Raw genomic sequence first — 57,671 nt, forward strand, 5'->3', positions numbered from 1 at the left:
TCAATCACGAATGCCCACCTTCATCAACTCGTTTAGCTCATGAAAATAAAAGTGTGCGGTCTACGCGACGCCGAGAACCTAAAAGAGATTGCGGCTTTACAGCCCGATTTTATTGGCTTCATCTTCTATGACCAGTCCCCTCGTTTCGTTGGCGATGATTTGGACGAAGCGGTAGTGAAGGCACTCCCTAAGTCGATTCGAAAAGTAGGTGTATTTGTGAACGCCAGCCCGGAATTCATTTTGAGAAGCGTGAAGAAATACGATTTTCAGTACGTGCAGCTTCACGGTGCCGAAACACCTGATTATTGCCGTAGCCTGAGGAACCGGGGTATCAACATCATCAAGGCCTTCCGGGTAAATGAGTCGTTCAACTTCTCAATGCTAAATAACTACAAGGCTCAGTGCGACTTTTTCCTGTTCGACGCAAAAGGAGAACAGCCCGGTGGAAACGGCATAACGTTCGACTGGCAAATCATGAGCCGTTACGATAACGAAAAACCATTTTTCATCAGCGGTGGTATTGGTCTGGACAATCTCGACGAACTGGTTGCCCTCAAGGGCATCAGGCCCTATGGGGTTGATATAAACAGCCAGGTTGAAATTGAACCCGGCGTGAAAGATGTAGCGAAAGTAAAGGAACTGATAGACCGGCTTCGGCCTATTGAGGAAGAAGCACTGTAATGGGATTAGCGCACGAAAAGGCCTGCGGCTATTATCTTTTGTCAGGATTACGCTTAGATTAAGTACTCATTCGTATGCAAACCACAATAGAACCACAAACCTCTTTTGAGGTAACGAATAAAGGATTTTATGGGCATTTTGGCGGGGCTTTCATCCCCGAAATGCTCTACCCGAATGTAGAAGAACTTCGGCAGAATTATCTCGACATAATAGCGGATCCCGCTTTCCAGGCCGAGTTCTGGCAACTACTGGAAGATTACGTTGGCCGGCCAACACCGTTGTTTCTGGCTAAGCGGTTATCGGCGCAGATTGGCGCAACCATCTACCTGAAACGGGAAGACCTGTGTCATACCGGAGCGCATAAAATCAATAATACGATTGGTCAGATTCTGGTTGCACAACGGCTCGGCAAGAGACGTATCGTTGCCGAAACGGGGGCTGGTCAACACGGGGTCGCAACAGCAACAGTTTGCGCATTGATGGGTCTGGAATGTATTGTTTATATGGGCAGTATCGATATGGAGCGGCAGCAACCCAACGTCGACCGGATGCGAATGCTTGGTGCCACGGTTGTGCCAGCCAAGTCGGGTAGCCAAACTCTTAAAGATGCTACCAATGAAGCCATGCGCCACTGGATTAATAATCCCGTTGATACGCACTACATTATCGGTTCTGTAGTAGGCCCTCACCCCTACCCGGACATGGTTGCCCGGTTTCAGTCCGTCATTTCGGAAGAGATAAAAAAGCAGCTTTTTGCTAAAGTTGGCCGTGAAACGCCCGACTATGTGGTGGCTTGTGTGGGTGGAGGTAGCAATGCCGCGGGGGCTTTTTTCCATTACCTGAACGAGCCCTCCGTACGTCTGGTAGCTGTTGAGGCAGCCGGAAAAGGCGTTTCTTCAGGGCATTCGGCAGCTACCACGGCACTTGGCAAGCCGGGTGTTCTTCACGGAAGTCGGACGATATTGATGCAAACTGAGGATGGGCAGGTAACAGAACCATACTCCATCTCTGCTGGTCTGGATTATCCGGGCATCGGTCCCCTACACGCGCACCTGTTCGAGTCGGGCCGGGGAGATTTCTACGCTATCACCGATGACGAGGCTTTGCAGGCTGGTTTTGAACTTAGCAAACTCGAAGGCATCATTCCCGCCCTGGAGACAGCGCACGCGCTGGCCGCTTTGCCAAAAATGAATCTTCAGCCCAGCGATGTGGTGGTGGTTTGCCTATCGGGGCGGGGAGATAAAGACCTGAATACCTACTCAAAGCATTTATAGTCATTATATCTATGGGTATTAGTCGTCATTCATTGTCATCGTGGTCAGTTACTGATTGGCCATGAATGACAATCGACTGATAACCAAAAATGACAACCAAAAAATACTAATGACCTTATCAACTACCCAAAACCGCATTTCAGACCTATTTTCACAAAAGAGTGAACGGTTGCTGAGCGTTTATTTCACGGCGGGGTTCCCTAACCTCAACGATACATTGACGATTCTGCGGAGTTTGCAGGCGGCTAATGTTGATTTTGTGGAAATCGGAATGCCTTACTCCGACCCCGTCGCTGATGGCGAAACGGTTCAGCAAAGCAATGGCCGGGCATTGGACAATGGTATGTCACTCAAAACACTCTTTGCCCAACTGCAAGGTTGCCGTAGAGACATAATCATGCCGATTTTGCTGATGGGTTATATCAATCCAGTGTTGCAATTCGGGGTGGAAAACTTCTGCCAAAAATGCCAGGAGGTGGGCGTGGACGGGGTTATTTTGCCCGACCTGCCGCTGGATTTGTACTTGGCGGACTACGCAACAACCTTTCGCGAGTATGGCATTCTAAACGTCAGCATGATTAGCCCGCAAACCTCGGAAAGTCGCATCCGATACATTGACGAAGAATCAAACGGGTTTATTTATATGGTATCGTCGGCGAGCATTACAGGGTCTGTGAAAGGCACGAGTGACTCTATGCGGCAGTATTTTGACCGTATTAAGGCCATGAACCTGCGTAATCCATACCTGATTGGGTTCGGCATCAATAACCACGAAACCTTCGATACAGCTAGTCAATATGCCAACGGAGCTTTTGTAGGTAGCGCGTTTATCCGGCATTTAGCCCAAAACGGCACCTCGGAAGAGGGGATTAAGGAGTTTGTGCAGACGATTCGGGCCTAGCGGCTTACCTTTACGTCATGAATTCCGATATTAACTTTGACAAATCACCCGACGGTCTGCTGCCAGCCGTTATTCAGGACGCGGAAACGGGCAAGGTGCTGATGCTCGGTTATATGAACCGCGAAGCACATGAAAAAACCCTCGCCGAAAACATTGTAACATTCTTTAGCCGGAGCAAACAACGGCTCTGGACAAAGGGGGAAACCTCCGGCAACTTTTTGCATGTGCGGGAAATACTGGTGGATTGCGACGGCGATACGCTGTTGATCAAAGCTGCTCCTGTCGGGCCAGTTTGCCATACCGGGGCCGATACGTGTTTTCAGGAAGTGAATCAGGGAAAGGGCCAATTCTTAAATTATTTACAGAGTATTATCCAGGATCGGAAAGTAAATCCGGCCGAAGAGTCTTACACGACCACTCTGTTCAATAGGGGTGTCAATAAGATTGCGCAGAAGGTGGGCGAGGAGGCCGTTGAATTGGTAATTGAAGCAAAGGACAACAACGACGACTTATTTAGAGGAGAAGCGGCCGATTTACTCTTTCATTTTCTGGTGTTGCTGGAGCATAAGAATATGAATTTAGACGACATAGTGGGGGTATTGCAGCGTCGGCATATTAAACAATAGGTTCCGATTTGCAGTTTGTCTTTTCGATAACGGCAGGTGCCTCGGTGGTGCCTGTGAGTCGTTTCTCACCAAACTCTGACAAATTCAATGGGCCTTATTATTCGAATTCTCATTAGTGCCGTAGCAGTGTGGGTTGCCTGCTACTTTATTCCAGGTGTATCCGCAACCGGCGGAGTAGGAACTTACCTCATTGTAGCTATTGTACTGGGTTTCCTGAATGCATTTATTAAACCCATACTAACTATCCTGACTATTCCCATCACGATTATAACTCTTGGCCTTTTCCTTTTGGTTATCAACGTGTTAATGGTTTATTTAACCGCCTACTTAATCCCCGACTTTCACGTCAGCAACTTTATAGCTGCCCTGTTATTCAGCATCGTGGTATCCATCGTGACTGCCCTGATTGACGCGATAGTGTAAGCAGAACAACACAATTCACGATCAATACCCTGACTACGCATAGCCAGGGTATTTTTTTGCCCGTTAAAAACCTATTTTCATCTTTTTTAGAGACATTGGCGATACCAAACAAATCAGGAATAAAACCTCACAATAAGCATGACTTTCATCCAGACCCCAGATGCTCCCGCGCCGGGAGGCCACTATTCGCAGGCTGTCGTCCATAACGGACTGGTATTCCTGTCGGGAATTTTGCCTATCACCCCAACCGGAGAAAAACTTTCACAAGCTACCATATCAGATCAATCCAGGCAGGTTCTGGCTAACCTCGATGCCATTCTGCGAGCAGCCGGATGCACCCGTGAAAGCGTACTTAAAACGACTATTTACATTGCCGACATTGACGCATGGGGCGCAGTGAATCAATTGTATGCCCAGTTTTTTGGCGAACACCGCCCAGCCCGCTCGGTTGTTCCCTGCTCTCCGCTGCATTATGGTTTTGGTATCGAACTGGAAGCCATAGCTGCGCTCTAGTTCTTCCACACTTACTTTTGCCCAACACTCACTCGCTCTCCCGCCGAATGAGCTGAAAATTCCGGGGCATAAAAACACTGTACGGTAGCCACACCCGCCGAAAAATCGCCGGTTTGGGCAACGCGCAGGTCATATTCGAAAATGTGCGTACCCACGGGCACATAGTTCATAAAGAAATCCGTGCTGGCATCTCGGGGGGATTCGTAATACCCTAAACCGTTCTGGTATTTGTAGCCCGACAAAGCCGCTATTGGCTCGAAACCTGATGCCCGGCTGTCTTTCAGGTGAACATATTCCATCAGACGATCCGTTTTGAGGATCAGGCGGACTTTGATGAGGTCTCCGGGTTTTAGGGGCGTTTTTTCAGTAACGGGTGTACTGATTGGCCCACTGGGTGAATCGTGCTGCACATACAGGTTTTTTTGCACCGACAACCCCGCGCTGCCAGGCATTACTTTGTCTAGTGGCTCAAAATGCTGCCAGTACAATGCGCCCCAGGCCGGACCATCATTCTTTTTCGTGATGCTGATATTACCCATCTCTGGCTTGATTTCAGCAGCCGTGTAGGTTACTTTCTCGTAACCCGTAATAGCATCGGCTTTCGTAACCCGACTCTCGATGGACTGGCCACCCAGACTAACCTGCGTGGTTACGCCCGTACTGAGCCAACTGCTACCCCGTAACAGCAGGGCATAAACGGCCTCAGTAGTGGCTTTGGTGGATGACCACGACTGGGTTTGTTTCTGACGCAGCAACCAGCGTTTCATATCGTCGACTTCCGCCAACACTGGATTGATTTCACCGAAGGCTTCGATCAGATACGACTGGGTTTCGATGGGCGTTTGATACCACTGCAAACCGCTCACGTTATCTGGCCAGAACATACCCAACTCGTCTGATTTCGTTGACCGCTCCCGCATCGAATTGATAATCCCATTGGCGATTTTAGTATCACCAAAACGATTGAGCGCCATTGCCGCTAATGCCTGCCCCTGCAATGATTGCTTCGTCCAATCGGCGGCTATCTGACTTTTCACGAAAGAGAGAAGCGCTTTATCGACCGGTTTGTCCAGATAGAAGCTGCGGGCGTAGAGGTACTGCGTCGCGGAGAAGTACCACGACCCAACGACTTTACCCTTCTTTTGGGCATCAGCCTTTTTCTGGTCATCCATCCACCGCTTCATTTCGGCATCAGCGTAACGAATAGCGTTGGTTTGCATCGCGGCCAGTTTTAGCTGTAAATCATCCGGGAACTGAACCGCACCGGCAGACCGGCCCAGTTTGGCCAGATGTCCAAATCCACTCAGGATATGGAGCGTCATGGATAAATCCGGCGGCATACCACCAAACCAGCGGAAACCACCTTCTGGCGTTTGCAACTGTTGCAGTTTCTCGAATGCCAGCCGCTGTTCACTCGCCATGCGATTAGCATCCAACAGTTGACCTAGTTTGGCCTGACGCTCGGTTTCGGATCGGGCGCTGGCCAGCCAGGGCGAGTTTTCGAGGGTAACGGCTTTTAGTTCTTCATTTGTTTCAAGTGGCGACTTTGGTGGATTTTTCTGCCAGGTATCAATCACTTGCCGGAATTCGGGTCTACTGTTTACGATATGAGCCGCCAGGCTATTGGCGTATAGCCGACTGAACAACTGCTCGGCGCATTCGTACCGGTATTCCATCAGGTACGGCAATGACTGGAGTGCGTACCAGGCAGGGTTGCCCGTTACCTCCACCGTTAGCCGTTCGTGCTGGGCGGGTATTTCCGGATTTAACCCGGTCAGTTCCTTTAGGGTAAACGACTTTGTTGCCGGGCCATTTATCCAGAATGGTTTGGTATCCGTAACCAGCATTCGGTTTGGCAAGATAGGTACGGTGAACTCTTCGCCATCCGTAAACGAACCTGATTTCGCCGTAAAGCGACAGGTTACCGCATCCAGCCCCGCCGGGATAACCAGCGTCCAACCCACGGCCTGTCCCTGACCAGCCGCAACGGTAGCGGTCGTTTGCAGACTGCTTTTTACCAGTTTTTGGTCAATGGGTTCACCTGTCAAAGCATTCATCAAGCCAAGGCTTGCCGTTACATCCAGCGTTTTATCACTCAGGTTATTGACGCCGGCCTGAATGCGGATGGTGTCACCCTCTCGCAGGAAACGGGGGGCGTTGGCCGTGATCATCAGTTCCTTTTGCGTAATAATTTCCCGTTCCAGTGTACCCGTTTTTAGGTCTTTGGTGTGAGCGAAGGCCAGCAACCGCCAGCGCGTGAGTGCTTCCGGCATCGTAAATTTCAACACGGTCCTACCCTGCTCATCAGTCTTTAGATTCGGCAGAAAAAAAGCTGTTTCGTTAAAGTTCCGGCGCGGATTGACAACAGGAGATTGGGCCGATTTAGGTTGCACAGGTTCAGCGGCTATAGCTGGGGCCAGTTCTACGACTTCCATTGCATTCGCTCTGTCTTGCATTGGAGCCGCCATAGCTATTGCACCCTTTGCCATTCGAAGGTTAGGAGCACCACCACTACCAGAAATTTCCCGACCGAACACTTTCGCCCTTTTATCTCCGTAGTTGGCCAATAACTTATCATATTGCCGAACCGGCACGGCAGGTTCAGGACGGTAGTAATAGAACAAAGGATTGGTACCCTGCACACCGAAACTAGCAGAACGCCAGTCGTAGAAAATAGGCATGTAGGGTTGATAAATAGACGTGGGCCAGTTTAGGGGGACGAACGTATCCAGGGACGCATCGTATAGCGTCGCAACCAGCTCGGCGGGTGTTTTATCCAGCCCCTTTATGAGCAATGTCCATTCCTCACGCTCACCGGGCTTAAGTTTGTCGCGGAACGTCTGGGTTTCTATACTCAGTTGTTTATTGGTAAACGGCACGGTTATCGTCTGCGATTTCTGGTATAGCCGCCCGTTTTGGATCATCGCGAAATGCACAGCAAAACCACCCCGTTGTTTTTCGGTAACGGGCAACGTCACACGCCGTGGTTTACCATCCGTCTTAAGCCACTCTTGCCGTACAAGTTTACGATCTTCTTCTACCGTCATCAATACCCAACCCGGTGTGGCGTTTCCAACCCAGAAAACGGCTTCTTCGCCCGGTTCGGCAGTTGCCTTACGAACTTGTACCCAATTATCAGGGCGGGCGGATGCGGTAGGTTGTTTGTCGTTTATAGCGGCAAAAAAAGCTTGTTCCGTAACTTTCTCGCCCGTCGAGTCAGTTACGGTTAGTTCAGCTACATATTCGCCCGGGGTATACCGGTTGGGAGTAAGGTTGATGAGTGAATCGGCAGGAGAATTGATCGGTTGCTGCTGTACGATTTCTCCTTTCGGCCACGAACGCGGGTCGTTTTCATTGGCATACACATCGTTCGGGAACAGCTTTTCAAATTCTGCCTTGCTCAAAACGGACCTATCGGGTCGCTGCCACAGGCGTTCACGCAGTGGACGTGCCGGGGGTTGCAATCGATAAATTATCAACTGACCTTTTGCCGTTACCCGCTCCCCCGACTGGTTAGTAATCTTTACCGGAACCGTAGTGGGTTCGCTTATTTCCACCTGTGGCGGAATGGTCAAACTGATTTGCAAAGCAGTGTAGCCAATACTGAGCGTCTTCGTGGCCGAACGGGTTTCGCCCGCCTTATCCGTTGCGTCGATGGTGACGACAAAATCGAAAACCGGGTTAGTAACGCGGGCCTGCCCAAGGTCGGGTTCAGCCCTAAAAGTGATGCTAACGTTCCCCTGAGCATCCGTTTGTGCTGCGCCGTTCGTAATCTCGGTCTGACTGGAGTTTCGTGGCCCTCTAAAACCGCCGTACCCGCCCGACCACCAATCCCAGCGGGGCCGGAGTTGACGCGTGACCCGGTAGCGGACCTCGGCACCATCGACAACGGCGCCCGAAAAGGTGTTGATAGTAGCCGATACCGTAACCGTCTGACCGAGTTTGAAGGACTGCGTGATTGGTTTGGCTTTTACTTCGAACGTAGGACGCTTGTACTCTTCTACTCGAATAGCAGCACTTCCAAAAGGTGTTTGCAGGGTCATCTGACCAGTTACTCGTCCAACAGGAGCCGTGAAACTGGTATTGAACGTGCCAAATTCATTGGTTTTCAGGGTCTGCTTTGCGATGCTCTCACCGTTCTGGTCGAGGAAATCGAGTGTGACATCCTGATTCGGGTTTATCGCAAACTGATTCGTTTTGCCAGCGTACAGCAAACCCTTTACGTAAATCAACTGACCGGGACGATAGATGGCCCTATCGGTAAAGAGGTTGACGTGCGTTTGCAACTGCTCCAGGTTTCCTTCGGTATCGATGTGGTAATTGTATTGCTGATCCGAGAAAATGGTATCTGCTTCCAGCGAAATCAGGTATTGAAAGGCCGTTTGCAGGGGCAGCTCACTCTCCGAAATCTTAACCCAGCCATTAATGTTGGTTTTGTATGTTTTTATGGTCGCTAACGATTTAGGGCCAACAGCCGTTACCGTTGCGTTCGGAATGGGTTCACCCGTCAATCGATTCGTTACAACAATCGATTCGGTAGCTACGTTTGTTGCTGAAGACAGCATATAACTAAGTCCCGATACAGTAAAGGACACGAATTGAACGGACTCCGTCTTAGCCAGAAAAGTGTCGTCCGATGTGGCTAACAGGATATAATGCCCGGTGGGCAACCCCTTAACCGGCATCTCGACCGAATGCTGATTGAGGTCGCCATCATTGGGCAGGGCAACGGACGATTCAGCGACAAAAGGTCGTTTGAGCCACGCGGCATATAATTTCTTCCGTTGCTCCTCATTTCCATTATTATCCCGGAACGTCTGCGTCTCAGCGGCTGTGACCCGGAAAATTCGGTACAGCAGCTTATTAACGTTCTGATAGCTGACCAGTGCCCGAAATGGTTTATCCGGTGCGTTCACCTGCTCTATCTGTACAGTAACCGTAGGGGCTGTCAGGCGACTCAATAGTTGAGCCGCTTGTTTAGCCTGTAGTGTTTTGGGGAATCGTTTGATAATATCGCGGCAACTATCGGCGGCCCGTTTCCGATTCCAGCGGGACGAGTCCGCTTGTGGTACTGTGGGATCATCGGCATCATCCAACGGCCGAACCGGACTACCCGTATTCGCCAGAAACTGCGCTAGCTGGAAGGCATAAACTGCCTCAGTCGGTCGGTTTTTATACCGGGCAATCTGGTCGTTCAGCGTTTTTCGGTATAATGAATCACGCTTCGGCAGCGTACTATGTCGATGAACAAATTCCAGCCGTTGCACATCCGTATCCGCCAATGCGTCGGGTGAGGCATCATTCAGGTGAAAAGCCAGTACTTGCTGGTACAGCAACAATGCCTGATAACGGCCCGACAGCGAGTCGCGGCTTTGGATAGTAAGTCTGGTAAACGTTTCGGGATTAGAAAAGTAATTTGATTGGTTCAGTTCAAACCGAAAAACAGGCTTCAGTAAGTCCGGCTCGGTATTCTGAAAGAAGTCGATAGCCCGGTGAGCGAGCAGGTCATACAGCGTAGGCCGAAGCAGACGCGCATCCGGGTCCCCTTTGTCCAGCAGGGCATCGTAGGCGACAATGGGCGTTTTCTGCAACAGGGCCTTTTGCTGAACAGATGCCAGATAGGCATATGTTACAGCCTCAACTATCCGACTGGCATCCCAGGTTGTGAAGTCTGCCGTTGAATCGGTTGAAGTTGTGGTTTGGTTAGTTCCAGTGTTGGCCTTTCCACCTATCGTTGCGCGGCCTATCGTGGCCCGATTATAGAATTTGTAGCGGTTTTGCTGAAAATACTGCCAGTACACATCCGCCAAAACCGATTGCAAAACGGACCTTGCCGGTTCGGGCGTGTCGGCAACATCCATTTGTAATGAACGGACCAATTCTTTATACGCATCTTCATCAGAGTAACTACGGAAGATCATCCGAGACATGGCCGCTTTGGCCACCTGCGGATAGTTGTTCTGGGCCTTAGCTTCTTTATAAATTCGATTGGCAATTTCCAGGGCCAATTTTGGTAATCCTTTGGCCGCCAGTGAGTCAGCGCGTCTCCAATCACGGGCATAATCGGGCATGGGTTTATTCTGGGCAGAAGCGGCTAGGGAAAACAGGGCGAGAAAAAGAGTCAGGTAAGCGAACATAGATTTCAGTGATGGCAGGTTGTTGAGGTAGATGTGGAAAGATCAATTTTTCCACAACATTCTTTACTAAGACCTTGGTACGAGTAAAAGGGTTTAATTGGTTCCAGTAAGTATATTTAGCCTTAATTGGCTCATACTCCCTCCTGCTATGCCTACACTTCTTGCGTTGTTCGCTTATCTCCTTCCGTTTTTCGTACAGCCCGAAGTTGAAAAAACGTACCCGATTGGTCAAATAAAGGTAGATTCTGGAGAGGTGCTTTTCTGGTTGTATGACGAAACACCTGTTCATAAAGCTAGCTTTATCAAACTTGCCAACGAAGGGTACTGGGATACGCTTACCTTCAATCGGGTCATCAACAATTTTGTGGCGCAGGGCGGATGCCCCGACACTCCGGCGGGTTTTGCTGGTTCGCCTTATCTACTAAAGCCTGAATTCAACCCAGCTATACGGCACGTATACGGAGCAGTGGGTGCCGGTCGTGATAATAATCCGGATAAGCTTTCTGCGGGTTGCCAGTTTTACGTCGTGCAGAACAAAAAAGGGCTTCCCCGTCTCGATGACAACTACACCATATTCGGACAGGTTTTCAAAGGGATGGACTTGATAGATGCCATTGTTGCCGTTAAGTCGGATTCGACCAATACACTCCTTACACCCATTAAGCTGGATATTAACGTACTCAACCTAACGGCTGGAGACCTCAAAAAGCTGGGTTATTCCGTGAAATAACCCAGTTTCGCATCTACCTCTTCAACAAAAACGCAGTCAAATCCGCCAGTTGTTGGTTCGACATACCTAACGCCGTAGGATCGGGCATCAGACTGGTTTTATACTGCCGACGGGAGAAAACCTCATCTGTTGGTATTGTATGCTTCTGGCCTTTTATCCCTTTAACTACCAGCGACTCAGCTCCATCGCTTACCAAAAATCCATAATACGTCTGCCCCTTTTTGGTTGTAACCAGCCAGGGCTCGTAGCCGAAGGCAATTCCCGCATTAGGATGAACGATATTATCTAATAAGGCATTCTTATCAAATTTCTGGTGAATCTGGGTCAATTCCGGACCAACGTCGGCCCCCTGCTGACCATGCCGATGGCAGGTGATACAGTACGTTTTGAAAACCGTTTGTCCTTTCTGGCTATTACCCGAAAGCATCGCAATCTGGGCGATAGCCGGATCATCGTTGCTCATTTTTTCGACTCTGTCAGGCACGGGAGCATTTTCCTCTTTCGTCTCTACCGATACGGCCTGCACCGGCACCGTTGATACAGGAACCGTTTTGACCGGCTCTTTTTCCATTGTCGCCTTTTTCTCCTCTGCGTCAGCCCTTGATTGAACCGGGGAACTACCGGCAATCGAAGGCTTCTCAGCCACCGGCTGGGGTTTCTCGGTGACTGCCTGCGTTGGGGATTTCCAGGGAAAATACTCTTTGCCCATTGTTTTAACCGTTTGGTCCTTGTTGGTTCGAATACCGGGTCCAGCCGCCTTGATTAAATCCTCCGACAGTTTTCCGTCAGCGGCAAGGCCAATCAATAGCTTCGCTCCTTCAGCATCTTTGGACATGGTGATCGCCATTTTTCGTTTTTCGTCGGGGGTAGTGTTTTCATCCAGGAGAACCTGACGGTTGGTCAGCATTTTTTGCTCCTCTGGTGATGTGCTGGCAGGCATCACTTCATTCCAGTTCAGGAATTTGGCCCAGTCGTTGCCCCGCCGGAATCCCAACCAGTACCGGGCCTGCTCCGCCACGGTCTTATCCGTCGATTTCGATAGCTCCAGCATTGCCTTCGCAGCTGGCTCACTCTTGATAAACCCAATCGTGACGATAGCCTGCTGCCGGGCCGTTGCGGTTAAAGAAACGTTATCGGCTCGTTTTTTCAGCATCGGAACGGCAGACGGCGGGTGGAACTCCCAAACAAGGTCGGCCGTTCGCTGGTCCCAGTCGGCAGGGTCTTCGGGCATTGTTTGACGCAAGTCAAAAAACAATGCCTCCTCTTTACCGTCAGCGGCTTCACCCAATGCATTCAAATACCAGGGGTCCTTCCCATCATATCCTTTAACCAGGTTGTTCAGGATAAACCGGCACTCATCAAACGGGATATCCCGAATAGCTACGGCCACTTCCCTCCGAACAGCCGCGTTTCGGTCTATAGATAGGTTACCCAGTAGAGGCAATAGAGCCTTCTGGGAAGCCGTAAGGGTCGGAATCGCTTTAGAATTTGCGGGTGTTATGCTACGCAACGCCCGTAGTGCCACCAGCCGAACCGGCGCATCAACAGCTTTCAAAAGCCGCTCAACCTCAAACTGACCCTCGGCCCCGAGCTGGGCTAACAGAAAAACAGCGCGTGCCCTAAAATAAGGATTCGGCGAGGCCAACAGGCCCATTACGGGTTCAATGACTTTTTCACCCTGTTTGGCCAGTGCCTCAAAGCCCAGTACCCGAACATTGACCGCCGGACTACAAAGAGCGGCAATTTGCCCCTGCGTTGTTCGTAAATCAATCTTAGGTGCTTTAAGCTTTTTACCTTTTGGCGTAATCCGGTAAATACGGCCATACCCTTTTTGATCCTTCATCTGATGCCCACCTACAACGGGGTCGTACCAGTCGGTGATGTAGATGGCTCCATCCGTCCCCACTGCTACATCGCTGGGCCGGAACCATTTGCGGGTATCGCTGGTGGCAGCATCCCATTTGTAATTGGCATCCACTTCTGGAAATGTGCTGATAAAATCCGTTCGCGGAAGTCGGTAGCCCGCACCGGAAGGTTCAGGTTTATAGCTAAAAATGACGTTCCGACCGGCATCGGCACTGAGCAACATTCCCCGATACTGCGGACCGAGTTCATCACCTTCATACATAACCATACCCGTTGGCGACCCAGCTCCCGTAATGTCGCCGACCGGCATAACGCCGGGGTCCTCTTGGTGCCAGTGTGCTGTTGGAATCGACTGGCCGGGGCGCTGATCCCCCTGCCAGTAACGCGTACCATCACTACTGAAATACCCCGCGTTGGCTCCTTCCATCAGCCAGCTTGTACGGCAGGCTACCACTTGATCGTCGTTGTCATTCTGCCACATATTACCGTAAGAATCCAGCGCGGTTTCGTAATTGTTACGGAAATTATGCGCCATTACTTTCAGATGGGATCCATCCGGATTTATGCGTAAGGCCATACCACCCGTCCAGACCCGGCCATCGTCACTTACCTGATTCCCCTTGTTCAGCTTGTTGTACGGTGTCCCTCCTACGTATAAACTCCCTGTCCTTAGGGTCCAGCCATCAATATCGGTCACGATATGCGGGCCAGCATTGCCCGTATTGAAATAATACTTTCCGTCCGGGCCTGCTACCAGTGCGTGCAATGAATGGTCATGGTCAAAGCCCCCGAAGCCAGTTAACATAATCTCTTTCCGGTCGGGTTTATCATCGCCGTTTTCGTCGGTATACACGACAAGGTTAGGAGCGCATGATACGATCACCTTGTTACCAATAACCGCAATCCCAAGCGGAGATACCAGGTCAGGGTCCTGCACGAAAACTTTGCTGTTATCTGCTTTGCCATCTCCATCGGTATCTTCCAAAATCATGATGCGTTCTCCCTCGGGGTGGTTGAGACGGGTTTCGGCCTTGTTATTGAATTTCCGGTAGTTAACGGCTTCCGTAATCCAGACCCGCCCTTTAGCATCAATATCCATGTTCGTTGGATTATTGAACGTGGGGGATTCAGCCCAGAGGGTAGCTTCCAAATCGTTGGGAAGATAAAGCTGTCCAGAATCAGCAGCCACCACGTTCTGGTGATTTTGATACCTATTAGTTGAATCCTTTTGGGGTACAGACTGGTACGTTTGTCCGGCCAGATACAAAAACCCAATGGCAGCCAGTGGGATAGGACTGAGAGAAAAGATTGTTTTCATTGGTTGTTTTACAGGCCGGTCAGCGCATTTGCGCATTGCTGCACAAGGTATTCCGGCTAATTTACTAGTCACTTCACTGGTTAACTAAACAGCGACCGAACGGTCTTATTATTATATTGATAACTTTCTAACATTGGTTTTCCTGCCGGAACGGCCCCTTCAATCTGGAGCCATCCTTCGTACCCGATAGCCTCGATGGCCTGCCGCACCTTTACCAGATCAACCTGCCCTTTACCAAGCAAATGGCCGTTCTCTTTCAGATGGAATTCGCAGATGCGCTCTTTACCGAGGTCTCTGATTTCCTGAAAAACGTTGTAGCCCATAACCGACGAATTGCAAACGTCGTAGTAGACTTTAACGGCGGGTGAACCAACGGCATCCAGAATGGCCATATGTTCGGGTGCCGACAGCCAGGATTCGATTCCCAGCACGACACCTGCTTTTTCGGCTTTGGGTGCTACAGCTTTCAATCGTTCAACAACTACCTGCACACCTTCTTTATCATTCCGTAAGTCATTGTTGTTAAAAAATGCCAGCAACACGGTTTTAACACCCAACGCTTTTGCGACATCGACACTATCCTGCACCCAGGCTTCGGTGCGGGCATCCGATTTGTACGGGATTTCATTCAAGAGGCCAATGGCCAAACCACCAATGGCAACGCCAGCCTGTTGGGCAGCTTCTCTGCAGGCACGTTGCATAGCTGGCTGGCGCAGATGTTCATAATCTGTTTTTGTATTCAAACTAACCTGTACCCCATCCAGACCAATTTGTTTTGCTACCTTGAATGCATTACGATCCCCGGCCGGACCGATAGACCAGTCGCAGGCACCAATGCGGAAGCGAACCTCAGATGCATGAACGCGGGAAAAGGCGGGTTGCAGTAAGGCAGCGAGCCCGGCACTCAGCGAATACTGCAGTAAATGACGACGATTCATACGTACTTAACTGGTAAGGGATTATCAAAGATAAGCATCGACATACTATTTAACAGCAATTATCGTAGACGTCATAGACTTAAACGAAGGTCACAAAAAAAGTAGAACCGCTTCCAACTGTTTGATTATGACAGGAGTCTTATACCTGTCAAGGATGCTATGCAGGATGAATACGCATTGGTAGAAGGATGCCGACGGCAGGACCGAATTGTGCAGCGACTGCTCTATGAGCGGTATGCCGGGAAGCTCTTTGTCGTTTGCAAACGATACGTAAAAGATGCCGATGAAGCCGAAGATGTCTTGCAGGATGCCTTCGTCAAAATATTTCGACACATTGACACCTTTCGGTTTGAGTGCCCACTGGAAGCCTGGCTAAAACGAATTGTTATCAATACCGCGTTGAAGTTTTTGAGAAAACAGAAGCCCTGGGAAACAATGAGTAATGATAGTATAGATGTACAGGAAATGGCTTCAGTGCTGCCGCAGGCCGATGAAAGCTTGCCCGCTCTGAATTATAAATACCTGCTACAGCTCGTTCAGGAGTTACCTCCCGGTTGCCGAATGGTGTTCAATCTATACGCAATAGAAGGGTATAACCATCCCGAAATTGCAAAGATGCTTGACATTGCCGAAGGAACCTCTAAATCGCAATATGCCCGCGCCCGAGATTTATTACAACAAAAAATACAAGCCGATAGTCGATTTACTGATGAGCACTCTGCAGAAGGTCGTAAACCACTTGTCTGACCCCCTATCATTGATTACAAAATGGATGAATTAGAGAAGAAAATACCGGCCGATATGTGGCGCAAGACATTCGACGAAGCGGCCGAAGCCCCTCCGTCCCGTGTTTGGGATGCTATAGAACGGCAACTCGATGAGTCAAGCAATTCAAAAGTAGTCCCCCTCTGGGGAGCAGGATTGGCTTCATCCCGCCCATTGCTGTGGGGTACGGGGCTGGCTGCAGCTGTGGCATTACTACTAGTAGGCTGGTGGGTTATGCCTGTACCAACTGATAGTGAGCAATCCAGATTGTCGGACCAGCGTCAAACGGGTGTGACACCTGCATTTCCGAAAGCCACGGTACCGGAAAACTCATTAGCCTACGAGTCACAAAAAAAACCTGTACCTCCCATTGAACAGGCGACTAAGCGGAGTGTATCATCGGCTAAAGGAGGCTCCAAGCAGTCGTATGATTTGTCTGTACCGACTCGAAAAAATCAGCCCGCCGACGGATTATTGTCACAGCTTACTACGGTACCAGTCAACAAAATGCCGGTTTTAGGTGAGCTGCCGGTACTACCAGGTGGCACTGAGCCGCCCACCAGAACGGTAAGCAATCTGATGAGTACTCTTGGGGCTAGTTCTGTAGCAACTGCCTCATTTGTTCGGGAAGACCAGTCTTCACTCAGTACAGAGAATTCTAATCAGCTAAAAACGCTTAGGGGCAAGCCGATTCGTCTGCATGAGTTCGGTCATATCTACAGAATCGTATGGTTCCGGCCATCAGAGGCAACAGCGCAACCGCAGGTCTCTACGTCGAAGCAAAAGAGCCGGGATCTTTGGGCCTCAGCGAATATCATGCCCGGAGCCTTTAACCCAATGGTCTCCGTACAGATGGCATCGTTGGCCAATGCTGGTGTACTTAAAAATATGGCTGTTGCTAATAGTGCTTATCAGGCTCAAACGGTTACCAGTCGGGCCAATTTCTCCATGGCCTACCAGTTCACGGCTGGCGCGTTGCTCAACAAGCGCTGGTCGATAGAAACGGGCGTCGGATTTTTGACAGGTCGCTCAACGGTCGATACCCCCGCTCAACTTTCCGCTAATGGTATAGTTGCCACTAATGACATTAGAACAACCACCGGGAATTTGTACGTAGACGCTCTGCGAAACAGCAGTGCCAATGGGCCGAAGAACACCAGCCTAGATCAGGCTAATTTTGCCAACGGTGCATATGTACAACCCACCTATAGCGGTAAAACCAATCAGATGCTCACCAATGATTATCAGTTTGTTCAGGTTCCGGTTCAGGTTGGTTATCAGCTAAGGCCCCGGAAACGCCTGAGTCTTGCCGTACTGGGTGGCTTCATCTCCAACATTTTCATCCGGAATACGGTTGATAATGAGATTATTGTTACGACGAAGGACGAGATTTACCGGCCCGTTTCGTTTGCCGCTATTGTGGGAGCCCGCTTCCGCTACCAGCCTTCGGTCCAATGGTCAGCTTCATTGGCGGGTGTCTATCAGCCCTCGATAGGGTTAGTTACACAGGCGCATTCGCAGGTACAAAGCCAGCCAACTACGGCCGGTATGACATTGGGGGTCGACTATCATTTTTAACCCACTTTAGCATGAAGTATATTGTAGTAGTATTGCTTGTTGTCGTTTTTGTTCGTTGCATGAGTAATCTCACGCCACAAACTGCACAGAATACGGCCACGGATAAACTCACTATTCGCACCGGAACTTCGTTTAATATGTGCGCCGGTTATTGCAGAAACGATTATGTTTTCAACGGCACTAGTGTTACGCTGGCACAGAATGGTGCACTCCCTCAGGCTCAGGTAACACCCCGAAGCTGTCAGTCAGCAATTAACCAGACTCAGTGGAATGACATTAAAACGCTGGCTAATCTGGATGCATTTGGTAAAATAGCGAACGTATTGGGTTGTCCCGACTGCACTGACGGGGGTGCCGAATACATTGAGATACAGGTAGACAATCAGAAACACCGGGTTACATTTCCGTACGGTAAAACAATTCCCGGATTTGAGACGCTGGTTGATATCTTACGTACGCAGCGAAATACATTTAAAACCTGTCCATGAGCCTGTCATCAATAAACTGGTTTTGATAACAGTGCGTTTTTAACCTTGTCAACTTTGTCATGAAAACGACCTTATTTTCCAATACAATCATTTGTTTCTTCAGCATTCTGCTGGCAGCTATAAGTTGTAAAAGCACTTCTGTAAATCCAAATCCTGGGTCAGGCACCGCCAGTGAGTTGCGCGTATCGGCTCCTTTTGCCGATCAGACAACGCAATTTGCTTTCGAAGCGGCCAAACGGGTAGTTGCTCAGGAAGGGCAGGCCAAGAATGTTTTCATTTCTCCGCTTAGTTTGCACATTGCGCTGGGCATGGTATTAAATGGGGCTAATGGCCAAACAGCGCAGGAAATTCAGAAAGCATTAAAACTGGATGCCCAGACGTTGACCGAGGCAAACGCAACGTATCAGAATCTACTTGAAAACCTGCCGGGAGTGGACCCCAGTGTAACATTGACACTCGCCAATTCGGTCTGGTATCGAAACACCTTCCAGGTAGAAAACACCTTTCAGGATCTCCTTAAACAGACTTTTAAGGCGCAGGTATCTGCACAGGATTTTAACGATCCAGCTACGGTGACCAAAATCAATAGCTGGGCCAGTGAGCAAACGAAGGGCAGAATCCCTAAAGTTATTGATAAGATCCAGCCTGATAATATCATGTTTCTGCTGAACGCTCTCTATTTTAAAGGCGATTGGAAAACGCCTTTCGATACTGATAAGACTATTGATTCCCCTTTCAAACTTGCTTCAGGCGAGTCGAAAACAGTACGCATGATGCGCCTTGAAACTAACCTGAATCGTTTCTTCCAGGCTAACTACCAGGCCATTGAGTTTCCCTACGGTACCGGAAAGTTTGCCATGACCGTTTTGTTGCCTTCAGAAAGCACAACGGCAGATGCACTGATTAGCGGTTTGACCAGCGCTGAATGGGCAAAAATTCAGAAAGGTATGATACTGGGTAGAATAGATATTGGTCTGCCCAAGTTTACACTGAATTATGACATCATACTCAATAATGTGTTGAGTGCTATGGGTATGCCTACTGCTTTTACGGATCGGGCAGATTTTACTAAAATAAATACGAAAGGAGGGTTAACACTTAGCTTTGTGAAGCAGAACACATTCGTTGCTGTCGATGAAAAAGGAACAGAAGCGGCCGCTGTTACGTCTGTAGGTGTTGTTACAACATCCGTGCAACTACCAACACTCATTGACCGACCCTTTGTTTTTGTTATTCATGAAAAAACAACCGGAACGATCCTATTCATTGGAAAGATTGCCGATCCAACTAAAACAAATTCATGAGATTTTTAACGAAAGTTTTTCTAATTCCTGCTTTACTTATCGCATTTAATGGATGTAGAAGTAGAGACGTTGTTTTGGCACCTCAGATTGCCAGTTTAGTGGGTACATGGCGGCTTGTTGAGCCAGATTCTTCCTATACGGTAACCTTAACTTTTGCCCTGGATACCGCTAACCCACCGCTTGACATAACCCCATTCCTGGCCAATGGAAAATCATCGGTAAACGACTATAATGTGCGTTTGTTTGCCACTATTGATGGTATGATGTCTGCGGAAAATCTGGGAAGCACAAAAAAAGCAGGTACTCTCAAGGCCACTGAATTCGAGCAGCGTTATTTCACCAATTTGAGGGCTGTTGTACGCTTCGACATGATAACGCCGGATAAACTCCGCTTACGCCATGGTGGTGAGTCACCTCATTTCATGATTTATGAAAGAGTAAACTGACTATGAGGGGTTTAAAAAGCCTCTTTGAGCAAATTGCAGAAGTACGCAGGCTGTCTTTTTGCTAGCCTACCGCTCTTTTCTACAACGATAATAGTTTGTCTTTTTGTGTAAGAACCAACATTACCCGGCCGTAATCAGGACAGCCGGGTAATTTTTTGCTATTCATTCCAACGATTTCTTTTCATGCGGGGTCTCTGCGTAAAACCTTGACGCAGAGACCCCGCATGAAAACCACACATTTACTTTTTCTGCTGGTAGCCACCTGGCTCACTGGCTGCACCGATAAATGCGAACAGACACGTACCTTCCGCCGATATACGCCCGTTACACTGACAGTTCAGCAGGTACGGGCAGGCGTGCGTGTAGAAGCAGTTCAGGCACTCCACAAACCGGGCAAAATTTACACCAAAGGTGGATTCCTGTTCATCAATGAACTGAAAGAGGGAATTCATATTATTGACAACCGCAATCCCGCGTTGCCTCAGCCAATTGCGTTTCTCAGAATTCCGGGCAATGGCGACATGGCCGTTCGGAACAACATCCTATACGCTGACAGCTATATGGATTTGGTAGCGTTCGACATCAGTAATCCAGCTCAGCCCCGCGAAGTAAGCCGCGTAGAGTCAGTGTTTTCGAATGGGCAGTTTGAAGGTGGCTGGTGGAACATAAATGCTCAAACGCTCACCCTCAGCGACCAGCGTGTAGAGTATGTAACGGAAACCATCAAAACCGATTGCGACGGTTCCAGCCCCGGCAGTTGGGCCAGCTGTCCTGGCTGTGATAGGGCGACCCTGAGTTTCAGTTCGATACAGTTGGCAAGTCAGCCCAATAATAACGGCACGGCGGGTTCGATGGCCCGGTTTGCCTTGTATAATAATTTTCTTTACACGGTTGGCCAGTCGGATATGCAACTGTTCGACATTGAGAATGCGGCTAAACCCAGTGCCAAAAGCCGCATCAGTTTAGGGAGTGGTATTGAAACCATTTTTCCGTACAAGGACAAACTCTTCATTGGCTCCCAGACGGGCATGTTTATTTACGACAATAGTAACCCGGCTAATCCCGTCCGGCTATCGGTTTTCCAGCACGCCCGCGTGTGCGACCCTGTGGTAGTAGATGGCGATATTGCTTACGTTACCTTACGAAACGGAACTGCGTGTAGTGGGTATACCAATCAATTGGATGTAGTGGATATCAGTAATCTTTCCAGTCCTACCCTACTCAAAAGCTACCCCATGCAAAATCCGCATGGCCTCGGTGTCGATTTCCCAAATCTATTCATCTGTGAAGGGGCATTTGGACTAAAGAGTTTCGATGCCAGTTCTCCACTGAATATCAAGCAGTTAAGTCAGATAACGGGTCAGGATGCCTACGATGTAATTCCGCTCAACAAAACATTGCTGTTGATTGGGAAAGATGGGTTGTATCAATTCGATTACACCAATCCGGCGCAACTGCGTCAGGTAAGTAAATTGTCAGTCAATCGTCCGTACTAATTATCGGTTCATCATGAAAAAAATCACTTTTCTGCTGATGGGCTTACTGCCCCTGCTGGTTTGGGGGCAAACAACGCCTTTCAAGCCAGTATTCACGAACATGACCGAATTGGGAGCTACGTTTGGCCAGGTCCGCTATAACAACGGCGTTACTTTTTCGGAGTCGGTAGCTAAACGGGTTAACCTGACGGCCCAAACCTTCAACGGCGTTCTGTTGCATCCGCGTTTGGCCGTGGGAGCTACCGTTGGGGTTGACTGGTACAACACGGCCTTGTTGATACCCGTATGCGCGGGCTTACGTTATGATTTGGCTAGGCCGAACAACAAAAATCTGCGAATTTTCAGCAGTTTAGATACGGGCTGGGGATTTGCCTGGCTCAACGAAGATGTAACGGGCTATAAAACCACCGGTGGCTGGATCATTTCGCCCGGTATCGGCTTCCGGATTGGCAAGCCATCCAATGCCAATTTCGTCATGTCGCTAAGTTATAAACGTCAGGCTGCGGAAGCCGATATGCCTTTATTTTACAATGAACTGGCGAAGCACGAAACCCGCGTGTACAACCGCATGGCAATCAGAATGGGGATTGGTTTTTGAGAGGGCTTGTAAATTTAATCGTCATTCAGTATAAATGAGCTAACAATTTAGCCATTTCTGAGTTTTACCAACTAGATACAATGTGCGGTAAGGTTTCAACTGACGTACACTAATTCAACATATGTGTGAATTAGAGACCCGCAAGTTGTATCTATTTGCTGATTTCAGCGTCTAAAGATTGGTAACAAACTCTACAGAGTTTGATCGATACATCGAACGATAAAATAAGAGTCGGTTATTGATCAGCTAGTTTAACACTCATTATTAGTTGAATAATAAGGTAATAATTAGTGCTCGCCATCACAAATTATAGTTATGAAAAAGTTAGTTTCTCTTTTTGTTGGTAGTTTACTTTTCATTGCCGGATACCAACAGGCACAAAAACAGGTACAATACGCGAAATCCAGAGCCTCCATTGAGAGTCCGGCTTATGCCGAAAAGCCGGTCATTGTCCCCGTCGAAAACACACCAACTCTTGCCTTTTATTTGAGTAGATCGTTTGTGAAGAATTAGCTGGTTTATCTTAACAGCACAAAAAAATCCACTGATTAATCAGTGGATTTTTTTTGTGCTCGGTTGCTGCGTGCTTACGCCATAGCAAATTTGTTTTGGTTGCGTTTACGCTCATTCTCATCCAGGAAAATCTTGCGAATCCGCAACGCTTTAGGTGTCACCTCAAGGTACTCGTCCTTCTGGATATATTCCATGCACTCTTCCAGCGAGAACGATATCTTAGGAGCAATCTTCACGTTATTGTCCGAACCCGAGGCCCGCATGTTAGTCAATTGTTTTGCGGTTTGCACGTTGACAACAATATCGTTTTGGCGGTTGTGTTCGCCAATTACCTGACCCGTATAAATCTCATCGCCTGGCTCAATAAAGAATGAGCCCCGATCTTGAAGCTTGTCAATTGAGTAGGCAGTAGCCATACCACTGGTCATTGAAATAAGCGACCCGTTGATACGCTCGGCAATGGGTCCTTTGTATTCCTGATACTCTTTAAACCGGTGGCTCATAACAGCTTCACCGAATGTAGCTGTCAGAACGTTAGAACGAAGGCCAATCAACCCACGCGATGGGATGTCGAACTCAAGATGCTGCAGGTCGCCTTTTGGCTCCATAATCAGCAATTCTCCTTTCCGCTGCGTTGCCAGTTCAATTACCTTACCGGCCGTTTCTTCGGGCACGTCGACCACGAGCGTCTCAATCGGCTCTAACTTATGGCCGTTCTCGTCTTCTTTATACAATACCTGAGGCTGGCCTACCTGTAACTCATAGCCTTCCCGACGCATTGTCTCTATCAACACCGACAAGTGAAGAATACCCCGCCCATAAACCAGGAAGCGATCTTCGCTATCCGTGTTTTCGACGCGCAACGCCAGGTTTTTCTCAATTTCCTTGTAGAGCCGCTCACGTAGGTGACGAGAGGTAACAAACTTACCTTCCTTACCAAAAAATGGCGAGTTGTTTATGGTGAACAACATGTTCATGGTTGGCTCATCCACCGAAATTCGGGTGATAGCTTCCGGTGTTTCGAAGTCCGTTAGCGTATCGCCAATCTCGAAATCTTCCAGGCCGGTTACAGCGCAGATATCGCCACAGGCAACCTCTGTCACTTTAACCTTACCAAGTCCTTCAAAAGATTGAAGTTCTTTGACCTTCACCCGTTTCACCGAGCCATCCGACTTCACAAGGCCCATGTTGGCACCTTCTTTCAGCGTGCCCCGATGCACCCGTCCGATAGCGATACGACCAACGAAAGCCGAGTAATCGAGCGATGTGATCTGCATCTGTGGCAGCCCTTCGTTCATAGGGGGGGCAGGAATAGTTGCTACAATGGTATCAAGAAGATACGTGATATTATCAGTAGGAGTTTTCCAGTCCGGACCCATCCAACCTTGTTTGGACGAACCATAAACCGTCGGGAAATCCAGCTGGTCTTCCGTAGCACCCAGGTTGAACATCAGGTCGAACACCTGTTCGTGAACCTCCTCTGGACGGCAGTTCTCTTTGTCGACTTTATTGATGATCACAATTGGCTTCAGGCCCAATTGTAGCGCTTTGCTTAACACAAAACGGGTTTGTGGCATGGCTCCTTCAAAAGCGTCGACCAGCAGACAAACGCCATCGGCCATTTTCAGAACACGTTCCACTTCACCGCCAAAGTCACTGTGACCTGGTGTATCGATGATATTGATTTTAACGTCATTGTACCGAACCGACACGTTTTTGGAAACGATGGTAATACCCCGTTCCCGCTCAAGGTCGTTGTTATCCAAAATCAGGTCGCCGAATTCCTGATTGTCCCGAAAAAGTTTGGATGCGTGAATAATCTTGTCGACCAGCGTAGTTTTGCCGTGGTCAACGTGGGCGATGATAGCTATATTACGAATTGATTGCATACACTGTATGAACCAGTTTCTAGCTGATTCAATTGATTTTCATGATTTATAGTATCCTTCTGGAACGAGGTATAAATAATCATGGAAATCAAATAGATCCCGGTCCAGCTAATTTTAGCGCAAAGGTACGAAATTATACACTGAAACACAGATTTTTACAAGTAATAAAACGAAAAAAGCCCATTCAAGGACCTAGTTCTTGTAAAAATACAATTTCTTAACAGTTGCTTAATGCTTTGGGCAGCCACAAGCATTTTTCTTACGGAAAAGACCAGTATTAAACAGCCCGCCACGCTTGGCTTTATAGCCTTTGCGCTTGCGTTTAAAGATCGACATTTCTGAAGAAGTGGTGGGAGAGGAGGCCATCGTTTCCAATGGTAACTCGACTACCATCAATGATGTAATAACCAACAGAAGTACGTTTATCTTTCTCATAATAAGGCCTGCTTTCTATATTAACGTCAAAATAACTACTTTCGTCATCCAGCAAGCTACATTTTCTGAATGAGTCCGAATCCTGACTTTCTGATCGTTTACGGCACCCTTCGGCCTCCTTTTGATAACCAATTCGCGCTGTACCTGCGTAATCGGGGCCGTCTGATAGGAGAAGGTGCCTTTGCTGGCCAGGTATTTAACATGGGAAGTTACCCCGGTGCCATTTATCAGGAAGATGCTGATACCCGCGTATGCGGTACCGTTTATGACATTGGCAACCAAAAAGAAACGACGCTGACTTACCTGGATTATTACGAAGGTGTTGGTGATGACTTTGAGCACCCGACCGAATTTATCCGGGCTATCATACCGGTGCAATTCAATGAGCAAGTCGCTGATTGCTGGGTTTATCTCTATGATTTGCCTACCACGAACAAACCCTTGATAGAATCGGGTGACTTCGCGCTGCATATCAGCAGTTTACCCTATTAGAATAAACTTTATACCAAAAAACACCGGCTCGTTGTATGAGCCGGTGTTTTTGTAAACTTTTCATCCATTCAAACCTTACCTTGGTCCGCGTGAACGACTACCGCCGTTGTAGCTACCCCTACTCCCGCTACGAGCATTTGGGCTGCTCCCACGATTATTATTGTAACGGGGAGCCGGTGTGTAGTAACGCTGACGGATTACAACCGGCGGACGACGTACCACAACGGGTGGCCGGTAATATCCGTAAGGACTGTAGCCATAACTATTGCCATAGTATGGCCGTGCCCCGTATCCTCCATAACCAGCGCCTGTGCTTACATAGCTAGGACCACAACTTGTCATTATCGCAACTAATAATCCAGCCACGAGCAATGGAATCATTTTTATCGTTTTCATAGTGTTGATCATTAGATAGTTTGTGAAACAATTTATTTTTAAAGAGGTGTAGTGAATAGCCTTTACGCCTAGTTACCCAAACGCACTACCACGGTCATTGTGCCTATCCTGTTGACACGCTACCCCTATCTCTATATGTCCATCGGCGTATGCATTTAGCTTCTGTTTGTTAGACAAATTGTGAAGCCCAGCGTTTAATGAAAACGACAATAAATTAGTAAAAATTTAACTAAAAGCCTGACCATGAGAACATAGTCAGGCTTTTAAAAGAGAAGATGAAGCAGTGAATTATGCTTTCAGTTTGCTTTTTAAATAGGCTAAAGCCAACTTATAGGAATCAGCTGCGGCCTCCTTGTTATAAACCGGATTACTTGGATTAGCAAAGCCGTGTCCGGCATCATACATTTTGACAGTCAGTTTCTCACCGGCTTTCTGCATGTTCTCTTCAAACGTCTTCACCGATTCTGGCGTAATACCTTTATCCTGCGTACCGAAAAAACCGATTACATCGGTATTAAGTGTTTTCAATTTTTCAACATCCTGCTCAGGCCGACCATAATACATTACACAGCCTTTTGCCTGCTTACCTTCCAGCATAGCAGACTGGAGCGACAACATACCACCGAAGCACCAGCCAACGCTGGCAAATTCAGCCTTGGGACCTGCGTAAGCAATGCCCCCTTTCATAATGCTGGCAAGTCGGTCTTTACTGGCGGCACTCATCAACTTGCCCGCTTCCGATGGCTCAGTGGCTACTTTGCCATCATACATATCCAGGGCCAGTACATTTACATCTTTCAGATCACTGTAATACTTCTCAGCTTCTTTTTTGATATTGTCATTTAGACCCCACCATTCCTGGTAAACCAGTAGCCATTTATCAGATGGCTTTTGGGACTTTATCATAAATCCGCTGGCAGATTGGCCATCGGGCGTTGGAAACGTAACCATTTCTCCCGCGCCCTTGTACGTGAATGGCAATGGACTAATGTGTAACTGCTGAAACGCCGGGTTTGCTGCCAGTAACGACATATCGTTTCCGGGCGTATGGCAAACGGGAATGGTCGTTTGCCGGGTTTCTTTAACTGGCGTTACGTAAGCCAATAACGACATAAAGAAAGAAAGCCCGGTTATAAAAATTATTTTCATGTGTGTTTGATGGTTAGTTGATTAGAGGTAACGGAAAGAGTAAGGATTTAGTTAGAAACTATGCCTTCACTAACTCAAAAATTGTAATCTCCGGCAGAATACCAACCCGGCCCGGGTAACCAATATACCCATAGCCCCGATTGACATACAACCGTTGATTGCCTTGCTCATATAACCCAGCCCATTGTTTATAAAAATACTGCGCCGGGCTCCACCTGACATCACCCAGGTCAACACCAAACTGAGCACCGTGCGTATGGCCACTGAACTGAACGTCTATATCCCCAAAACTTGGCCGCACTTCGGCATCCCAATGTGTGGGATCGTGCGACAGTAATAGTTTAACGGGATAGTCTTCAGTGCCCTTGTAAGCTTTGGCAAGATTTCCAGCGCGTAGGGCCGCCGGACCGAAACCAAGGTTCTGCACGCCAATAAGCGCGATTTTATCCCCGTTCTGCTCCAGTATTTTATGTTCATCCATCAAGATGTTCCAGCCCATTTGCTTATGAGCTGCCACAACGTTCAGCACATTTTGCCGTTCGGCCTGAGCATTCGGCCATTGCACATACTTTCCGTAGTCATGATTACCCAGCGTTGAGTATACACCCAATGGTGCTTTCACTTTGTTGAATACGTCAATGTAGCTGTTTACCTCTTCAGCGTGGCTGTTCACCAGGTCGCCAGTAAAAAACACGAGGTCAGGCTTCTGACCAAGCAACATGTCAACGCCACCGCGTACGGCCGTTTTGTTGAAGAAACTACCGGAATGAATATCCGAGATTTGTGCAATTGTGATGCCATTAAATCCTGATGGCAGGTTTTTCATGGGTAACTTAATGCGCCGGATGCGGTAGTCATGGGCACCCGATACTATACCCCAGGTGAATCCTGCCAGCGGAATGGCTCCCACCACCAGTGCCGTCTTCATCAGAAAATCGGAGCGTGAAATAGTGTCGGTAGCGGGTATGGTTTGGCGGGTCGAATCCTCAACGGCTTCGCGAACTTCGGGTTTGTAAAATAGAGATATGATCCAGCGAAAGAACCGGCCAATATCATCAATTAATATAATGAGTACGGCAAAGATTTTTGAGAAATAAGGAATCGCAATGACGGCCCACATAAACGTCCGCATATTGCGACTAATAGAATCGGGAGGCACTAATTGCATGATTACATACAGCAACAGCGACACTGCTGTAAACCCCCAGAAGGCAATGGCAATTATTCGCTGCGTATTTTCCGTTGCGGATCGACTAACGGTTTTAATGGCCTGAAAAACGTACCAGTCAATTAACAGGAGAATGACGGGCAGGATAAAAAAAAGTACGGTACGGTTCATAAATAAAGACCGGGTCGCCGGTGCGATGAAAGAGCGAGAGAGCGAAAGAGTGAACGTGCAGTTTTTGCAAATTTACTCTTTCGCTCTCTCGCTCTTTATACGTTTAAACTAATTCCTCCTCCGGTTGTAGCTGTTCTTTCTTTTCCAGAGCAGGGTCTTTTTTGCCGAACCACTTCATCCGAATGCGTTCGTTGATCCAGTACATACAAGGTACTATAACCAACGTTAGTACGGTAGAAAAGGTCAGACCAAAGATGATTGTCCAGGCCAGAATGTTCCAGAATACGGAGCTATCGCCCCCAATGACTACGTGCGGATCAAAGTCGCGGAACAGGCCAACGAAATCAACAGTTAAGCCGAAGGCTAGCGGTACCAGTCCTAACACAGCAGCTGTAGCCGTTAGCAGAACAGGCGTTAAACGAATGCCGCCCGCGTCAATGATTGCTTCGCGCAGTGGAACACCCCGGCCCCGTAACTCCTCGATGAATTCGATCAGCAGAATCCCGTTCTTCACTACAATACCCGCTAAAGCAATGATACCGACACCCGACATGATGACCGAGAACGACTTTCCGGCAATAATGAATCCCAGCAGTACCCCAATCAGGGATAGCAGTATGGTCACGAATATAATTAGCGGCTTAACGACGGAGTTGAACTGCGTAGCCAGAATCAGATAAATCAACAGAATAGCAATACCGAAAGCCGAAATCAGGAAACTCATCGACTCCTGCTGATCTTCCTGTTCGCCACCCATTTTGATAGTGTACCCGTTCTGCACGTCCATCTGGTTTATTACCTGCTGAATCTGCGCAACAATCTGGTTGGCGTTGTAGCCCGGAACCACGTCAGAACTCAAGGTTACCAGTCGTTCCTGATTTTTGCGATTAATTTGGCTGAACGTCGTCGAGTAGGTGATATCAGCTACAGATGTGATGGGTACCTGCCGTAGTTGCCCACCCGCTACCATATCCCGGTACACGATATTCAGGCTCAGGAGCCGATTTATCTGACTCCGGTCATCGGGTTTGAGCCGCACCATGATAGGGTATTCATCTTTTGCATCACGAAACCTCGATACTTCCAGCCCAAACAAGGCCGTTCTAATCGTTCCGGCTATCTGCGCGGACGAAATCCCTTCCCGCTCGGCCTTTTCCCGATTAACGTTGATAACTATTTCAGGCTTATTCGTAATCAAATCTGACTTCAACCGGTCAATACCCTGAATCCCCGCCTGACTAATTTTCTGCCGAACCTGCTTTTCTATCGTTTGTAGCTCATTGAAATCGTCGCCGGCAATTTCGATAGAAATAGGTTTACCCGTTGGCGGTCCATTTGCTTCGCGCTCCACCGAAATTTCACTCCCTGGCAAGCCACGCATAGCAACCCTCACTTTGGCTAATAGGGAGTCAGTTGAGATACCATTCCGCTCTTCGTTTCCTTTGAACGCCACCGTTACCTTCGATTTCTGCGGAGTAGCAGCCCGATCAGGATTTTGTGGGTCACCGGCATTTTTGCCCACATTCGATATAACCGAGTTAACAACTTCGGTAGCGTCATTTTCCTGCAACACCTTGAAAATCCGCTTCTCGATCACCTTCGTAATGGAGTCTGTCACGGTAGCGTCGGTCCCTACCGGCATCACGTTATACACATAAATATAGTCCGGTTCTCCGCTTGGGAAAAAGATAACCTTAGGTTTGGCTATACCCGTAATAATGAACGTTAGAATCAATAAGCCAAACGCAAAAGCAATTGCCAGTACAGGTCTCCAGCCTGTCAGTACCCAGGAAATAAGGCCACGGTATCCATTTTTGAGTGCTGGCAACAGTCGATTCTGGAACGGGACAATCAACTTTGGTGTCAGCACATAATGGTTGAATACGTACAGAATCAGGAAGAATACAAGCAGGTTGCCAATACCCCGGTCAATCACGTAGCCAATACCAGCCAGTACAGTTAAAATAATTAGCGGCCGTTTGATTTCGTCAAAACTCTGTTTGTCTTCGTGGTTGTCGTCCTCATGCCGTTTCATAAACGTTACGGCAAAGACGGGGTTAATTACGTAGGCCACGAATAAGGAGGCAAACAAGGTCAGGATAAGCGTGAGAGGTAAAAACTTCATAAATTCCCCAACGATACCCGGCCAGAACAACAGCGGGAAGAAGGGGGCAATGGTCGTTAGTGTACCCGAAAACACGGGTACAAATACTTCTCCCGCTGCCGCTTTTACTGCCTGTTTGATGTCCCAATCTTTGTTCTCATTAAAGAGCCGGTGGGAGTTCTCGATAACCACAATGGCATCATCTACCACTAAGCCCAACCCCAGCAGAAAAGCAAACAGAACGATTGTGTTCAGGGTAAAGGCCGTTCCCACTACGGGACCAAGCACGGGCATCATCACAAAGGCAACTAATGCCGACAAGGGTACCGACAGGCCGATAAATATGGCATCCCGAACGCCCATAAAGAACATCAGGACCAGCACAACGAATATAAAGCCCAATACCACCGTGTTGATCAGGTCATTCACGTTCTCACGGGTGCGTTCCGACTGGTCGGCAGTAATTTTTACGTCAAGGCCCTGGGGAAACCTAGACTCCTTATACTCATCAATCGTTTTTTCAATCCGGTCAGCAGCAGACAGCAAGTTGGCTCCTGACCGCTTGATAACGTTCAATGTAACAACTGATTTATTATTCAAACGGGCATAGCTTTGCTGTTCCTCAAAACTGTCCTGGACATCAGCAATATCGCCAAGCCGGATGGTTGCGCCCGTTGCCGTACGAATCTGTAGGTTTTGGAGTTGCGTAATATCGGTAAATTCTCCCTTCACCCGTACCGTCCGCCGAACGCCATCCACATCCAGTTCGCCACCCGATATGTTGATGTTTTCGCCCTGCACGGCTTGCTGAATATCGGAGAAAGCTAATCCTGCGGACTGCATCCGGGGTAAATCCACATTAATCTGAATTTCACGATCCAGTGCTCCCACAATATCTACCCGACGGATTTCGGGCATTCCCTCAATCACATCCTGCAAATCTTCCGCGTATTCCTTTAACTGCTTCAGCGAAAAATTACCAGCCATGTTAATGTTCATGATCGGAAACTCCGAGAAGTTTACGTCCTGTGCCGTTGGACCAGCATCCAGTTTCTGGGGCAAATCGGGCTTTGCTTTATCAATAGCATCGCGAACCCGTTGCAAGGCTTCCTCCGTTTTGACATCCGGGTTGAACTCCACCAGAATGACCGATACATCCTGCAACGCATTCGATTTAATGCGCTTCACCCCCGAAATGGACTTCAACTGCTTCTCTATCTGCTTATTGATAGTGTTTTCAATATCAGCAGGAGCTGTGCCTACATACACCGTGTTGATGTAAACCTGTGGTATCTTAATATCGGGAAATTGTTCTTTCGGCAGGTTATTGTACACAAACAGCCCGCCCAGGGTAATCAGGAGGGTGAAGATGTAAATGGCCGTTCGGTTCTCAACGCACCAGTTGGTAAATCCGAGAGTTTTGTACTGTTCAAATTTCATAATTTGTGGTCATTGATTATTACTGATTATCATTGGTAGCCACTCGTCGGAAAATTCAGGATGAATGACTACCGATGACAAGCAATGACTAGAAACTGATAGGTTGTCCATCAACTAAATCCTGGTACCCGTTGGTCACGATTTGATCACCAGACTGTAAGCCCTGTGTAACAGCAATTCGCCCATCATAAGACTGCCCCGTTTTTATCTGCTTCGCCTTGGCAACCTTCTTCCCGCCTTCGTTCACCGCTACATAGACCAACTGCCCCTGTTCTGTGTTCTGAATCAGGTTCTGGTCAATCACGATAGCATTTGTCATGTTTTGATCGTTGACTTTAACCTGAGCCAGCATATTCGGTTTCAGGCTATTGTCAGACGGTAGCGGAGCTTCAATGGTAAACGTCCGGCTCAGTGGGTCTACAGATGTAGAAACAAAACTGATCTGCGACTTCATCTCGCGGTTTAAATCAGGAAACCGAATCACGACCGGATCGCCCTTCCGTACACTGCCCGAATAGGTATCCGATACTTTGGCAATCACTTTAAGTTGGGATAGATTGACGATCCGAACCAATCCAACACCCGGAGCGGCCGACTGCCCGACTTTTACCGACACCTGGTCGACAACACCCGAAATGGGTGCCGTTACGGTCGATTGCGCCAACTGCACGTTGAGAGTAGAAATTTTACGTTCCAGGGCTTCCTTGTTATTCTTCGCCTGTAAGTACTGTATTTCAGTACCGATTTGCTGTTTCCACAGGGAGGCCTGCTTTTCAAAAATCGTGTTAGCCAGCGATAACTGCGTTCTTACTTCCGCCATCGACTCCCGCATAATCTGGTCATCAACCTTGGCAATGGCTTGCCCGGCCCGTACCCGGTCACCTTCTTTAACATAAACCGCTGTTACAACCCCGCCCGATTTGGGCGATACCTGCACGTTATTTTTCGCGTCGATGGTACCCTGCAGTTCAACAAAGTGCCGGAACGTGCTGGCCGATACGGGAGCAACCGTTACGTCTTTAATGCGGGCTGTTTCCGCTTTTTTCGGATCGAGTTTAGTCACTTCCGATTCCAGCGTCTTGATTTTCGTGTTCAGTTCGGCCTGCTGCGATTTTAACTCCGCCAGCTCTTCACGCTTCCCTTGTAAGTCAGTCTTTTTTTCTCCCCCGCAGGCCATCAACAGGCCTGTCAGGACAATAGCGTAATATGATTTCATGGTTCTAGTTTCAGTGTATGGTTAATTTCCGGTGTATAATCGGCCAAGTGCTTTATCCTGGTCAACTTTGGCAATCAAAAAATCGTATAGCGACCCGAAGTAATTAGTCTGCGCTTCACGGAGAGAAGCTTCGGCATTTAGCACCTCAATGCTCGAACCCACCCCTTCCTTGTATTTAATGCGGGTTACGCGCACAATTTCCTCGGCCAGGTCACGATTGCGCTGTTGTGTTTGTAGCGTTTGCAGGCCATTTTTAAGGGTAATGCTCGACTGCCGGATTTGCAGGTCGATGGAGTTACGGAGCAATTCACCACTGTTCTGGGCTTTTTGCAGGGTAGCCCGCTTTTGCTCAATCTGGCTCCGTTTCTGGAACCCATCGAAAATAGGAACCTGTAAACTCAGTCCTAATGACGCAAAATTGAACCAGGGAGATGTAATTAGTTGGTCTATTTTATTGCGCCCAGAGTTATAACCAAAATTAGCGAAAGCGGACGCCGTTGGGAAATAAGCCTTCTGTGTTACTTCAATGTCCTGTTCTGCTAATTTAATTTGTGTTTCCAAGGTCGAGTACTCAATCCGGCTGCGGTATTGAAACGTTGGGTCGGGTGAAATCAATGGCCGCAGGTCATCGACAGCCCGATCCTGTAATTGCTCCGCCAACGTGATTTCGTCATTTATCTTCAGGCCCATCTGAAACTTCAGCAGTGTATAACTCAATTCAATCAGGTTCTGCACATTCTGCCGTTCAGCTTTCAGGTTATTGGCCTGTACCTCCAGCCGCTGTACATCGAGTTTTTCAACAAACCCCTGCCTGTTCATCGCCTGCGTTTCATACAGGGCAGTATCCAGTCGGGCAATATTAAAATCAAGTAATTTAGCCCGCTCCAACGCGACCAGTACGCCATAATACGCTTTGGCAACCTGCTCAGCCACCACGACTTTAGAACTTTCCAGATTTCGCTGGGCCAGTTCGCGATAAGTAGCCGCAGCACGTAAGCCAACGTTTAAAGCAGCACTATATAGTACCTGATTTACGCTGGCGGCAGCATTGGCAGAGTATTTAACCCCGAATTGTACGGGTATAGCTGGGGCATCAGGCGATGCATTGGGATCGAAAAAGACAGCCGGCAAAAACGCCCGTTGAATAATCAGATTATCTGTTAGCGATGCACTGGCAGAAACCTGGGGCAATGCAGATGCCTTAGTTTCGCGAATGCGGGCATCGGCACTCACCGCATCCAGTTGACTGTTTCGAATAGAAACATTCTGCCGTACAGCAAAATCAATTGCCTGCTGGAGCGTGTAGGTCTGCCCGTCAGTCGCGCCACCAGTTGGTGACAAACCATTCGGGGCCGTACCCAATCCCGAATTAAAGGTTGAAATAACACCCGGCTGGAGGTTCACGGGTCCTTCGGGCGTGCTTAGGGAGGGGGTACCGGCCGTTCCGCTGGCATTAGGCTGCGATGGCACGTTTATCCCCGTACCCGGAGTAGTTCCGGGCTGGGCCACCACTACCCCGGTTGCCGCTGGCTGCTGGGCACCGGGCTGCTGACCACTAGGCGCTGCACCGGTAGGTTGCTGCCCTACAGATGGTTGTGTGGGTACCTGTGCTACAGCGCCCGTTCCAGGCCAGATAGCCGGAAACCAAAGTGCTGTCAAACAAAGTATACTACTTGTTTTCATAGATAATAGGTTGTATTTCTTTTCCTTTATTAACATACTGATTATAGGCCTCAAATCCCTTCTCGGTCAGCATTCCCCGCACAAAATGGTGTATGAGTTCAGCCTGAACTTCGTGCATTGAATACTGGTCGGATGGGAAAAGGTCATGATTGAACGCAAGTTCGATTTGTTCCACCCGAAGCCGGGCTAAGATGGCTGGATTGATGTCGGCACGATATAGGCCTACGGCAATACCTTTTTGAATATTTCCAAGAATAGACCCCATGATTTGATCTTCCTTATATTGTCGGAATAAAGAAAAGGCCTGCGGATAATAACGCTTTATGTCCATGAGCAGATTCGGGCTAACCTGGTCTGCATTTTTTTGCATCATTGTCAACACACTCAATATCTCTTCAATCGGATTGGCTGTATCAATGACCATACATTCCATTTCTGACTGATTTCGGCTTGTTTTGTGCTGAATGACCTGATACAAAATCTGTTCTTTATCAGAAAAATGCTGATAAATTGTCTTTTTCGAAATACCCAGTTGTTTTGCTATTTCCTCCATCGTAACAGAGCGAACGCCGAACTTCCAGAATAGCCGTTCAGCCTCTGCCAGAATCCTTTCCTTCATTTATAAATAGAACTTTAGCTGGATGAACTCTGGAAACTCAAATATAGTTCTCAGTTTCCTAACAATTTTCAGATAATATGATGAACGGCCTGAAAAGGGGAGTGAAGGAACTAAAACACCCGGCGAAATCAGGCTTCGCCGGGTGTTGTGGTGTATTTTTTAAAACAGTGACTATGGCACTAGTGGATTACTGGCTACTTCGTTTTTAGTCACGCATGGGCTATTTCGAAGAAGCGGACATCGGCCTTTACTTTAGAGAGTAGCTCACGCGTACGTTCGGGTCGGGCATCAGTAATAAAGAGTTGACCGAATGCTCCTTCGTCCATTTGCTGGATAAGTTTACTGATGCGTCGGTCATCAAGCTTATCAAAAATATCGTCTAATAAAAGAATCGGTTTAACCCCTTTTCCACTTCGCAGCTGGTCGAATTGAGCCAGTTTAAGGGCAATTACAAACGTCTTCTGCTGTCCCTGCGAACCAAACTTCTTCAGCGGTACCGTTTGCCCGCTACTGTCACCAATCAGAAAAGAGTAGTCATCTTTATGGATGCCCATCGTAGTACGTTGCAATACGGTATCGCGCCGACGGAAATGCCGGAACTCACTGGCAAAATCCGGATTGCTCACATCAGATTCATACTGGATATCGACCGTTTCCCGTCCGTCGCTCAGATACGCATAGTGTGCTTTGAACCCAGGCATAAACTCCTGAATAAACTGCTGTCGTCGATCGTGAATCTTCTGTCCGAGGTCGAGCAGAGGTTCATCATAGGTGTCGAGCAAGTCATCATCAACCTGATTCCCGTTTCTACGATCCTGGTCAGCAAAAAGTTTTAGCAGGCTGTTGCGCTGTTTCAGCACCTGTTGATACATCAGGTAATCGCGCAGATAATTGGGGTCAAGCTGGGAAAATACACCATCAAAAAAATGCCGCCGTTCTTCGCTGTGCTCACGAACCAGATCCGTGTCATTAGGAGCGATGAGGACGACCGGGAAACGCCCAATGTGTTCACTAATCCGCTCATACGGTTTTTTGTCGGCCATCAGCACCTTTCGCTGACCCCGCTGCAGACTAATGGTAATTTGTACCATGCGCGCATCCTCAGCAAACGTACCATCGATGATAAAATAAGAGGCATCATGCAGAATACTCAACGCATCCTGACTTTGAAAAGCACTTTTGCTCAAGGCCAGAAAATAAATGGCATCGAGCAGATTCGTTTTCCCGCTCCCGTTTGGCCCTACTAATACATTTACCTCTTGCCCGAATACGTACCGGCCATCTTCATAGTTCTTAAAATTAGTCAGGCTGAGTTTTTCAAGGTACATATGTATAGCGTATAACGCGATAATGCGTAATTTCGCAGCAGTCAATTACTCAGCGAAACCAAGAGTTTCGGAAGCAATTGATATTGGCAACAAAGATACGGGCGGTTTGTTAGTAGAAATAGACTCAATCGTAAAGGGGTTGCACCAAAGCCGGGCGTTTCTTTCCGGTATACTTGTTGATTATTTGAACACATTCCTCATGGCAAGCGTCAAAGAGAAAACTCCTTCAGGGAAATCCAAGCAGAATGGTAAAGCGCCGGAAGCGGCTAAAACCCAGCATCCGAAAGAGCGGTATATGTACTGGTACGAATCAATGCAGCTACAGCGGAAATTCGAAGAAAAAGCCGGTCAGCTTTATGGTCAACAGAAAATCCGCGGATTCTGCCACTTATATATAGGTCAGGAAGCTTGCTCTTCGGGATCCTATTCTGCCCTGACTAAAGACGACAAATGGATAACCGCTTATCGCGACCACGGTATTCCACTCGCTCTCGGCTCCGATCCTAAAGCAATCATGGCGGAGTTATTTGCCAAGCAGACCGGCTCGTCTAAAGGAAAGGGCGGTTCTATGCACATCTTCGACAAATCAGTAAATTTTGTTGGGGGACATGGTATTGTTGGCGCGCAGATACCCATGGGCGCCGGCATTGGGCTCGCCGAGAAGTACAACAAGACAGGTAACCTCTGTATTACGTTTATGGGTGACGGAGCCGTACGCCAGGGTGCTTTACACGAAGCATTCAATATGGCGATGCTCTGGAAGATTCCGGTCATCTTTGTCGTTGAAAACAACGGCTATGCTATGGGAACCTCGGTTGCCCGCACTTCAAACGTCACCGATCTGTACACACTCGCCGAAGCGTACGATATGCCATCTGAACCCGTCGATGCCATGAGCGTTGAGGCTGTTCATGAAGCCGTGAGCCGTGCTGCCGAGCGAGCCAGGGCCGGGGAAGGACCGACGTTTCTGGAATTCCGCACGTATCGTTATCGCGGTCACTCCATGTCTGATCCACAGAAGTACCGGAAAAAGGAAGAATTGGAAGAATACAAGTTGCGTGATCCTATCGAACAAGTGAAAGCAACTATTTTGGAAAAGGGCATTGCCACAGAAGAAGAGTTGGCTGCTATCGATCAGACTATAAAAGCTAGGGTTGACGAAGCCGTGCAATTTGCAGAAGACTCCCCGTATCCTCCTGCCGAAGAAGCTTACAAAGATGTTTATATGCAGCAGGATTATCCATTCCTGATGGAGTAAGCATTGAAAATGTAGCTTGTATGTATGGGCTAATGAACGTGTTCCACAAAAAATGTCCTGACCAATAATCAGGACATTTTTTGTGGAACAATATACCATAAATAAATGTATATACATTAAATGTACCAACATAATTAAACTTAAAATAATAGTTTCACCTTTTTTCTAGCAAAGCACATGGAAACTTTAATTAATGGCCTTCACCATGTTACAACATTAGCGGGCGACACCCAACGGAATGTTGATTACTACACAGATATCCTTGGCCTCCGCCTTGTCAAAAAGACAGTCAATTTTGATGCGCCGGATGTATACCACTTGTATTATGGAAATGAAACAGGATCGCCTGGTACCATCCTAACGTTTTTCCCCTATGGTAATCTGCCACGCGGTCGGAAGGGTGTTGGGCAATTGACTTACACTGCCTTTTCTGTTGCGGTTAACTCACTACGTTTTTGGATGGATAGACTCCACGAGCGAAACATTTCTTACGCTGGCCCCTACAAACGATTTGACGAATCCTATCTGCGATTTGACGATTTTGATGGCATGGGCATCGAACTCGTGTTTACGAATGATGATTCCAGAACGGGCTGGAGTAACGGTCACATTCCTGTTGAATTTGCCGTACGCGGATTCCACACGGTTACGCTTAACCAACAAAACCCAGACCGCACCATCCAACTTCTGACAGAAAATCTGCAGCATACATTAGTAGGGGAGGAGGAAGGTCGATTCCGATTTAAAGCGGGTATTGGCGGATCAGGAAATTACGTTGATGTTTTACATTCACCGAATGACGTTCGTGCGCTACAAGGCGCGGGTTCAGTTCATCACGTAGCGTTCTCAACGAATTCGGATGAAACGCAGTTGCTTATTCAACAACAGTTGACAGAGTCAGGATATCAGGTTACGCCGGTACAGGACCGTAATTATTTCAACAGTATTTATTTCCGGGAGCCGGGCGGGATTTTATTTGAGGTGGCTACTAACCCACCCGGATTCACGGTTGACGAACCCATTTCAGATTTAGGTAAAAGCCTAAAATTGCCCGCTCAATATGAATCTCGTCGTGCCAAGATTGAAACGGAGTTACCCGAGATAATGTTGAAATAGATTTTGTCATCGCTTATATTCCTAAGGTAATATTCCATCAAGGAATACAAGCAACTTTCTAAACGAAATTCATATGTTACACAATTCAGCAAATTTTCAAACCGCTGGTTTACCCCTTGAAGAAGCGACGAAAGTAATGATTATGGTTCATGGCCGGGGAGGATCCGCGCGGGATATTTTATCACTTTCTAATTATATACAGGATAAAGGTTTCGCTTTTATTGCTCCGGAAGCCCAGAATAACACCTGGTATCCTCATTCATTCCTTCGGCCGATAGAAGATAATGAACCCTATTTATCATCAGCTCTTGAAACCCTGGCCGCTACCCGTGCCCGGTTACAGGCTGATTTCAATTTTAAACTGCCCCAAATTTACTGGCTGGGTTTTTCACAAGGCGCGTGTCTTATACTGGAATTTGTAGCGAGAAATGCCGCAGAATATGGTGGAGTATTCGGGTTGAGCGGTGGCTTGATTGGCCCGGCAGAAACAACAAGAAATTACAAAGGAACATTTTCTGATATGCCTGTTTTCCTAGGCTGTAGTAATAAAGATCCTCACGTTCCTGAATACCGTGTTCTAGAATCGGACCAGGTTTTTAAACGAATGAATGCGCGTGTTACAACGAAACTCTATCCAAATTTTACACACACAATTAACGAAGACGAGTTAAACATCGTTAATTTGCTAATAGCCGGAGAAGAACCAACTACGGCTTTCATTTAACGTCAACGTACATGAGCCAATACATGGTTGAATTTGATCTTCCAACTATTCTGGATGAAGGATTTGAAAATAGGATACCAGCCCAGCGACTCAAAGTAGAAGAATTGATGGAGAAAGGTTTTTTGCTGTCCTATTCACTTTCTGTCGACCGCCAGAAACTATGGTGTATTTTCAAAGCTGAATCGGAACTGGAAGTCATGGAGTCAATCTCCGAATTTCCACTAATTAAATACATGACTCCCATGATAACTGAACTGATGTTTCATAATATGGTAGCAGCTCGAATTCCCCTTTTCTCCTTAAACTAAACTAAAAGATACGCTCATTAATGAGCGTATCTTTTAGTTTAGTTTAAACCCTTTTTCGGGTGAAAGCTTCTGCTCCACTCCTTATATTTCATAACAGCTGTATATGAGTTACTATGGCTTATTGGTTCTTCTTTCTGGATGATTTTACATAGGTCTGCTGTTTCTTACCATACTAGCCAACATCCGCAAATCACCCTTGCTTAGACATTTGAGATCAGACTGATTCAATTTCGTGAAGTTGTGAAACAGCTATCCTTGCTACTACCCATTTAACCTAAAAATCATTAAGTAACCAGGGTAAAACTGGTTACATATGGTCATAATCGATTGATTATCAGTTCCACGTGGAACACAACCAAAATCACTTTCAACTCACTGCTCTCATACAAAAATGAGTCCAAACATCCTGATCTGTAATTCCGAGAGAGAGCTTGAAGCTCAGTTTTCGAATGACTTCATTGTTAACATTGATGGTAAAAAAGCATTGACCTTACGACAGTTTTATGAGGAGGCTGCTTACCTGTTGGAGATTCCAAACTTCGGATTTACACTCGACGAGTTGAGCGATTCACTTAGTGATTTACAATGGCTGGAGGAAAATAGGATTGTGCTGTACTTCACAAATACCGAAATTTTCATGAGCAAAGAGCGGGATCCAGCAAAAATATTAGGCGTAATAAATACATTAGACGCGGTTGCCGAAGACTGGAAATGGGTGGAAGATGGATTGAATGACGAAAAAGAAATTGTTATAATATTTGAGCATAGTAATCGAATACTAAATTTATTGGAAGAGGAAAGTATAAATTACAAGAATATAGACCCTTTAAATTAATGAATACTGGCAACAAATTCCGATTCATTACTGTTAATTTAATGAGCCGCTGGAGAGTACTTCAGACGGCTTTTTGTATGTTATAAATAACCTGAATCAAATTGAGATCAGAGGAATTACTCAGCTTGTATACCAGTGATAGTTTCATAAAATTGCTGGCACAACCAATAAGCGAAAAGCTATCGACAGAACTGCAGCGAGTGCAGATCAAGGGTGTAACAGGAAGCTTAGATGCTGTAATTGCGTCTGCGGTTTACAAATTGGCAGAAGGAAGTCATATCTATATTGCAACAGATCGTGAGGAGGCAGCCTACTTTTTTAATGACTTACAAAATCTACTAAGCAGGGAAGTGTTGCTTTTTCCTATGTCGTATAAGAAGCCGTATTTGTACGAAGATATCGAAAATGCCAATGTTCTTATGCGGGCAGAAGTGCTGAATAAGCTAAACCCTGCTCCCAAAGATGGTCTACTAATTGTAACTTATCCAGAGGCATTATCGGAGAAGGTTATTAACAAGCGATCACTAGCTGCGAACACACTCACAATACGGGTAGGGGAGAAGATAGATACAAATTTTGTGTCGGAGTTACTCCAAACGTACGAATTCGAAAAGACAGACTTTGTGTATGAAGCAGGTCAGTTTTCAGTTAGGGGGGGTATTGTCGATGTGTTTTCTTTTGCCAGTGAATTTCCGTACAGAATTGAGTTGTTCGATGATGAGGTAGAAGGCATCCGACTATTCAATCCAGAGACACAGCTTTCTAATGATGCAGTTGAGTTCGTCAAAATTATCCCGAACATTCAAACCAAACTTATCGAAGAGAGCAGAGAATCATTTTTTGACTTTCTTCCATCAGATATAACTGTATGGGCTAAGGACATAGAGTTCACGCTAGAGATCATTGAAAAGTGTTTTGAAAAAGCAGAACAAAGTTTTGATTCAATCTTGAATAGCAGTGGTGGCATCCAGGTAGTATCAAACCCTGGCGATTTGTTTGAAACGCGTAGGGCGTTTTTAAATGAAATAAAGAAATTCAGGACAGTTGAGTTTGGGCGGAAATTCTATTTTAAAACGGATAGCCGTCTACAATACAATTCAAAACCACAGCCATCCTTTAATAAAGACTTCAAGCGGCTAATTGAAACGTTAGGAGAGAATCAAGCCAAAGGGTACACCAACATTATTGCGGCCGAATCCTTCAAACAGATCGAACGATTACGGACTATATTCGAAGAACTTGATCCGTACGTAAAGTTCCAACCAATAAACATTGGTTTAAAGGAAGGGTTTCTGGATGAAACTTTGAAAATCGCCTGTTTTACGGATCACCAGATTTTTGACCGCTATTACAAATACCGGGTTCAGGATAAATTCTCCAAGTCTAAAGCATTGACATTGCGTGAACTAAAAACGCTGCAACCAGGCGACTATGTGACGCATATAGATCATGGAATTGGTCGTTTTGCAGGCTTGGAAAAGGTAGACAATGCCGGCAATGAACAGGAAGCTATTCGCCTGATATACCGTGACAATGACATACTATTGGTCAGTATTCACAGTCTTCATAAAATAGCAAAGTACAGCGGTAGAGAAGGTGGTCCACCAACAATGAGCAAACTTGGTTCTCAGGAATGGGAAAACAAGAAATCCCGGATTCGTAAGCAGGTCAAGGATATTGCTCGTGAACTTATAGCTCTGTATGCTAAACGTCGTTCTGCCCCAGGATTCGCTTATAGTCGTGACAGCTTTCTACAAGTTGAACTTGAGTCTTCGTTTATGTACGAAGACACCCCCGATCAGGCCAAAGCAACAAATGATGTAAAGGATGATATGGAGAAGCCACATCCTATGGACAGACTTGTATGTGGTGATGTAGGGTTTGGTAAAACTGAGATAGCTATTAGAGCTGCTTTTAAAGCGGTGACGGATAATAAGCAAGTGGCGGTGCTGGTGCCAACGACTATACTTGCTATGCAGCACTATAAAACATTCATTGAAAGGATGGCGGACTTTCCAGTGAAAATTGAATACATAAATAGGTTCAGATCGCCAGCAAAAATAAAAGAGATACTCAAAGATGTAACTTCTGGAGAGATTGGCATCCTGATAGGTACCCACCGAATTGTGAATAAAGACATAAAGTTTAAAGAGCTGGGTCTACTTATTATTGATGAAGAACAAAAATTTGGTGTAAAAACAAAAGATCGATTAAAGGAAATGCGGGTAGAAGTTGACGTACTTACCTTAACTGCTACACCAATACCAAGGACGTTGCACTTTTCATTGATGGGGGCTAGAGACTTATCAGTTATTGCGACTCCTCCGCCTAATCGCCAACCAGTAACTACGGAGGTACATCCTTACGATGAAGCCAAAATTCGTGATGCAGTCAGTCTGGAAGTTCGCCGGGGGGGGCAGGTGTTCTTCGTTCACAACCGTGTAAGCGATATAGAATCAATCGGAAATTTGATAATGAGGTTAGTGCCCGAAGCCCGGGTTGCTGTAGCTCATGGACAGATGGAGGGTGAGAGGCTGGAACGGGTTATGACTCGATTCATTGAAGGAGACTTCGATGTGTTGGTATCCACAAACATTATTGAATCAGGGCTTGATATCCCCAATGCTAACACCATATTAATAAACAATGCCCACTATTTTGGTCTATCGGACTTGCACCAAATGCGGGGTAGGGTAGGCAGGTCAAACATAAAAGCTTACTGTTACTTGCTGACACCAGCGTTATCTGGGTTGACGGCTGATGCCCGCAAGCGACTACAGACGCTTGAGGATTTTTCTGATTTAGGAGAAGGCTTTAAGATAGCAATGCGTGATCTGGATATACGGGGGGCAGGAAACTTATTAGGAGCAGAGCAAAGCGGTTTTGTGAACGATCTTGGCTTCGAAATGTACCATAAAGTATTGGATGAAGCAGTTCAGGAGCTGAGGGAAAGCGAATTCAAAGATCTTTTTGAAACCAAACCGGGAGATCTGAAACTGTCACTTCCAGATACCGTAATCGAAACAGATTTACAGGTAGTGATTCCGGAACGGTACGTTTCCAATATATCGGAACGCCTGGCGTTGTATACTCGGTTAGATAGTCTTCAGAACAGCGAGGAATTAAGCGCATTTCAGCAGGAAATGATAGATCGTTTTGGTCCGACGCCAACAGAAGTGAAGAATCTGATAAAAATGGTTGGAGTTCGTTGGAAAGCAGAGCAGTTATATCTTGAAAAACTGACACTTAAGAATAATATCCTCAAAGGGTACTTCGTTTCTAACGGGAATGACGACTTCTTTAAGTCCGACCTTTTTGGCAAGGTAATTGAATACGTCCAGCATAACCCAACAAGATGTTCACTGAAGGAATCAAAGGGAAGACCAATTTTTACCCATTCTGACGTGTTATCTGTGGACGAACTGGATGACTATTTGGGTAAAATGATAAACTAAAAAGATTTTTGCACCTGTATTTTTTATAGAATAAAGCAATGATTCAAAAGTATCACCTGCAACGAGCAGCCTATGTATTACTGGCAACGGTAGCGCTGGCATCTTGTAAATCAAAGCATCCAACGAGCGTACAACCTGGTAAGAAAAGCACAGCAACAGGGATCGCTTATAATGAGAAAGATGGTTTTCAGGTAAAAAAGTTTGCTGGTCAAAAGGCTGGTCCAAACCTGGTTTTCATTGAAGGTGGCCGCTTCACCATGGGTGCGCTTGAGGAGGATGTCATGAATAGTCGTGACAACCGTGAGCGGACAGTTTCTATCCAGTCTTTTTACATGGATGAAACAGAAATGGCGAACGTTCATTACCTCGAATACCTAAACGCCATCACGCGTGATTCGTCGGAAGAAGTAGTTAGAGCAGCTTTACCTGATACAACCGTTTGGGCTAATCCTCTTTCTTTTAATGACTCGTACGTAACCCAGTATCTTAGATATCCTGCCTTCCGATATTATCCTGTAGTGGGAGTATCTTGGGTACAGGCAAGTGATTATGCTGTATGGCGGTCTAACGCGGTAAATAACGAGCTTGCAAAAGGTGGTGGTGAAAAGAAAAAAGGTGGTTTTTCTCTGAAACGTAAGTCTAAAAAACAGGAAGAACCAGCTTTGGCTGAAGCCACAACCGCAAGTGCAGCTAAACCAAGTTTAGAAAGCGGCATGATTTTACCGGATTATAGGTTACCAACAGAAGCGGAGTGGGAATATGCTGCAAAGGCTTTGATTGGAACCCAATATATGGACGAGAATCAAATAAATCAACGGATTTATCCGTGGGATGGCTCTTCCGTTCGTAACCCCAAAAAAGGAAGAAAGCAGGGTCAAATGCTCGCCAACTTTAAGCGTGGACGGGGAGACTATGCCGGTATTGCGGGTCGTTCGAATGATGGAGCTATTATAACAGCAGAAATATACGCTTATCCGGCAAACGATTTTGGACTGTATAATATGGCAGGTAACGTGAATGAATGGGTATATGACGTTTATCGTCCATTGTCTTATCAGGATGTAAATGATTTGAACCCTATTCGCCGAAATGGTTATCTTGATGAAGCTAAAAATTATGATTCTAAGAGCAAGCAGTCATTGATTGATGACCGTCTGCGGGTGTACAAAGGTGGCTCTTGGAACGACGTAGCTTATTGGCTTTCTCCTGGTACCCGCCGTTTTCTGGACCAGGATTCAGCAACGGCTATGGTTGGTTTCCGTTGTGCTATGATTGGTGTGGGACGCAATAAGTAAGCTTTATTCAAAACGAAATAGAGCGGTTACCCATTTTGGGTAACCGCTCTATTTCGTTTTAAAGGGTTAGCATTCCAACAAGCCTCATCTATATGTAGCTTTAAATTGCCAACATTTATCGCTTAAACACTAAATGTTTTCAGCTTCCAGCAACAGCAAGGGTTAAAATACTTATTGACATACAATCAAACTTTAGTAGTTCAGTAGCACAGGATTCAAGCGTGGCACCTGTTGTTAAAACGTCATCGACAAGCATCACATTTTTGCCTCGAATAAGTTCAGGGTTCTTAACGGAGAAAACAGACATAACGTTTTCCCACCGTTCCAGCCTATTCTTGTGTGTTTGTGACTCTTCGAAACGATTACGAAATAGCACATTATTATAAATGGGTATCTGTAGCGCATCGGCTAAACCCATTGCGATCCATTCTGACTGATTGTAGCCTCGTTGCTTAAACCTATCAGTATGTAAGGGTACAGCTATAATCAGGTCTATGTTGCTAGTGTGCTCACACTCCGCCATCAATTGGTTTCCATACCAATTAGCTAACTCTTTCGCAGCTTCCTTTTGTCCTTTGTACTTAATGTGATGGATCAATTTTTGAACGATACCACCCTTCTTGAAGTACAAATAAGAGGCTATAAATCTTATGGGCACTTTTCCGGCAAACTTGTTGAGAAGGTCTTGATCATAAGGTTCGCGGTGTTGGCCTGTTTCTGGTAGGTTAATCCTACAGGAAATGCAAAGAATGGACTCTCTACTTTTCAGTGATTGGCTACAACCCAAACATAATGTGGGAAAAAGCTGATTACTGAAGTTTGTTAATAATAAATGTATAAACCGAAACATGCTTTCTATTCGTTTGTATGTAAATTAGGAAGATGAATTTCTGACAGCAAAATGAACGTAAAAAATATAGATGATCTTTGGACTGAGTTACTTAACAACATTCAATCACTTGTTGGTAAGCGACCAAGCGATCTTAATTCAGTGCTTTTCTTGATTGGGGTACATGAATTAGGCAGAGGACCAAAACGTTTCTCTAAAGAAGCGAAACAGGACTTAATGCACATTGGAGTCTGTAGTATATTGAGTCAATCTGGGTATTACAGTTTTGAGGGTTACGATAAAGACGGTTGGCCCCATTGGATTTTAGATAAACCTATACCACATCATGATTTACAAACGCAGGAAGTTTTTTTAAAAGAGCATATAATATCTTACTTTAATAATCTTAAAGTTTAACGATTCAACTTTAGTTACTATGCAATCATCAACTGCTTACTCGGCTCTATTACAACGCATAGACGAATATAAAAAACGCTATTTCCAGAATCAGTTAATAAAAGGGGGGCTGTTTTTCACGGCCTTGCTAGGCAGCGCTTACTTGTTTATTAACACAGCTGAATTCGTCGGGCGATTTGATTCGTTTGGTCGGGGAATTTTGCTTTTCGGTTTTTTATTGACAGTCCTTACTGGTCTGTATCTATTGATAATACGACCATTATTGAGGCTTTATGGGTTAAATAAACCTTTGTCAAACGACGAGGCTGCTCAACAAATAGGGCAGTTTTTTCCTGAGATAGGGGACAAGCTGCTAAACACACTGCAGTTACAGCGAATATCCTTGGCTCAGAATGACTTGTTACAAGCCAGTTTGAATCAGCGCTCAAACCAGTTACTCATTAACAGATTTGCAAACGCTATCCAGATTAGCCGCAATCGGGAATTTCTCAAATATGCTATTCCCCCCCTTGCAGTTATTCTGATTGTGTTGATTATTAACCCTACCTTTTTCACTAAGTCATCAACTCGCCTTGTTAATTATGATAAGGAATTTATTGAGGAAGCACCATTCAAATTCGCCATTCAAAACAAATCGCTGAAAGCATTTAGAAATGAGGATTTTTTGCTAAATGTAAAGCTCACAGGTGATGCACTACCACAAGCTGTTTATTTAGTAGCAAACGGAACACGTCTCAAGCTCAACCAATCGGGCGATAAATACACTTATAATTTTGACAATATACAACGGGACCTCGATTTCCATCTGGAAGCATCAGGGTTCAATTCCTCAAAGTATACTATTTCATTGCTAGACCGACCTTCTGTACTCTCATTCAATGTCAAGCTAAATTATCCTGCATACTTGAATAAGTCGGATGAGCAACTATCAAATGTAGGTAACTTGCTTGTACCACAAGGTACAGTGGTAAACTGGGAGTTTGATGCTGATCATACCGATTCTCTACTACTTCGTTTTAATACTGAAGCGAGACCAATGATTGCTCGGTTAATAGAAAATAACAAGTTTGTCTTGAACAGACGACTAATGCAGAATTCTATTTATACAGTCTCCTTGAAGAACAGTCAAATAGCCTCCCCCTCCTTGATTAAATATAATGTGCAAATTATTCCCGACCGTTACCCACAGATCTCGGTCAATCGAATTCAGGATACGACTACATACAATTATATTGCGCTATCAGGGTTGGTCTCCGATGACTATGGCATTTCCAGACTTAGGCTCAACTATAAGATCAACAGGAATGGAAAAGAATCCCAAATGTTTGTAAAAAGCATTCCTGTCAACCAATCTACAACTTCTCAGAACTTTAATTTTAACTGGTATCTTGACAGCCTTAAACTAAACAAGGAGGATAAACTGGAATATTTCGTTCAGGTTTGGGATAACGACGGAGTTAACGGCCCAAAATCAAGCCGTTCAGAACAGTTGAATTTCATTATCCCTTCCGCAATTGAAGTTCAAAAACAGATCGATAAATCAGCAGAAAGAACAGAAGAGCAAATAGATAATGCCTTGAGTAAAACACAGGCAATCAAGAAGGAACTGAACCAAATGGAGGATCGAATGCGGACCAAAAAGTCATCTGATTTCCAGGATAAAAAGCAACTTCAGGATGTTTTACAGAAGAGAGAGGAGTTGATGCGTGAAGTTCAAAAACTTCAGGAGCAGTTTCAAAAGACAAATGACACTCAGCAGCGGTTTGCAGAGAAAAATCAGGCAATACAGGAAAAGCTGGATCAACTTCAAAAGCTATTCAAAGATCTGCTTGATCCAGAATCGAAGCAATTGTATGAGCAGTTAAAACAACTTCTGGAACGTAAACAGGATGAAAAAGCTTCAGACTTGCTGGACAAATTAAGCCGAAAAGAGCGTAATATGGAGCGAGACTTGGATCGAGCCTTAAAACTCTTTAAGCAAATGCAATTAGAGCAGAAGGTAAATAATGTTGCCGAAAGTTTGGAGAAACAGGCGGAGAAGCTGGAACAGCAGGCAGAGGAGAATAACAAGAAAGATGAAACTTCCCAAGAGCAACAGCAGCAACAGGAAAAATCGCAGGAGGATTTCAAAAACACACAGGAACAACTGGATGAGTTAAACAAACAAGCGGAGAAGGATGACCTTAACAAACCTGATCCGTCAGAAAATGAGCAGAAGGAAATTGAAAAGAGTTTGGAAGATGCCACAAAGAGCATGAAAAGCAATAAGGGTAAGCAGGCAGCTTCTAAACAGAAACAATCAGCTAAGTTAATGAAAGCGATGAGCAAAGCCATGAAGGAGTCAATGCAATCAACCGAAATGGAAGAGATGCAGGAAAACATGGATGATCTTCGCAACATCCTTGACAATCTCATCACACTATCCTTTGGGCAAGAGAGAGTCATGAAGGATTTTCGCGGGATGAGTCTTCAGGATCCGCGTGTTACTAAACTTTCCCAGGAACAATTGAAACTTCAGGATGATGCTAAAATAATTGAGGATAGCCTGAATGCACTAGCTAGCCGAGTTGTGCAGATTGAGTCTTTCGTTACAAGGGAGTTAACTAACATGAAATCCTATATGGATGAAAGTGTCCAGCAGTTGCGTGATCGCCGACTCAGCATGGCATCTTCGAAGCAACAATTTGCTATGACTTCGATAAATAATTTGGCTTTGATGCTGAGTGATGTTCTTAAGAATATGCAGCAACAAATGAATGCTATGGCTATGCCAGGGAAAGGTAAGGGAAGCAAAAAAGGAGAGAACCCAGAAGGGATGGGTGAAATGCAAAAACAGCTGAACGGTAAAATGCAGCAACTTCAAAAAGGAGGCAAGTCAGGTAGGGGGCTGTCAGAAGAGTTATCTCAGATGGCTGCTCAACAAGCCATGATCCGACAAATGCTTAAGAAACTTGAGGAAAATGCAAAGGGAACGGAGGTTGGGAAACAGCAGGAGAAACAAGTAAAGGAGTTGATGGAAAAGATGGATGAAACTGAAACCGATTTGGTTAACAAGCGCATTAATCCAAATACTATCAATCGTCAGAATGAAATTCTGACTCGCTTGCTCGAGTCAGAGAAAGCCCTTAAGCAGCAGGAGGAAGACCCTAAGCGTCAGGCTGAGACTGCTAAATCAACTAAGGTAAGTACCCCCAGTTTTTTCGACTCAACAAACGCTCAACTTAAGAGCAAGCAAGTTGAGGTGTTGCGTTCAGTCAATCCCAGTTACAATCTATTCTATAAAAAGGAAGCAAACCAATACTTGCAGAAAGTAAGCAAGTAAACGTTCATATTGTAAAAAGACATTGGCTTAGCACTAAAGTCAGTGTCTTTTTTGTTTCAGATTATATCGCTTAATTTTTAGCACTTTAGAGAATTTAAAGCTTTTCAAATAGTTTCCACGTGAAACATTTTAGAAAAAAAGTAAAATGTATTTAAACTACGATGTAATTGTTGTTGGGGCAGGCCATGCCGGGTGTGAAGCTGCAAACGCAGCAGCAACTATGGGTGCAAAGGTTTTATTGGTAACAATGAACATGCAAACTATTGCCCAGATGTCATGTAATCCAGCAATGGGTGGAGTTGCAAAAGGACAGATTGTTCGGGAGATAGATGCCTTAGGTGGAATGTCAGGAATTCTTAGCGACAAGAGCATGATACAATTTCGTATGCTTAACCGTTCAAAGGGTCCAGCCATGTGGAGCCCTCGTTGCCAAACCGATAGAAATCTATTTGCCTGGGAGTGGCGGAAAGCATTAGAAGCAAACATTAACATTGACTTCTGGCAAGACACTGTTAACGAGGTATTGGTGAAAGAGGGGAGAGTAGTTGGCGTACGAACTGGTTTAGGCATTGAGTTTTCTACTAAGGCAGTCGTGCTAACAAATGGTACGTTTTTAAACGGAAGAATGTTTATTGGGGAAAAAGTTTTTGGGGGAGGTAGAACAGCCGAACGAGCGGTAACCGGTCTAACAGAACAACTCGTGAATTTAGGCTTTGAGTCTGGACGAATGAAAACAGGAACACCACCACGCGTTGACGGCCGAAGTCTAAATTACGATTTAATGGAAGAACAGGAAGGTGACGAAAACCCCGGCAAATTTTCTTTTTCAGACACGCAGCCATTAACTAAGCAACGTAGTTGCTGGATAACATACACTAATCAGTCAGTCCATGACGAACTTAAAATTGGGTTCGAAAAGTCTCCAATGTTTACTGGCCGAATTAAAGGATTAGGGCCTCGATACTGCCCATCAATAGAAGATAAAATAAATCGATTTGCGGACAAAGACCGGCATCAAATCTTTGTAGAGCCTGAGGGGTGGGATACAGTAGAAGTGTATGTAAATGGATTTTCCACATCTTTACCAGAATCGGTGCAGTACGATGCACTACGCAAAATTCCAGGTTTTGAAAATGTAAAGATGTTTCGCCCTGGATATGCGGTAGAATATGACTTTTTCCCACCAACACAACTAAATCAAAGTTTGGAAACGAACTTAGTCAGTAACCTTTTCTTTGCTGGTCAGATTAACGGGACAACTGGCTATGAGGAGGCTGCCTGTCAGGGACTGATGGCGGGAATAAATGCGTACAGAAAAATCAATGATGAAAGTGAATTTACATTGAAGCGGTCAGAAGCCTATATCGGTGTGTTGATTGATGATTTGACGACGAAAGGCACTGAAGAACCGTATCGTATGTTCACGTCCAGAGCGGAATATAGAACTTTATTACGGCAGGATAATGCAGACTTAAGGCTAACCGAAAAAGGGTACGGTATTGGCTTAGCGTCACAGGAACGATATGACACGTTGATTGCCAAACGCAATAATGTAGAGCGATTAACCGAATTAATACGACAAGCAAAAGTTCAACCTGATGAAATCAATGGCTGGCTCAGCGAGAAAGGATCATCGCCGTTACGGGAGAGGAGTAGTTTATACACCTTGATAAAGCGACCTGAAATCGGTTTTGAAGAAGTAAAAGCCCTCCTTCAAAATGTTGCTGAGAAACCAGCGACCAATAATGAAATTATAGAGCAGAGCGTCATTGAGATAAAGTACGAAGACTATCTAAATCGTGAAAAACAGAATGCAGAGAAATTGGACAAATGGGAAAATCTGTCCATCAATCCAACTTTCGATTATGATTTGTTAAAAGCATTATCTTTCGAGGGTAAGGAGAAACTAAAAAAATCACGACCAGCAACAATTGGACAGGCATCAAGGATAAGCGGAGTTAGCCCATCAGATGTTTCCATTTTATTAGTTTACATGGGCCGTTAACCTCAATTGTCCCGAACGTTGTGAGGTTTGGGCAGGAGTCTTGTATGTTCACTCAAATTATTTTTCTGGTTTGGAAGCAGTAACTGAATGCCCAATTTGCGATAACGTAGAATTCAAGTCCTACTTAACATGTCGTGATTATTTGGTAAGTAATGAGAAGTTTATCATTCAGGAATGTATATCATGTGGGTTTAGATTGACCAACCCTCGCCCTGACGATAAATCAATTGGTAATTATTACAAATCAGAAAACTATGTATCACACAACGATGAAAGCGGTGGATTCATAAATGTAATATATCGTACAGTGCGTAGTTATACACTTAGTTCTAAAACACGCCTGATAAAGAAGATAAATGGGGGAGAAGGCAAGCTGCTGGATGTCGGTTGTGGTACAGGTTCCTTTCTCGAGGCTTGTAAAAGTAGTGGCTGGCAAATAGCAGGTGTAGAAACAGATTCAACTGTTAAAGCTTTAGCGCAGGAAAAATTAAAAATTCAAGTACATCAAGATCTAAGTGAGATACCGAATAAGGAGTCGTTTAATGTTATCACTCTTTGGCACGTACTGGAACATATACCCAATTTAAACGATGCGGTCAGACGGTTATCAATGATGCTGGCCCCAAATGGCACATTGATAATAGCTGTTCCAAATTCCAATTCATATGATGCTAATTATTTCAAAGAGTACTGGGCTGCATACGATGTTCCCCGCCACTTGTACCATTTTACACCTTCAACAATTGAAAAGCTAATTAATAAATATAAGCTTCAGGTAATTGAAACGAAGCCAATGGTATTTGATGCTTTCTACATTGCCATGCTGAGCACACGTTATCAAACAGGTAAAACAAATTACATAGAGAGTCTTAAAGTGGGACTTAGATCAAACGCTAAAGCTCGTAAAACAGGTGACTCATCGAGTCTTATTTATATAGTTAAGAAGCTTTAGCTGTCTCTATGTGTAAAAACTAAATACATATACATATTATGTAATGGTGTATACTTTGAGTGTAAGACTCACATTGAAATTAGCCATTCAGATTTCATCTGATAAACAACTAACAACAAGAGTTTGAACTTGTGTTGGAAATATCAGGATAAGCCACAGTTTTCGTTTTATTGGTTGTTCTGGTAAAGGTCAATTCAATATTAAAAAAGTAAAACTTTTGTGTGTATAACACTGTGTATAAGTTAATCTCTCTGGTGGAAAAGTTGTTTACAAGAGCAAATAACTATGTGGATGAATGTTGGGGTAATCCACATAGTAGTCGTGAAAGAAAGTGAATGTGGAGAAACGCTTACGAACTACAATCTGTTCAACAAATTTTCCCCAACAAAAAATGTTAACAACTATTACACACAAATCCACAGGAGCTAATAATAATTAATGTGGATAACATGTTATTAATCTGATAATGAACGCGTTAAAAGTGGATAACCAAGATGTTATTTTGAACTCGTATGCTTATCTTATCCACAAAGAATGGTATAAAGCGTGAACAACTTTTTTGTTCACATATCCACATGAACAATAGTTATAGTAATGTTTCTTTTAATAAAGCTTTATATATAATGTTAATAAGGATTAAAATTATTACTGCTGTAACATGGGTGCTATCCATTGGGATTGCATGGGGTCAGACGGGAACATCCCTTGCAGATGAATACTATAAAGCTGGGGAATATGAGAAGGCAGCAAATGAATACGTGAAACTGTTGAAAACTGAAGTGACCTGGACAAGGCTAATTCGGTATGTGACGAGTCTTGAGAAAACCAACAAAACCGAGGAGGCACTCAAATATCTTCGAAAGCAAGTTCGGAGCGATCAGCCAAATCAATATTATTATGAAGTATTGACCGGCCAGATAGCTACGCAACAGGGTGATACAACATTAGCGAACAACCAATACGCAGCGGCTATTAAATCGGGAAAATCATCAGTGGCTAAGCTGGAAAAGCTGGCAGTGGCATTTAAGGAGTCAGGAGAGGGTCGCTGGGCGATCAAATCACTAGAAACGGCTAGAGAGCTCAGTAAAGACCCAACGTCGTACAGCGAGGATCTAATGACCCTGTATCGAACCGCCGGTCAAACGGAAAAAGCTATAGACGAAATAATAATGACCAGTAAGCAGGCAGACAAAAAAGAAACTGTCCTGGCTACGCTGCAAGGGTTCCTGAACACTAAAGATGAGCCACTGGTTGAAAAAGCGTTGTACGCCAAGATTCAACAGGAACCAAATGAACTGGCATACAACGAGTTATTAATTTGGTATTTTGTACAGAAGCAAAAATTTAGTAGAGCCTTACTACAGGAAAAAGCAACAGACAGACGCTTGAAGCTAAATGGGAGCAGACTATATGATCTTGGTATGCTGGCCATGAATAATAAGGAATATAAGACTGCTGCTGAAGCATTTGAATATATTAGTACTACGTATCCCCAGGGGCAGCTTTATCCATTTGCCCGAAGATTAGTTATCAGTGCCAGAGAGGAAGAGGTTAAAAATACATACCCAATTGATAAAGCAGAAATCAGAAAGCTAATTAGTGATTATCAACGAATGCTTCAGGAAATTGGGACGAACAGCAAAACCCTGGAAGCATTAAGAAGTACGGCTAATTTGTACGGAACTTATCTGGATAGTAAAGACACCGCATTAACTGTACTGGATTTAGCCATTGATTTAGGTAAGACCGATAAGAATTTTGTTGATCGTTGTAAACTCGACAAAGGAGATATTTACTTATTGAAAGGAGAGCCATGGGAGTCTACGTTGCTTTATTCGCAAGTAGAAAAATCGCAGAAAGAAGAACTGTTGGGATATGAAGCCAAGTTGAAGAACGCCAAACTTCACTATTACAAAGGAGAGTTTACAGTGGCGAAAGACCTATTGGATGTTTTAAAATTGGCGACCTCAAGGGAAATTGCCAACGATGCCGAACAACTGAGTTTGCTGATAGTCGATAATACAGGGATGGACAGCACTGAAGCAGCCATGCGGGAATATGCCTCTATTGATTTGTTGCTCTTGCAAAATAAGACTGATGAAGCGATAGACTCACTAAATCTAATGTTAAAAACGTATACCGATCATACAATTTTAGACGAGGTGCTGTGGCTTAGAGCAAATACTTACTTAAAACAGGGTAAAAACGCCGAAGCGTTAGACGATTTGAAAAAAATAATCAGTACCTACCCTAACGACATATTGGGGGACGATGCTCAGTTTACTCAGGGGAAAATATACGAAGAGAGACTGAAGGATAAACAGGCAGCCATGGATGCTTATCAAAAAGTATTGACCGGGTATCCAGGTAGTATTCATGGTGCAGAAGCCCGGAAGCGATTTAGGGCACTACGTGGTGACACCGTCAATTAAATTTTGCTCCGCTTAAGGAGAGGCCCCGTAATCACTTTAAAGTGATTACGGGGCCTCTTTGCTATGCAACGGTCTGTAGTAGTGAATCCTTGAAAGCTTCGTAATTGGCAGGAATTTTAACACTATATTTCTCTTTCTCAGCAAGAATAGCCAGTCGCTCTGGAACATCAACTGATTGGCCAATGACTTCCTCCACCAATAACTTGAACTTGGATGGATGGGCAGTGGCCAGGGCAACGCCAAAATAATCATGACTAGATTTTTTTGAATACGCTTCTAATCCCATAAGTCCGATGGCCGTGTGTGGACAGGCAACATAGTTGTATCGATTATAAATCTGTTTGATACCAATTCGAGTTTCATCATCGCTAAAAAAATAGCCGGAAATATTTTCCTTAAAGTGCTTATAATCATTATTGTACAAGTACGAAAGTCTGGTAAAATTACTAGGGGTTCCAACATCCATAGCATTGGAAATAGTTGCTACGGATGGTCTTGGAAGATAATTTCCAGTTTCTAAATACTTGGGAACAATGTCATTGAGGTTCGTAGAGGCAATGAAATGCTCAACCGGCAGCCCCATCTTCTGAACCATGACGCCAGCCGTCAAATTTCCAAAATTTCCACTAGGAGTTGAAAAAACAATCGATTTCCCAAATTTTCGGGCTTGTCCATACGCTCGAACATAATAAAATCCCTGAGGTATAAGCCTGAAGATGTTAATAGAGTTAGCCGAAGAAAGAGGAATTTGGGCGTTAAGTTCGTCATCAGTAAAAGCTTCTTTTACAATAGCCTGACAATCATCAAATGAGCCTTCCACCTCAAACGCCTGCACATTGCCACCCAAAGTGGTTAGTTGTTTCTCCTGCAAATCACTAATTCGTCCGCTGGGATAAAGAATGGAAACTCTAATGCCCGGCACGTTGTGAAAACCCATTGCAACAGCCCCACCGGTATCACCTGATGTAGCTACCAGAATGTGAACTTCTTTATCACTAATCTTCAGGTAATAAGACATTAAAGCAGCCATATAACGGGCGCCAACATCCTTAAAAGCCAACGAGGGGCCATGAAACAATTCCAGTACGCCGGTTTGACCCGGCTGTAAATCAACAAGTGGTGTATCGAATGGAAATGCATTATGAGTTAGTTCCTCCAGGTCAGTCTTGCTTATTTCGGCACCGAAAAGAGCCTTACTAATCTCAAATCCAATATCTGCTAAAGACTGTGACGCAATTGTGTTGAAAAAATCAGGCCTTAGAATGGGCAAAGGAGAAGGCATATATAAACCCTTATCAAAAGGCATACTCTGAAACAATGCCTGTTCAGATGTAACAGTCTTCTGTGGATTATTTGTACTATAAAAGCGCATGAGTAGTAGTAAAATGATAATACAAAGTTCGGAAAACCAGTCGAATGAATTAGAATGAAAGAATGAATTATAGAAAACAAATGGGAAATAGGGTATAGTATAGCTAATCCGTAAATTTGTAAAAACTAGAACACTTCATTATGTCTACCGGAATATTCAACGTACCACCACCAGTAAACGAACCAGTAAAAGAGTATCGTGCAGGGTCTTCAGAACGTAAGACTATCGAGCAGGCTTTGGCCGATTTCAGAGCTAAAGAAACGGATATACCAATGTATATTGGAGAAACCGAAGTTCGAACTCAAAACAAATTACGTATTGCCCCTCCTCACGACCATAAGCATACGCTGGGCTATTTTTATGAGGGAGATGCTAGTCACGTTGAACAGGCGATAGAAGCCGCTTTATCGGCACAAAGTGCCTGGGCTAATTTAAAATGGGAACACCGGGCTAGCATATTTCTAAAAGCGGCTGATTTAATTGCCGGCCCATACCGCGCTCAAATTAATGCAGCGACAATGCTTGGCCAATCAAAAAATGTTTATCAGGCAGAAATAGATTCAGCATGTGAATTAATCGACTTTTTGCGGTTTAACGTCTATTTCGCTGATGAAATATATCGCCAACAACCGGCATCATCTCCCGGTGTCTGGAATCGATTGGAAT

At 45.6% G+C, this 57,671-nt stretch carries 44 protein-coding genes (2 of these 44 only partly in view); 30 read left to right on the forward strand and 14 right to left on the reverse strand.

Annotated elements, in window-relative coordinates:
• The 7 genes from trpC to B156_RS0106515 all read left to right on the forward strand — a co-directional run.
• Positions 1 to 43 carry the end of an indole-3-glycerol phosphate synthase TrpC gene (trpC, locus tag B156_RS0106485; RefSeq protein ID WP_018618849.1) on the forward strand. 782 nt of this gene lie to the left of the window's left edge, so 43 of the gene's 825 nt are visible here — the last part of the coding sequence; its start codon lies beyond the left edge, outside the window; the stop codon is at positions 41 to 43.
• Positions 40 to 681, forward strand: coding sequence for a phosphoribosylanthranilate isomerase (locus tag B156_RS0106490; protein ID WP_018618851.1), 642 nt, complete (start codon positions 40 to 42; stop codon positions 679 to 681). The genes trpC and B156_RS0106490 overlap by 4 nt, the downstream gene beginning before the upstream one ends.
• Positions 682 to 755: 74 nt before the next feature.
• Complete coding sequence (gene trpB / locus B156_RS0106495) at positions 756 to 1,955, forward strand: tryptophan synthase subunit beta (protein ID WP_018618853.1); 1,200 nt, start codon at positions 756 to 758, stop codon at positions 1,953 to 1,955.
• A gap of 109 nt (positions 1,956 to 2,064) precedes the next feature.
• On the forward strand, positions 2,065 to 2,856 hold the full coding sequence (trpA, locus tag B156_RS0106500; protein ID WP_026260646.1) for a tryptophan synthase subunit alpha: 792 nt from the start codon (positions 2,065 to 2,067) through the stop codon (positions 2,854 to 2,856).
• A gap of 17 nt (positions 2,857 to 2,873) precedes the next feature.
• The gene (gene hisIE / locus B156_RS0106505) at positions 2,874 to 3,482 is read left to right on the forward strand and encodes a bifunctional phosphoribosyl-AMP cyclohydrolase/phosphoribosyl-ATP diphosphatase HisIE (protein WP_018618855.1); all 609 of its coding nucleotides are present in this window, start codon (positions 2,874 to 2,876) and stop codon (positions 3,480 to 3,482) included.
• 87 nt (positions 3,483 to 3,569) lie between these two features.
• Complete coding sequence (locus B156_RS0106510; RefSeq protein ID WP_018618856.1) at positions 3,570 to 3,905, forward strand: phage holin family protein; 336 nt, start codon at positions 3,570 to 3,572, stop codon at positions 3,903 to 3,905.
• Positions 3,906 to 4,043: 138 nt separating this feature from the next.
• Entirely contained in the window at positions 4,044 to 4,418 is a 375-nt protein-coding gene (locus tag B156_RS0106515) for a RidA family protein (RefSeq protein ID WP_018618857.1), read from the forward strand.
• Positions 4,419 to 4,429: 11 nt separating this feature from the next.
• On the opposite strand, the gene B156_RS0106520 is transcribed toward B156_RS0106515, so the two are convergent.
• Positions 4,430 to 10,555, reverse strand: a complete 6,126-nt coding sequence (locus tag B156_RS0106520; RefSeq protein ID WP_018618858.1) for an alpha-2-macroglobulin family protein — start codon at positions 10,553 to 10,555, stop codon at positions 4,430 to 4,432.
• Positions 10,556 to 10,703: 148 nt separating this feature from the next.
• Between B156_RS0106520 and B156_RS0106525 the strand changes: the two genes are divergently transcribed.
• Complete coding sequence (locus B156_RS0106525) at positions 10,704 to 11,285, forward strand: peptidylprolyl isomerase (protein ID WP_018618859.1); 582 nt, start codon at positions 10,704 to 10,706, stop codon at positions 11,283 to 11,285.
• 13 nt (positions 11,286 to 11,298) lie between these two features.
• On the opposite strand, the gene B156_RS0106530 is transcribed toward B156_RS0106525, so the two are convergent.
• Entirely contained in the window at positions 11,299 to 14,469 is a 3,171-nt protein-coding gene (locus B156_RS0106530) for a PVC-type heme-binding CxxCH protein (protein WP_018618860.1), read from the reverse strand.
• Positions 14,470 to 14,549: 80 nt separating this feature from the next.
• Positions 14,550 to 15,407, reverse strand: a complete 858-nt coding sequence (locus tag B156_RS0106535; protein ID WP_018618861.1) for a sugar phosphate isomerase/epimerase family protein — start codon at positions 15,405 to 15,407, stop codon at positions 14,550 to 14,552.
• Positions 15,408 to 15,566: 159 nt separating this feature from the next.
• Here B156_RS0106535 and B156_RS0106540 point away from each other — a divergent pair, with 159 nt between their 5' ends.
• The 8 genes from B156_RS0106540 (at position 15,567) to B156_RS0106575 (ending at position 22,595) form a co-directional block, all read left to right on the forward strand.
• Positions 15,567 to 16,154 carry an RNA polymerase sigma factor gene (locus B156_RS0106540; RefSeq protein WP_018618862.1) on the forward strand — a complete coding sequence of 196 codons (588 nt, stop codon included), beginning with the start codon at positions 15,567 to 15,569 and terminating at the stop codon, positions 16,152 to 16,154.
• Positions 16,155 to 16,175: 21 nt separating this feature from the next.
• On the forward strand, positions 16,176 to 17,750 hold the full coding sequence (locus B156_RS0106545; protein WP_018618863.1) for a hypothetical protein: 1,575 nt from the start codon (positions 16,176 to 16,178) through the stop codon (positions 17,748 to 17,750).
• Between the two features lie 11 nt (positions 17,751 to 17,761).
• The gene (locus B156_RS0106550) at positions 17,762 to 18,238 is read left to right on the forward strand and encodes a hypothetical protein (RefSeq protein ID WP_018618864.1); all 477 of its coding nucleotides are present in this window, start codon (positions 17,762 to 17,764) and stop codon (positions 18,236 to 18,238) included.
• Positions 18,239 to 18,297: 59 nt separating this feature from the next.
• Positions 18,298 to 19,542 (forward strand): serpin family protein, encoded by a 1,245-nt coding sequence (locus B156_RS0106555; protein WP_018618865.1) that lies wholly within the window; start codon positions 18,298 to 18,300, stop codon positions 19,540 to 19,542.
• Positions 19,539 to 19,988 carry an META domain-containing protein gene (locus B156_RS0106560; protein WP_018618866.1) on the forward strand — a complete coding sequence of 150 codons (450 nt, stop codon included), beginning with the start codon at positions 19,539 to 19,541 and terminating at the stop codon, positions 19,986 to 19,988. The genes B156_RS0106555 and B156_RS0106560 overlap by 4 nt, the downstream gene beginning before the upstream one ends.
• 224 nt (positions 19,989 to 20,212) lie before the next feature.
• Positions 20,213 to 21,484, forward strand: a complete 1,272-nt coding sequence (locus B156_RS0106565) for an LVIVD repeat-containing protein (RefSeq protein ID WP_018618867.1) — start codon at positions 20,213 to 20,215, stop codon at positions 21,482 to 21,484.
• 13 nt (positions 21,485 to 21,497) lie between these two features.
• The gene (locus tag B156_RS0106570) at positions 21,498 to 22,082 is read left to right on the forward strand and encodes a hypothetical protein (protein WP_018618868.1); all 585 of its coding nucleotides are present in this window, start codon (positions 21,498 to 21,500) and stop codon (positions 22,080 to 22,082) included.
• A 315-nt stretch (positions 22,083 to 22,397) separates the two neighbouring features.
• Positions 22,398 to 22,595: a hypothetical protein gene (locus B156_RS0106575; RefSeq protein ID WP_018618869.1), complete on the forward strand. Its 198-nt coding sequence runs from the start codon at positions 22,398 to 22,400 to the stop codon at positions 22,593 to 22,595.
• 74 nt (positions 22,596 to 22,669) lie between these two features.
• Here B156_RS0106575 and typA read toward each other — a convergent pair whose 3' ends face one another.
• Together typA and B156_RS31265 are read right to left on the reverse strand one after the other, a co-directional pair.
• The gene (gene typA / locus B156_RS0106580) at positions 22,670 to 24,484 is read right to left on the reverse strand and encodes a translational GTPase TypA (protein WP_018618870.1); all 1,815 of its coding nucleotides are present in this window, start codon (positions 24,482 to 24,484) and stop codon (positions 22,670 to 22,672) included.
• Between the two features lie 228 nt (positions 24,485 to 24,712).
• A complete protein-coding gene (locus tag B156_RS31265; RefSeq protein WP_157626932.1) occupies positions 24,713 to 24,919 on the reverse strand; it encodes a hypothetical protein in 207 nt (68 codons plus the stop codon).
• Positions 24,920 to 24,988: 69 nt separating this feature from the next.
• On the opposite strand from B156_RS31265, the gene B156_RS0106590 reads away from it, so the two are divergent.
• Positions 24,989 to 25,411, forward strand: a complete 423-nt coding sequence (locus B156_RS0106590; protein ID WP_018618872.1) for a gamma-glutamylcyclotransferase family protein — start codon at positions 24,989 to 24,991, stop codon at positions 25,409 to 25,411.
• Positions 25,412 to 26,095: 684 nt separating this feature from the next.
• Here the strand turns inward: B156_RS0106590 and B156_RS0106595 are convergent.
• The 7 genes from B156_RS0106595 to recF form a co-directional block, all read right to left on the reverse strand.
• The gene (locus tag B156_RS0106595) at positions 26,096 to 26,956 is read right to left on the reverse strand and encodes a dienelactone hydrolase family protein (protein WP_018618873.1); all 861 of its coding nucleotides are present in this window, start codon (positions 26,954 to 26,956) and stop codon (positions 26,096 to 26,098) included.
• Between the two features lie 58 nt (positions 26,957 to 27,014).
• The gene (locus tag B156_RS0106600; RefSeq protein WP_018618874.1) at positions 27,015 to 28,295 is read right to left on the reverse strand and encodes a metallophosphoesterase; all 1,281 of its coding nucleotides are present in this window, start codon (positions 28,293 to 28,295) and stop codon (positions 27,015 to 27,017) included.
• A gap of 103 nt (positions 28,296 to 28,398) precedes the next feature.
• Positions 28,399 to 31,839: an efflux RND transporter permease subunit gene (locus tag B156_RS0106605; protein WP_018618875.1), complete on the reverse strand. Its 3,441-nt coding sequence runs from the start codon at positions 31,837 to 31,839 to the stop codon at positions 28,399 to 28,401.
• Positions 31,840 to 31,927: 88 nt separating this feature from the next.
• Positions 31,928 to 33,055: an efflux RND transporter periplasmic adaptor subunit gene (locus B156_RS0106610; RefSeq protein WP_018618876.1), complete on the reverse strand. Its 1,128-nt coding sequence runs from the start codon at positions 33,053 to 33,055 to the stop codon at positions 31,928 to 31,930.
• A 21-nt stretch (positions 33,056 to 33,076) separates the two neighbouring features.
• Positions 33,077 to 34,738, reverse strand: a complete 1,662-nt coding sequence (locus B156_RS0106615) for a TolC family protein (protein ID WP_026260647.1) — start codon at positions 34,736 to 34,738, stop codon at positions 33,077 to 33,079.
• Positions 34,725 to 35,357: a TetR/AcrR family transcriptional regulator gene (locus B156_RS0106620; protein ID WP_018618878.1), complete on the reverse strand. Its 633-nt coding sequence runs from the start codon at positions 35,355 to 35,357 to the stop codon at positions 34,725 to 34,727. The genes B156_RS0106615 and B156_RS0106620 overlap by 14 nt, the downstream gene beginning before the upstream one ends.
• Positions 35,358 to 35,566: 209 nt before the next feature.
• Positions 35,567 to 36,685 (reverse strand): DNA replication/repair protein RecF, encoded by a 1,119-nt coding sequence (gene recF / locus B156_RS0106630; RefSeq protein WP_018618880.1) that lies wholly within the window; start codon positions 36,683 to 36,685, stop codon positions 35,567 to 35,569.
• Positions 36,686 to 36,884: 199 nt separating this feature from the next.
• On the opposite strand from recF, the gene pdhA reads away from it, so the two are divergent.
• The 7 genes from pdhA (at position 36,885) to gldJ (ending at position 45,676) form a co-directional block, all read left to right on the forward strand.
• Positions 36,885 to 37,943: a pyruvate dehydrogenase (acetyl-transferring) E1 component subunit alpha gene (pdhA, locus tag B156_RS0106635; RefSeq protein ID WP_026260648.1), complete on the forward strand. Its 1,059-nt coding sequence runs from the start codon at positions 36,885 to 36,887 to the stop codon at positions 37,941 to 37,943.
• Positions 37,944 to 38,120: 177 nt separating this feature from the next.
• Positions 38,121 to 39,059, forward strand: a complete 939-nt coding sequence (locus tag B156_RS0106640) for a ring-cleaving dioxygenase (protein WP_018618882.1) — start codon at positions 38,121 to 38,123, stop codon at positions 39,057 to 39,059.
• 73 nt (positions 39,060 to 39,132) lie between these two features.
• A complete protein-coding gene (locus tag B156_RS0106645; RefSeq protein ID WP_018618883.1) occupies positions 39,133 to 39,783 on the forward strand; it encodes an alpha/beta hydrolase in 651 nt (216 codons plus the stop codon).
• Between the two features lie 11 nt (positions 39,784 to 39,794).
• Positions 39,795 to 40,091 carry a muconolactone Delta-isomerase family protein gene (locus tag B156_RS0106650; RefSeq protein WP_018618884.1) on the forward strand — a complete coding sequence of 99 codons (297 nt, stop codon included), beginning with the start codon at positions 39,795 to 39,797 and terminating at the stop codon, positions 40,089 to 40,091.
• 391 nt (positions 40,092 to 40,482) lie between these two features.
• Entirely contained in the window at positions 40,483 to 40,926 is a 444-nt protein-coding gene (locus B156_RS0106655) for a barstar family protein (RefSeq protein ID WP_018618885.1), read from the forward strand.
• Between the two features lie 101 nt (positions 40,927 to 41,027).
• Positions 41,028 to 44,381: a transcription-repair coupling factor gene (gene mfd, locus B156_RS0106660; protein WP_018618886.1), complete on the forward strand. Its 3,354-nt coding sequence runs from the start codon at positions 41,028 to 41,030 to the stop codon at positions 44,379 to 44,381.
• A gap of 38 nt (positions 44,382 to 44,419) precedes the next feature.
• The gene (gene gldJ / locus B156_RS0106665; RefSeq protein ID WP_018618887.1) at positions 44,420 to 45,676 is read left to right on the forward strand and encodes a gliding motility lipoprotein GldJ; all 1,257 of its coding nucleotides are present in this window, start codon (positions 44,420 to 44,422) and stop codon (positions 45,674 to 45,676) included.
• A 139-nt stretch (positions 45,677 to 45,815) separates the two neighbouring features.
• On the opposite strand, the gene B156_RS0106670 is transcribed toward gldJ, so the two are convergent.
• Positions 45,816 to 46,526: a ComF family protein gene (locus tag B156_RS0106670; protein WP_018618888.1), complete on the reverse strand. Its 711-nt coding sequence runs from the start codon at positions 46,524 to 46,526 to the stop codon at positions 45,816 to 45,818.
• Between the two features lie 51 nt (positions 46,527 to 46,577).
• On the opposite strand from B156_RS0106670, the gene B156_RS0106675 reads away from it, so the two are divergent.
• From B156_RS0106675 to B156_RS0106695, 5 genes are all read left to right on the forward strand, one after another.
• Positions 46,578 to 46,922, forward strand: a complete 345-nt coding sequence (locus B156_RS0106675) for a hypothetical protein (protein WP_018618889.1) — start codon at positions 46,578 to 46,580, stop codon at positions 46,920 to 46,922.
• Between the two features lie 19 nt (positions 46,923 to 46,941).
• The gene (locus B156_RS0106680; protein ID WP_018618890.1) at positions 46,942 to 50,244 is read left to right on the forward strand and encodes a DUF4175 family protein; all 3,303 of its coding nucleotides are present in this window, start codon (positions 46,942 to 46,944) and stop codon (positions 50,242 to 50,244) included.
• Between the two features lie 145 nt (positions 50,245 to 50,389).
• On the forward strand, positions 50,390 to 52,249 hold the full coding sequence (gene mnmG / locus B156_RS0106685; protein ID WP_018618891.1) for a tRNA uridine-5-carboxymethylaminomethyl(34) synthesis enzyme MnmG: 1,860 nt from the start codon (positions 50,390 to 50,392) through the stop codon (positions 52,247 to 52,249).
• A 70-nt stretch (positions 52,250 to 52,319) separates the two neighbouring features.
• On the forward strand, positions 52,320 to 53,201 hold the full coding sequence (locus B156_RS0106690; protein WP_026260649.1) for a class I SAM-dependent methyltransferase: 882 nt from the start codon (positions 52,320 to 52,322) through the stop codon (positions 53,199 to 53,201).
• Positions 53,202 to 53,713: 512 nt separating this feature from the next.
• Complete coding sequence (locus B156_RS0106695; RefSeq protein ID WP_018618893.1) at positions 53,714 to 55,633, forward strand: tetratricopeptide repeat protein; 1,920 nt, start codon at positions 53,714 to 53,716, stop codon at positions 55,631 to 55,633.
• 61 nt (positions 55,634 to 55,694) lie between these two features.
• Here B156_RS0106695 and thrC read toward each other — a convergent pair whose 3' ends face one another.
• The gene (thrC, locus tag B156_RS0106700; protein ID WP_026260651.1) at positions 55,695 to 57,005 is read right to left on the reverse strand and encodes a threonine synthase; all 1,311 of its coding nucleotides are present in this window, start codon (positions 57,003 to 57,005) and stop codon (positions 55,695 to 55,697) included.
• Positions 57,006 to 57,145: 140 nt separating this feature from the next.
• Here thrC and pruA point away from each other — a divergent pair, with 140 nt between their 5' ends.
• Positions 57,146 to 57,671, forward strand: the beginning of a protein-coding gene (pruA, locus tag B156_RS0106705; RefSeq protein WP_018618895.1) for an L-glutamate gamma-semialdehyde dehydrogenase. 1,106 nt of this gene lie beyond the right edge of the window; only the first 526 of its 1,632 coding nucleotides appear in the window; it begins with the start codon at positions 57,146 to 57,148; its stop codon lies off the right edge, out of view.

The sequence above is a fragment of the Spirosoma luteum DSM 19990 genome, assembly GCF_000374065.1.
Lineage (GTDB): Bacteria > Bacteroidota > Bacteroidia > Cytophagales > Spirosomataceae > Spirosoma > Spirosoma luteum.

Excerpts from the sequence above, each read along its gene's own strand:
- B156_RS0106535 (WP_018618861.1), bottom strand. The coding sequence starts at position 15,407 with ATGAATCGTCGTCATTTACTGCAGTATTCGCTGAGTGCCGGGCTCGCT.
- hisIE (WP_018618855.1), top strand. The coding sequence starts at position 2,874 with ATGAATTCCGATATTAACTTTGACAAATCACCCGACGGTCTGCTGCCA.
- B156_RS0106565 (WP_018618867.1), top strand. The coding sequence starts at position 20,213 with ATGAAAACCACACATTTACTTTTTCTGCTGGTAGCCACCTGGCTCACT.
- trpB (WP_018618853.1), top strand. The coding sequence starts at position 756 with ATGCAAACCACAATAGAACCACAAACCTCTTTTGAGGTAACGAATAAA.
- B156_RS0106680 (WP_018618890.1), top strand. The coding sequence starts at position 46,942 with ATGCAATCATCAACTGCTTACTCGGCTCTATTACAACGCATAGACGAA.
- B156_RS0106545 (WP_018618863.1), top strand. The coding sequence starts at position 16,176 with ATGGATGAATTAGAGAAGAAAATACCGGCCGATATGTGGCGCAAGACA.
- B156_RS0106550 (WP_018618864.1), top strand. The coding sequence starts at position 17,762 with ATGAAGTATATTGTAGTAGTATTGCTTGTTGTCGTTTTTGTTCGTTGC.
- B156_RS0106490 (WP_018618851.1), top strand. The coding sequence starts at position 40 with ATGAAAATAAAAGTGTGCGGTCTACGCGACGCCGAGAACCTAAAAGAG.
- trpA (WP_026260646.1), top strand. The coding sequence starts at position 2,065 with ATGACCTTATCAACTACCCAAAACCGCATTTCAGACCTATTTTCACAA.
- B156_RS0106520 (WP_018618858.1), bottom strand. The coding sequence starts at position 10,555 with ATGTTCGCTTACCTGACTCTTTTTCTCGCCCTGTTTTCCCTAGCCGCT.
- B156_RS0106620 (WP_018618878.1), bottom strand. The coding sequence starts at position 35,357 with ATGAAGGAAAGGATTCTGGCAGAGGCTGAACGGCTATTCTGGAAGTTC.
- gldJ (WP_018618887.1), top strand. The coding sequence starts at position 44,420 with ATGATTCAAAAGTATCACCTGCAACGAGCAGCCTATGTATTACTGGCA.
- recF (WP_018618880.1), bottom strand. The coding sequence starts at position 36,685 with ATGTACCTTGAAAAACTCAGCCTGACTAATTTTAAGAACTATGAAGAT.
- B156_RS0106510 (WP_018618856.1), top strand. The coding sequence starts at position 3,570 with ATGGGCCTTATTATTCGAATTCTCATTAGTGCCGTAGCAGTGTGGGTT.
- B156_RS0106610 (WP_018618876.1), bottom strand. The coding sequence starts at position 33,055 with ATGAAATCATATTACGCTATTGTCCTGACAGGCCTGTTGATGGCCTGC.
- B156_RS0106605 (WP_018618875.1), bottom strand. The coding sequence starts at position 31,839 with ATGAAATTTGAACAGTACAAAACTCTCGGATTTACCAACTGGTGCGTT.
- B156_RS0106655 (WP_018618885.1), top strand. The coding sequence starts at position 40,483 with ATGAGTCCAAACATCCTGATCTGTAATTCCGAGAGAGAGCTTGAAGCT.
- B156_RS0106515 (WP_018618857.1), top strand. The coding sequence starts at position 4,044 with ATGACTTTCATCCAGACCCCAGATGCTCCCGCGCCGGGAGGCCACTAT.
- B156_RS0106555 (WP_018618865.1), top strand. The coding sequence starts at position 18,298 with ATGAAAACGACCTTATTTTCCAATACAATCATTTGTTTCTTCAGCATT.
- thrC (WP_026260651.1), bottom strand. The coding sequence starts at position 57,005 with ATGCGCTTTTATAGTACAAATAATCCACAGAAGACTGTTACATCTGAA.
- B156_RS31265 (WP_157626932.1), bottom strand. The coding sequence starts at position 24,919 with ATGAGAAAGATAAACGTACTTCTGTTGGTTATTACATCATTGATGGTA.
- B156_RS0106600 (WP_018618874.1), bottom strand. The coding sequence starts at position 28,295 with ATGAACCGTACCGTACTTTTTTTTATCCTGCCCGTCATTCTCCTGTTA.
- B156_RS0106575 (WP_018618869.1), top strand. The coding sequence starts at position 22,398 with ATGAAAAAGTTAGTTTCTCTTTTTGTTGGTAGTTTACTTTTCATTGCC.
- B156_RS0106645 (WP_018618883.1), top strand. The coding sequence starts at position 39,133 with ATGTTACACAATTCAGCAAATTTTCAAACCGCTGGTTTACCCCTTGAA.
- B156_RS0106695 (WP_018618893.1), top strand. The coding sequence starts at position 53,714 with ATGCTTATCTTATCCACAAAGAATGGTATAAAGCGTGAACAACTTTTT.
- pdhA (WP_026260648.1), top strand. The coding sequence starts at position 36,885 with ATGGCAAGCGTCAAAGAGAAAACTCCTTCAGGGAAATCCAAGCAGAAT.
- B156_RS0106640 (WP_018618882.1), top strand. The coding sequence starts at position 38,121 with ATGGAAACTTTAATTAATGGCCTTCACCATGTTACAACATTAGCGGGC.
- typA (WP_018618870.1), bottom strand. The coding sequence starts at position 24,484 with ATGCAATCAATTCGTAATATAGCTATCATCGCCCACGTTGACCACGGC.
- B156_RS0106675 (WP_018618889.1), top strand. The coding sequence starts at position 46,578 with ATGAACGTAAAAAATATAGATGATCTTTGGACTGAGTTACTTAACAAC.
- B156_RS0106525 (WP_018618859.1), top strand. The coding sequence starts at position 10,704 with ATGCCTACACTTCTTGCGTTGTTCGCTTATCTCCTTCCGTTTTTCGTA.
- mnmG (WP_018618891.1), top strand. The coding sequence starts at position 50,390 with ATGTATTTAAACTACGATGTAATTGTTGTTGGGGCAGGCCATGCCGGG.
- B156_RS0106570 (WP_018618868.1), top strand. The coding sequence starts at position 21,498 with ATGAAAAAAATCACTTTTCTGCTGATGGGCTTACTGCCCCTGCTGGTT.
- B156_RS0106530 (WP_018618860.1), bottom strand. The coding sequence starts at position 14,469 with ATGAAAACAATCTTTTCTCTCAGTCCTATCCCACTGGCTGCCATTGGG.
- B156_RS0106595 (WP_018618873.1), bottom strand. The coding sequence starts at position 26,956 with ATGAAAATAATTTTTATAACCGGGCTTTCTTTCTTTATGTCGTTATTG.
- B156_RS0106650 (WP_018618884.1), top strand. The coding sequence starts at position 39,795 with ATGAGCCAATACATGGTTGAATTTGATCTTCCAACTATTCTGGATGAA.
- B156_RS0106560 (WP_018618866.1), top strand. The coding sequence starts at position 19,539 with ATGAGATTTTTAACGAAAGTTTTTCTAATTCCTGCTTTACTTATCGCA.
- B156_RS0106615 (WP_026260647.1), bottom strand. The coding sequence starts at position 34,738 with ATGAAAACAAGTAGTATACTTTGTTTGACAGCACTTTGGTTTCCGGCT.
- B156_RS0106590 (WP_018618872.1), top strand. The coding sequence starts at position 24,989 with ATGAGTCCGAATCCTGACTTTCTGATCGTTTACGGCACCCTTCGGCCT.
- B156_RS0106540 (WP_018618862.1), top strand. The coding sequence starts at position 15,567 with ATGCAGGATGAATACGCATTGGTAGAAGGATGCCGACGGCAGGACCGA.
- B156_RS0106670 (WP_018618888.1), bottom strand. The coding sequence starts at position 46,526 with ATGTTTCGGTTTATACATTTATTATTAACAAACTTCAGTAATCAGCTT.